Annotated in this window: 53 protein-coding genes and 1 pseudogene (1 of these 54 running past the window's edge); 30 read left to right on the top strand and 24 right to left on the bottom strand. The window is 68.6% G+C overall.

The features are described 5' to 3' along the window. The 17 genes and pseudogenes from tssH to AC3WQZ_RS15335 form a co-directional block, all read left to right on the top strand. Positions 1–1,955, top strand: partial view of a type VI secretion system ATPase TssH gene (gene tssH / locus AC3WQZ_RS15415; RefSeq protein WP_492300831.1) — the 3' portion only. The gene continues 766 nt to the left of window position 1, outside the view; 1,955 of the gene's 2,721 nt are visible here — the last part of the coding sequence; its start codon lies off the left edge, out of view; it ends in the stop codon at positions 1,953–1,955. Positions 1,956–1,958: 3 nt separating this feature from the next. Beyond that, complete coding sequence (gene tssI / locus AC3WQZ_RS15410) at positions 1,959–3,860, top strand: type VI secretion system tip protein TssI/VgrG (RefSeq protein WP_492300830.1); 1,902 nt, start codon at positions 1,959–1,961, stop codon at positions 3,858–3,860. Positions 3,861–3,918: 58 nt separating this feature from the next. Then, positions 3,919–4,581 carry a toxin-antitoxin system YwqK family antitoxin gene (locus tag AC3WQZ_RS15405; protein ID WP_011617862.1) on the top strand — a complete coding sequence of 221 codons (663 nt, stop codon included), beginning with the start codon at positions 3,919–3,921 and terminating at the stop codon, positions 4,579–4,581. Positions 4,582–4,583: 2 nt separating this feature from the next. Further along, positions 4,584–5,005 (top strand): annotated as a pseudogene (locus AC3WQZ_RS15400) (DUF4280 domain-containing protein). 17 nt (positions 5,006–5,022) lie between these two features. Then, positions 5,023–5,283: a hypothetical protein gene (locus tag AC3WQZ_RS15395; protein ID WP_011617860.1), complete on the top strand. Its 261-nt coding sequence runs from the start codon at positions 5,023–5,025 to the stop codon at positions 5,281–5,283. 20 nt (positions 5,284–5,303) lie between these two features. Continuing rightward, positions 5,304–6,275, top strand: a complete 972-nt coding sequence (locus AC3WQZ_RS15390) for a substrate-binding periplasmic protein (protein ID WP_058697380.1) — start codon at positions 5,304–5,306, stop codon at positions 6,273–6,275. A 50-nt stretch (positions 6,276–6,325) separates the two neighbouring features. Beyond that, positions 6,326–7,606, top strand: a complete 1,281-nt coding sequence (locus AC3WQZ_RS15385) for a dicarboxylate/amino acid:cation symporter (protein ID WP_492300843.1) — start codon at positions 6,326–6,328, stop codon at positions 7,604–7,606. Between the two features lie 32 nt (positions 7,607–7,638). After that, positions 7,639–8,340 (top strand): cysteate racemase, encoded by a 702-nt coding sequence (gene cuyB, locus AC3WQZ_RS15380; protein ID WP_058697379.1) that lies wholly within the window; start codon positions 7,639–7,641, stop codon positions 8,338–8,340. Beyond that, positions 8,337–9,791 carry a dicarboxylate/amino acid:cation symporter gene (locus AC3WQZ_RS15375; RefSeq protein ID WP_492300829.1) on the top strand — a complete coding sequence of 485 codons (1,455 nt, stop codon included), beginning with the start codon at positions 8,337–8,339 and terminating at the stop codon, positions 9,789–9,791. The genes cuyB and AC3WQZ_RS15375 overlap by 4 nt, the downstream gene beginning before the upstream one ends. Positions 9,792–9,820: 29 nt before the next feature. After that, on the top strand, positions 9,821–10,324 hold the full coding sequence (locus tag AC3WQZ_RS15370; protein ID WP_492300828.1) for a hypothetical protein: 504 nt from the start codon (positions 9,821–9,823) through the stop codon (positions 10,322–10,324). A 45-nt stretch (positions 10,325–10,369) separates the two neighbouring features. Then, positions 10,370–11,698 carry a type VI secretion system baseplate subunit TssK gene (gene tssK / locus AC3WQZ_RS15365; RefSeq protein WP_492300827.1) on the top strand — a complete coding sequence of 443 codons (1,329 nt, stop codon included), beginning with the start codon at positions 10,370–10,372 and terminating at the stop codon, positions 11,696–11,698. Positions 11,699–11,724: 26 nt separating this feature from the next. Further along, positions 11,725–12,477, top strand: a complete 753-nt coding sequence (locus AC3WQZ_RS15360; RefSeq protein WP_010810719.1) for a DotU family type IV/VI secretion system protein — start codon at positions 11,725–11,727, stop codon at positions 12,475–12,477. Positions 12,478–12,514: 37 nt separating this feature from the next. Further along, positions 12,515–16,633 (top strand): type VI secretion protein IcmF/TssM N-terminal domain-containing protein, encoded by a 4,119-nt coding sequence (locus tag AC3WQZ_RS15355; protein WP_492300826.1) that lies wholly within the window; start codon positions 12,515–12,517, stop codon positions 16,631–16,633. Further along, the gene (gene tssA / locus AC3WQZ_RS15350; protein ID WP_011617855.1) at positions 16,630–17,715 is read left to right on the top strand and encodes a type VI secretion system protein TssA; all 1,086 of its coding nucleotides are present in this window, start codon (positions 16,630–16,632) and stop codon (positions 17,713–17,715) included. The genes AC3WQZ_RS15355 and tssA overlap by 4 nt, the downstream gene beginning before the upstream one ends. Before the next feature lie 60 nt (positions 17,716–17,775). Then, a complete protein-coding gene (locus tag AC3WQZ_RS15345; RefSeq protein WP_011617854.1) occupies positions 17,776–18,939 on the top strand; it encodes an IQM protein middle domain-containing protein in 1,164 nt (387 codons plus the stop codon). An 86-nt stretch (positions 18,940–19,025) separates the two neighbouring features. After that, positions 19,026–19,619 carry a sigma-70 family RNA polymerase sigma factor gene (locus AC3WQZ_RS15340; protein ID WP_454750128.1) on the top strand — a complete coding sequence of 198 codons (594 nt, stop codon included), beginning with the start codon at positions 19,026–19,028 and terminating at the stop codon, positions 19,617–19,619. A 42-nt stretch (positions 19,620–19,661) separates the two neighbouring features. Continuing rightward, entirely contained in the window at positions 19,662–19,868 is a 207-nt protein-coding gene (locus AC3WQZ_RS15335) for a zf-HC2 domain-containing protein (protein ID WP_058697377.1), read from the top strand. Positions 19,869–19,920: 52 nt separating this feature from the next. Here the strand turns inward: AC3WQZ_RS15335 and AC3WQZ_RS15330 are convergent, their stop codons facing one another. After that, entirely contained in the window at positions 19,921–20,226 is a 306-nt protein-coding gene (locus tag AC3WQZ_RS15330; protein WP_492300825.1) for a hypothetical protein, read from the bottom strand. A gap of 285 nt (positions 20,227–20,511) precedes the next feature. Here AC3WQZ_RS15330 and czcI point away from each other — a divergent pair, with 285 nt between their 5' ends. The 7 genes from czcI to AC3WQZ_RS15295 all read left to right on the top strand — a co-directional run bounded on the left by czcI (position 20,512) and on the right by AC3WQZ_RS15295 (position 29,150). Beyond that, entirely contained in the window at positions 20,512–20,886 is a 375-nt protein-coding gene (gene czcI / locus AC3WQZ_RS15325) for a cation efflux protein, CzcI family (protein ID WP_010810712.1), read from the top strand. A gap of 94 nt (positions 20,887–20,980) precedes the next feature. Then, positions 20,981–22,252 (top strand): TolC family protein, encoded by a 1,272-nt coding sequence (locus AC3WQZ_RS15320; protein ID WP_492300824.1) that lies wholly within the window; start codon positions 20,981–20,983, stop codon positions 22,250–22,252. 16 nt (positions 22,253–22,268) lie between these two features. Further along, positions 22,269–23,528 carry an efflux RND transporter periplasmic adaptor subunit gene (locus tag AC3WQZ_RS15315; protein ID WP_058697375.1) on the top strand — a complete coding sequence of 420 codons (1,260 nt, stop codon included), beginning with the start codon at positions 22,269–22,271 and terminating at the stop codon, positions 23,526–23,528. Between the two features lie 13 nt (positions 23,529–23,541). Next, positions 23,542–26,718 carry a CusA/CzcA family heavy metal efflux RND transporter gene (locus AC3WQZ_RS15310; RefSeq protein ID WP_439669425.1) on the top strand — a complete coding sequence of 1,059 codons (3,177 nt, stop codon included), beginning with the start codon at positions 23,542–23,544 and terminating at the stop codon, positions 26,716–26,718. A gap of 155 nt (positions 26,719–26,873) precedes the next feature. Continuing rightward, positions 26,874–27,998: a cytochrome P450 gene (locus tag AC3WQZ_RS15305; protein WP_492300823.1), complete on the top strand. Its 1,125-nt coding sequence runs from the start codon at positions 26,874–26,876 to the stop codon at positions 27,996–27,998. A 27-nt stretch (positions 27,999–28,025) separates the two neighbouring features. Next, entirely contained in the window at positions 28,026–28,382 is a 357-nt protein-coding gene (locus tag AC3WQZ_RS15300; protein WP_010810707.1) for an antibiotic biosynthesis monooxygenase family protein, read from the top strand. Between the two features lie 12 nt (positions 28,383–28,394). Continuing rightward, complete coding sequence (locus AC3WQZ_RS15295; RefSeq protein ID WP_439669423.1) at positions 28,395–29,150, top strand: sulfite exporter TauE/SafE family protein; 756 nt, start codon at positions 28,395–28,397, stop codon at positions 29,148–29,150. A gap of 96 nt (positions 29,151–29,246) precedes the next feature. On the opposite strand, the gene AC3WQZ_RS15290 is transcribed toward AC3WQZ_RS15295, so the two are convergent. Further along, positions 29,247–29,996, bottom strand: a complete 750-nt coding sequence (locus AC3WQZ_RS15290; RefSeq protein WP_010810705.1) for a carbonic anhydrase — start codon at positions 29,994–29,996, stop codon at positions 29,247–29,249. A 313-nt stretch (positions 29,997–30,309) separates the two neighbouring features. Beyond that, on the bottom strand, positions 30,310–30,510 hold the full coding sequence (locus tag AC3WQZ_RS15285; RefSeq protein ID WP_010810704.1) for a DUF3606 domain-containing protein: 201 nt from the start codon (positions 30,508–30,510) through the stop codon (positions 30,310–30,312). Positions 30,511–30,642: 132 nt separating this feature from the next. Between AC3WQZ_RS15285 and AC3WQZ_RS15280 the strand changes: the two genes are divergently transcribed. Beyond that, entirely contained in the window at positions 30,643–31,740 is a 1,098-nt protein-coding gene (locus AC3WQZ_RS15280) for an extracellular catalytic domain type 1 short-chain-length polyhydroxyalkanoate depolymerase (protein ID WP_454750121.1), read from the top strand. Positions 31,741–31,903: 163 nt separating this feature from the next. Here the strand turns inward: AC3WQZ_RS15280 and AC3WQZ_RS15275 are convergent, their stop codons facing one another. Both AC3WQZ_RS15275 and AC3WQZ_RS15270 read right to left on the bottom strand, forming a co-directional pair. Beyond that, positions 31,904–32,218 (bottom strand): 2Fe-2S iron-sulfur cluster-binding protein, encoded by a 315-nt coding sequence (locus tag AC3WQZ_RS15275; RefSeq protein ID WP_058697407.1) that lies wholly within the window; start codon positions 32,216–32,218, stop codon positions 31,904–31,906. Next, positions 32,211–32,828 (bottom strand): IMPACT family protein, encoded by a 618-nt coding sequence (locus AC3WQZ_RS15270; protein WP_058697406.1) that lies wholly within the window; start codon positions 32,826–32,828, stop codon positions 32,211–32,213. The genes AC3WQZ_RS15275 and AC3WQZ_RS15270 overlap by 8 nt, the downstream gene beginning before the upstream one ends. Before the next feature lie 294 nt (positions 32,829–33,122). On the opposite strand from AC3WQZ_RS15270, the gene AC3WQZ_RS15265 reads away from it, so the two are divergent. The 4 genes from AC3WQZ_RS15265 to cysK all read left to right on the top strand — a co-directional run bounded on the left by AC3WQZ_RS15265 (position 33,123) and on the right by cysK (position 37,495). Then, complete coding sequence (locus AC3WQZ_RS15265) at positions 33,123–35,108, top strand: PhoX family protein (protein ID WP_011617844.1); 1,986 nt, start codon at positions 33,123–33,125, stop codon at positions 35,106–35,108. Between the two features lie 109 nt (positions 35,109–35,217). Further along, a complete protein-coding gene (locus AC3WQZ_RS15260; protein ID WP_011617843.1) occupies positions 35,218–35,730 on the top strand; it encodes a GNAT family N-acetyltransferase in 513 nt (170 codons plus the stop codon). A 74-nt stretch (positions 35,731–35,804) separates the two neighbouring features. Beyond that, entirely contained in the window at positions 35,805–36,422 is a 618-nt protein-coding gene (locus AC3WQZ_RS15255) for a DUF938 domain-containing protein (protein WP_439669422.1), read from the top strand. A 155-nt stretch (positions 36,423–36,577) separates the two neighbouring features. Continuing rightward, positions 36,578–37,495, top strand: coding sequence for a cysteine synthase A (cysK, locus tag AC3WQZ_RS15250; protein WP_010810697.1), 918 nt, complete (start codon positions 36,578–36,580; stop codon positions 37,493–37,495). A gap of 49 nt (positions 37,496–37,544) precedes the next feature. Here cysK and AC3WQZ_RS15245 read toward each other — a convergent pair whose 3' ends face one another. The 10 genes from AC3WQZ_RS15245 to fliF form a co-directional block, all read right to left on the bottom strand. Then, positions 37,545–38,033: a GFA family protein gene (locus tag AC3WQZ_RS15245; RefSeq protein ID WP_041688226.1), complete on the bottom strand. Its 489-nt coding sequence runs from the start codon at positions 38,031–38,033 to the stop codon at positions 37,545–37,547. A gap of 84 nt (positions 38,034–38,117) precedes the next feature. Continuing rightward, on the bottom strand, positions 38,118–38,780 hold the full coding sequence (gene alkB, locus AC3WQZ_RS15240; protein WP_011617823.1) for a DNA oxidative demethylase AlkB: 663 nt from the start codon (positions 38,778–38,780) through the stop codon (positions 38,118–38,120). Between the two features lie 30 nt (positions 38,781–38,810). Further along, positions 38,811–39,227, bottom strand: a complete 417-nt coding sequence (locus tag AC3WQZ_RS15235) for a type II toxin-antitoxin system HicB family antitoxin (protein WP_492300822.1) — start codon at positions 39,225–39,227, stop codon at positions 38,811–38,813. Between the two features lie 50 nt (positions 39,228–39,277). Then, positions 39,278–39,454: a type II toxin-antitoxin system HicA family toxin gene (locus tag AC3WQZ_RS15230; RefSeq protein WP_439672183.1), complete on the bottom strand. Its 177-nt coding sequence runs from the start codon at positions 39,452–39,454 to the stop codon at positions 39,278–39,280. A 196-nt stretch (positions 39,455–39,650) separates the two neighbouring features. After that, entirely contained in the window at positions 39,651–41,069 is a 1,419-nt protein-coding gene (locus AC3WQZ_RS15225) for a flagellar hook-length control protein FliK (protein ID WP_492300821.1), read from the bottom strand. Between the two features lie 26 nt (positions 41,070–41,095). After that, on the bottom strand, positions 41,096–41,554 hold the full coding sequence (gene fliJ, locus AC3WQZ_RS15220) for a flagellar export protein FliJ (protein WP_010810691.1): 459 nt from the start codon (positions 41,552–41,554) through the stop codon (positions 41,096–41,098). After that, positions 41,532–43,007 (bottom strand): flagellar protein export ATPase FliI, encoded by a 1,476-nt coding sequence (gene fliI, locus AC3WQZ_RS15215; protein WP_058697368.1) that lies wholly within the window; start codon positions 43,005–43,007, stop codon positions 41,532–41,534. The genes fliJ and fliI overlap by 23 nt, the downstream gene beginning before the upstream one ends. After that, entirely contained in the window at positions 43,000–43,818 is an 819-nt protein-coding gene (fliH, locus tag AC3WQZ_RS15210; protein WP_492300820.1) for a flagellar assembly protein FliH, read from the bottom strand. Before fliH ends, fliI begins: the two co-directional genes overlap by 8 nt. Continuing rightward, on the bottom strand, positions 43,805–44,815 hold the full coding sequence (gene fliG / locus AC3WQZ_RS15205) for a flagellar motor switch protein FliG (protein WP_010810688.1): 1,011 nt from the start codon (positions 44,813–44,815) through the stop codon (positions 43,805–43,807). The genes fliH and fliG overlap by 14 nt, the downstream gene beginning before the upstream one ends. Then, a complete protein-coding gene (fliF, locus tag AC3WQZ_RS15200; protein ID WP_492300819.1) occupies positions 44,802–46,532 on the bottom strand; it encodes a flagellar basal-body MS-ring/collar protein FliF in 1,731 nt (576 codons plus the stop codon). The genes fliG and fliF overlap by 14 nt, the downstream gene beginning before the upstream one ends. Before the next feature lie 406 nt (positions 46,533–46,938). Between fliF and fliE the strand changes: the two genes are divergently transcribed. Then, the gene (gene fliE, locus AC3WQZ_RS15195) at positions 46,939–47,262 is read left to right on the top strand and encodes a flagellar hook-basal body complex protein FliE (protein WP_492300818.1); all 324 of its coding nucleotides are present in this window, start codon (positions 46,939–46,941) and stop codon (positions 47,260–47,262) included. An 84-nt stretch (positions 47,263–47,346) separates the two neighbouring features. On the opposite strand, the gene AC3WQZ_RS15190 is transcribed toward fliE, so the two are convergent. The 9 genes from AC3WQZ_RS15190 to AC3WQZ_RS15150 all read right to left on the bottom strand — a co-directional run bounded on the left by AC3WQZ_RS15190 (position 47,347) and on the right by AC3WQZ_RS15150 (position 55,341). Then, on the bottom strand, positions 47,347–47,640 hold the full coding sequence (locus AC3WQZ_RS15190; protein WP_058697365.1) for an EscU/YscU/HrcU family type III secretion system export apparatus switch protein: 294 nt from the start codon (positions 47,638–47,640) through the stop codon (positions 47,347–47,349). Further along, the gene (gene fliK / locus AC3WQZ_RS15185; RefSeq protein WP_010810684.1) at positions 47,637–48,962 is read right to left on the bottom strand and encodes a flagellar hook-length control protein FliK; all 1,326 of its coding nucleotides are present in this window, start codon (positions 48,960–48,962) and stop codon (positions 47,637–47,639) included. Before fliK ends, AC3WQZ_RS15190 begins: the two co-directional genes overlap by 4 nt. A 70-nt stretch (positions 48,963–49,032) precedes the next feature. Continuing rightward, positions 49,033–49,374 carry a flagellar protein FliT gene (locus AC3WQZ_RS15180; protein ID WP_011617815.1) on the bottom strand — a complete coding sequence of 114 codons (342 nt, stop codon included), beginning with the start codon at positions 49,372–49,374 and terminating at the stop codon, positions 49,033–49,035. A 1-nt stretch (position 49,375) separates the two neighbouring features. Continuing rightward, on the bottom strand, positions 49,376–49,795 hold the full coding sequence (gene fliS / locus AC3WQZ_RS15175; protein WP_010810682.1) for a flagellar export chaperone FliS: 420 nt from the start codon (positions 49,793–49,795) through the stop codon (positions 49,376–49,378). 38 nt (positions 49,796–49,833) lie between these two features. After that, on the bottom strand, positions 49,834–51,240 hold the full coding sequence (gene fliD / locus AC3WQZ_RS15170) for a flagellar filament capping protein FliD (RefSeq protein ID WP_010810681.1): 1,407 nt from the start codon (positions 51,238–51,240) through the stop codon (positions 49,834–49,836). Positions 51,241–51,273: 33 nt separating this feature from the next. Continuing rightward, positions 51,274–51,585, bottom strand: a complete 312-nt coding sequence (locus tag AC3WQZ_RS15165; RefSeq protein ID WP_231881467.1) for a flagellar protein FlaG — start codon at positions 51,583–51,585, stop codon at positions 51,274–51,276. Positions 51,586–51,788: 203 nt separating this feature from the next. Next, the gene (locus AC3WQZ_RS15160; RefSeq protein ID WP_010810679.1) at positions 51,789–53,096 is read right to left on the bottom strand and encodes a flagellin FliC; all 1,308 of its coding nucleotides are present in this window, start codon (positions 53,094–53,096) and stop codon (positions 51,789–51,791) included. 215 nt (positions 53,097–53,311) lie between these two features. After that, positions 53,312–53,638 carry an RNA chaperone Hfq gene (locus AC3WQZ_RS15155; protein WP_492300816.1) on the bottom strand — a complete coding sequence of 109 codons (327 nt, stop codon included), beginning with the start codon at positions 53,636–53,638 and terminating at the stop codon, positions 53,312–53,314. Between the two features lie 746 nt (positions 53,639–54,384). Further along, positions 54,385–55,341 carry an oxygenase MpaB family protein gene (locus AC3WQZ_RS15150; RefSeq protein WP_231881466.1) on the bottom strand — a complete coding sequence of 319 codons (957 nt, stop codon included), beginning with the start codon at positions 55,339–55,341 and terminating at the stop codon, positions 54,385–54,387. Positions 55,342–55,595: the final 254 nt, after the last annotated feature.

The raw sequence follows: 55,595 nt of genomic DNA, 5'->3' as shown, positions 1-55,595 counted from the left end.
GCGACGTGCCGCCGGCGCTGCGCCAGGTGTCGGTGCGCTCGCTGGACCTGGCGTTGCTGCAGGCCGGCGCCGGCGTCAAGGGCGAGTTCGAGAACCGGCTCAAGTCCGTGATCGCCGAGGTGGCGGCCTCGCCGGTGCCGGTGATCCTGTTTATCGACGAAGCGCACCAGCTGATTGGCGCCGGCGGCAGCGAAGGGCAGGGCGATGCCGCCAACCTGCTCAAGCCCGCGCTGGCGCGCGGCGAGTTGCGCACCATTGCCGCGACCACCTGGGCCGAGTACAAGAAGTACATCGAGCGCGACCCAGCGCTCGCGCGCCGCTTCCAGATCGTCAAGGTGGACGAGCCGGCCGAGGCCGCAGCCGTGGACATGCTGCGCGGCATGGTGCGCAAGCTTGAAGCGCACCACGGCGTGGAGATCCTCGACGACGCCGTGCGCGACGCGGTCAAGCTTTCGCACCGCTATGTCTCGGGCCGGCAGTTGCCCGACAAGGCCATCAGCGTGCTCGACACCGCCTGCGCCCGCGTGGCGGCGGCGCAGAGCGGCGTGCCCGAGGCGATCGAAGCGCTTGGGCGATCGATCGAAAGCGCCGAGAACCAGCTGCGCATCCTGCGCCATGAGGCGGCCACCGGCACCGGGCGCGCCGACGAAATCGCTGCCGTCACGCGCCAGCGCGACGAAGCCCGGGCGCAGCACGCGCGGCTCAGCGACAAGCTCGCCACCGAGAAGCTGGCCGTCGAGGAAATCCTGGCCTGGCGCCGCCGGATCGCGGCGTTCCTCGAGAAGGAGAGCCAGGCCGAGGCCGGAGCCGACGGTGTGGCGAGGCATGAGGACGACGACAATGCCGACAGCGCGGAGTCGCTTGGCGCCAGTCTCGCGCGCCTGGAAAAAGGCCTGGAGGCGGTGCAGAACGATGAGCCGATGGTGCCGGTATGCGTGGACTCGGCCGCGGTGGCCGAGGTCATTTCGGGCTGGACCGGTGTCCCGGTCGGCCGCATGCTGGCCGACGAACTGCACACGGTGCTGTACCTCCAGGACAAGCTCGGCGAGCGCGTGGTGGGCCAGGACGAGGCCCTCGACGCGATCGCGCGCCGCATCCGCACGTTCCGCGCCGATCTCGATGACCCGGGCAAGCCGGTCGGCGTGTTCCTGCTGGTCGGCCCGAGCGGCGTCGGCAAGACCGAGACCGCGCATGCGCTGGCCGACCTGCTCTACGGCGGCGAACGCAACATGATCACGGTCAACATGTCGGAGTTCCAGGAGGCCCACAGCGTGTCGGGCCTGAAGGGCGCGCCGCCGGGCTATGTCGGTTACGGCCGGGGTGGCGTGCTGACCGAGGCGGTGCGCCGCCGCCCGTACAGCGTGGTGCTGCTCGACGAGATGGAGAAGGCGCATCCCGACGTGCTGGAGCTGTTCTTCCAGGTCTTCGACAAGGGCGTGATGGAAGACGGCGAAGGCGTGCCGATCGATTTCCGCAACACGGTGATCCTGCTGACCTCGAACGCGGCGCAGGACGTGATCACCGAGGCCTCGCGCGGCGGCCGGCGCCCGCCGCCGCAGGAACTGGCCGAGAAGCTGCGCCCGGCGCTGCTCAGGCAGTTCAGCCCGGCGTTCCTGGCGCGCCTGGTGCTGGTGCCGTACTACCACCTGGGCGATGCGCAGATCCGCAATATCGTCGACCTCAAGCTGGCGCGGCTGGCGCAGCGCTTTGCGCGCAACCACAACGCGCGCCTGAGCTGGGACGAGGCGCTGGCGCAGGCGATCACGCAGCGCTGCACCGAGGTCGACAGCGGCGCGCGCAATGTCGACCATATCCTGACCCAGTCGGTGCTGCCGGAACTGGCGCGGCGCGTGCTGGAGCAGCTGTCGATCTCGGAGCCGTTCGGCGGCGTGCATCTCTCGCTCGACACCGGCGGCGGGGTGGCGTTCCGCTTCCTGCCGCAAGCGGGGTGCTGACGCATGATCCCGACACAGGCCACCCAGGCCGGCAGCTTCGCGACCCTGGCCACGCCGTTTGGCGGCGACGTGCTGCTGCTCGACGGCTTTGCCGGGCGCGAGGCGCTGTCCGAGCTGTTCCGCTTCAGCCTGCGCATGCGCTCGGCGGATAAGGCGCTCGACGCGGGCCGCATCGTGGGCCAGCGCCTCACCGTCACGCTGCAGCACCCGGGCGGCGCGCCCCGCTACCTGAACGGCATCGTCACGCGCTTTGCCCACGCCGGCGCCGACCACAACCATGGCTTCTACACCGCGGAACTGGCGCCGCGGCTGTGGCTGCTGACCCTCGGGCGCGACCGCGCCATCTACCAGAACCTGTCCGCGCCGCAGATCATCCGCCGCGTGCTGCAGTCCTTCGACGTGGCGTTCGAGGCCCGCATCACGGAAACGCGCTACCCGGTGCGCGAGTACTGCGTGCAGTACGACGAAAGCCCGTTCGACTTCATCTCGCGGCTGATGGAGGAGGAAGGCATCTTCTACTTCTTCACGTTCGCGGACGGCGCGCACACCATGGTGCTGGCCGACAGCCCGTCGGCCCACCCGCCCGGCGCGCACTGCGCCGACCTGGCGATGCACGACATGGAGCGCCCGCAGGCCGGCGCGGCACGGATGCTCGCCTTCGGCATGGCGCGCGAGCTTGGCGCCGCGACGCAGGTTCTGGCCGACTACGACTACCTGCAGGCCCGGACCTCGCAGGGCACCGCCCAGGCCGGCGCGGCGCCGGTGGCGCAGCAGTACGTGTTTCCCGGCCGGCACAAGGATGCCGCCGACGCCAGCCGCAAGGCCGCGATCCGGGCCGGCGCGCAGCAGGCCCAGGCGCAGACGGGCATGGGCGAGAGCGCGTGCCACCACCTGGCCGCGGGCATCCGCTTCACGCTGCACGGCCACGTCGATCCCGCGCTCGATATCGCCTACGTGGTGCGCGCGGTGGAGCATGCCTGGAGCGGTGATGCCTATGGCAATACCGTGTCGGTGTTGCCGCTGTCGGTGCCATTCCGCGCGCCGCTCAGCACGCCGCGGCCGCTGGTCGCCGGCACGCACACCGCGACCGTGGCCGGGTCCCAGGGCGAAGAGATCTGGACCGATGCGCATGGCCGTATCAAGCTGAAGTTCCACTGGGACCGTGCGCCCGGCGCCAACCAGGACAGCTCATGCTGGGTCCGCGTGGCGCAGGCCTGGGCCGGCGCCGGCTGGGGCCACCTGTTCCTGCCGCGCATGGGGCAGGAGGTGGTGGTCAGCTATGTCGATGGCGACCCGGACCGGCCGCTGGTGACCGGCAGCGTCTACAACGGCCAGTCCGGCGTACCGGTGCCGCTGCCCGCCATGCAGACGCAAAGCGTGATCCGTTCGCGCGCATCGAAGGGCGGGTCGGCCGGCAATGAGCTGCGCATGGAAGACAAGGCTGGTGCCGAGGAGCTGTTCCTGCGCGCCCAGCGCGCCATGACGGTTTCGGTGGCAGACACCTTGTCCACCACGGTGGAGGCGGGCGGCGAATCGCACCTGGTCAAGGCCGGCGACCTTGCGCTCGAAGTGCGGTCCGGCAATGAAACACACAAGGTGAGCGGCACGCGCCAGGTCAAGGCGGACGGCGACGAGACCCACACCAGCGGCGCGGCGTTTGCGCACGACGTTGGCGGCAACTACACGCTCACGGTGGCCGGCAACCTGGTGATCGAGGTCGGTGGATCGATCGCGTTCAAGGCGGGAACCTCGCTGCAGTGCGAGGCCGGCACCACGCTGAGCAGCAAGGCCGGTACCACCCTGAGCAACGAAGCCATGATGGTCCGGCAGAAGGCGTCGGCCGCGCAGACGGTGGAAAGCGGCGGCATGCTCGAGCTCAAGGGCGCCCTGGTGAAACTGAACTGAGCCGCGGAACAGAGCCATGACTTTAGCTGCCCCGACGCCGCCCGATCCAGGACCCGCCATGGCCGAAGCTTATGACGGCGATGGCCGCCTGGTGTCGCGCGTGCCGCTGGCCGGCGGGCGCCCCCACGGCAGGTTCGAGTGCTTCCATCCGGATGGCTCGCTGCGCCTGGATGCCGAATACGAACATGGCGAACTGGCGGGGCTGCTGCGTGCCTATGCCGCCGATGGCAGCCTCGAATACGAAGCGCATTATGCCGGCGGCCGCCTGCACGGCACCAGCGCCACCTACCGCAACGGCCGGCTGGAGACGCGCCAGCTGTACGCCGACGGGCAGCTCGCGGGAGAGAGCGTGTGCTACGCGCCGTCCGGCGAGGTGACCGCGCGCTGCGTCTACCGGCAGGGCCGGCTCGAGGACGAGGCCGTCTATGCGCATGAGGGCGCGGTGGTGCGCCGCAGCCGCTACCGCGCCGGCAGGCTCGAGGGCGAGACCCGTGAGTACGGCGCCGGCGGCACGCTGGCGCAGTCGCTGCCGTACCGCAACGACCTGCTGCACGGCATGGCGCGCAGGTTCGACCCGGAAGGCGAGGTCATCGCCGTGCGCAGCTACGCCGACGGCAATCCCCGCGGCGACTGGCAGGCGATCGCACCCGCCGATGGCGAGGAGGGCGCGGCAGTGCCCGCCGGCTTTGCACAGCGTCTCGAACGCTGGCTGAGGGGTTAGCCATGGCCTTGCAGGTCACCATGGGCGCGACCATGCAGTGCAGCTTCGGGCTGGCGCCGTCCAGCCTGGTCGTGCTGACGCTGGGCCGCGTGCTGGCCGGCACCGGTGCGGCCAGCGTGATGGACCACCTGCCGATGGTGAACATCCCGCCCTTCGGCATGTGCAACTGCCTGGGCAACCCGCAGGTGGCCGCGGCCACCGCCGCGGCGCAGGGCGTGCTGACACCGATGCCCTGCGTGCCGGCGACGTCGGCGCCGTGGCTGCCGGGCGCGCCGACCGTGCAGATCGGCGGCGCGCCGATCTGGATCACGCCGCCCCGAGCGGCGGCGCGCCGGCGCTGCAGGACAGCTCGAAACTGATGTGCGCATGGGGCGGCGTGATCCAGATCGTCGCGCCGGCGCAGGCCACCGTGATGACCCCCTGATGACCGCCGAGGCAAGCATGACCTACGTATTCTCGATGAGCTCGCGCATGGTGACAATCGCCGTGACCTGCGCGGTGCTGCTGTGTGCGCTGTTGTTCCTGATGGGCGTGGAGATCGGCGCCCGCCTGGGACGGCCTGGCGTACTCCAGCGTGCGGACACCGCACCCATGGCCGTGGCGCCCGCGGCCCCGGCCACTGCCACGCTGCCCGCCGCCACCCAGGCGCCCGCCATTGCCGTTGGCCTTGCCGCGGCTCCAGGCGCGCCCTCGACTCCCTGAAACATGAACCGTTTGACGCCATGTCGCTGACTCCCGTCCCTGATTCCCGCCGCGCGGCAACACGCGCGTGGCGCTGGCTGGCGCGCGCCCTCGCGGGCGCCGCGCTTGCCCTGCCGGCCGCTGGCCATGCGCAGGCCACCTACACGCCGGCACCGGCCCACCCGGCGGCATCGTTTGCCGCGCAGGGCGGGTTGCCGGAAGGCGCCCCTGCGCCAGTCTCCACACCGAACGGACTGGTGTTGATGCCTGACGGACGCCTGATGGCGCCGGAGTTCGCCCGCATCGCCAGCCGCGGGGAACTGGTGGTCGCGGTGCTGAAGGTGGACCAGCCCCCGTTCTTCCAGGAGCGCAACGGCGAGCTGAGCGGGCTCGATATCGACCTCGCGCGCGAGCTTGCGCGCAAGCTCAACGTGCGGGTGCGCTTCAACCGCGACGCCACCACCTTCGACGGGGTGGTCAAGCTGCTGGCGCAGGGAAAGGCCGACGTGGCCATCAGCAAGCTGTCGCGCACGCTGCCGCGCATGCAGATCATCAGCTTCAGCACACCTTACCTGCGGCTGAACCGCGCGCTGCTGCTCAATCGCGTCAAGTTCGCTCAGATGGCACGCGGCCGGCCGGTGCCGGAGGTGATCCGCGCCTATGACAGCTCGATTGGCGTGGTCGGAAATTCGTCGTACTCGGAGTATGTGGTGAACAATTTCCCCAAGGCCTACGTCACGGCTTATCCAACCTGGGATGAAGCCCTGAAGGCGCTGAACGACGGCCGCGTCGCCGCGGTGTACCGCGACGAGTTCGAGGTCAAGCGCGTGCTCAAGGCGGATCCGACCGCTGCGCTGCGCCTGCGCGTGGTGACGCTGCAGGATCTTGAGGACACGCTGGGCATCGCCGTCAATGTGTCGGCGCCGGCGCTGCTGGGCTTTGTCAACCAGTTCCTCGCCGAGCGGCCCAAGCGGCTCGAGGTGGCGGACGTGCTGCAGGCGGCCACGCGATGAGCGCGCCCGCCATGAAGCCGGGCGCGGCCCAGGCACAGCGCGCCGCGTCCATGAAGCTGGATGCCGGCAAGCTCTACGCCATTGCCCTCAATCCGTGGGTGGTGATCGGCAGCCTGGCGCTGGGCGGCGCCACCGGGCTGCTCTGGCCCGCGCTGGCCCGGCACCTGGGCGTGGTGGGCGATGTCTACGTGGACCTGCTCAAGATGACCACGCTGCCGTTCATGGTGTCGGCGGTGATCTTCAGCCTGCAGCGGCTGTTCCGCGATGGTGGGGCCTCGCGGCTGATGATCCGCGTGGTGACGGTGTTTGTCGGCGCGTCGCTGTTGGTGGCGCTGGTGTCGGCACTGGTGCTGATCGTGATGCGCCCGGGCAGCAACCTGTCGAGCGCCACCATGGAGACCTTCGGCGCGATGGTGGGCAGCGATGCCAGGTCCAGCGATACGGTGATGAACCTCTACGGCGAGGATATCCAGGAGAAGTCGCTGAGCCTGTCCGAAGTCCTGACCAGCCTGATCCCGACCAATATCTTTGCCGCGCTCGCCAACGGCGACGCCCTCAAGGCCCTGGTGTTCGCGCTGATGTTCGGCCTGGCCGTGGGGCGCGTGCCCGAGCGCATTTCCATCGGGCTGAGCCTGTCGCTGGAAACGGTCTACCACGCCTGCCAGAAGCTGATGCACTGGCTCAGCTATCCGCTGCCCGTGATCCTGTTCTGCATGAGCGCGGCGCAGCTGGGCAAGTCCGGCCTGGAACCGCTGCAGGCAATGATGCAGTTCGTGCTGGCGTTCCTGATTGCGTCGCTGCTGCTGCTGGCGCTGGCGGTCGGGATCATCTGGAAGCGCTCCAACCAGAGCCTGGGCGCCACGCTGGACGCGCTGCGCTCGCCGTTTGCGCTGGCCCTGGCCACGCGCAACAGTGCAGCCTGCATGCCCAGCATGATCGAGTGCCTGGTCGACCGGCTCGGCTTTGCCCGGGTGCGCGTGGAACTGCTGGTGCCGCTGGCGATCTCGCTGCTGCGCGTGGGGCCGATGGTCTATTACGTCTGCGCCACGCTGTTCATCGCGCAGCTCTACGGCCACCCGCTGGGCCTGGTCGATATCGCCACGGTGCTGCTGGCCTCGGTGCTGGCGGGCTTTGCTTCGGCCGGCATGACGGGCCTGGTGATCGTTTCACTGGTCGGCATGACCTGTGCCTATCTTGGCCTGCCATTCGAGGCCGCATTCATTCTCTTCCTTGCCGTCGACCCGGTCTGCGACATGCTGCGCACGCTGATCCTGGTGGTCGGCAATACCGCGGCGGTGTCGGTGATCTGTCCGCGGCCGCTGAAGCTTTAGGGTCGGTTCATATGGACAACGGAAGTACTGGCATGACCATGATCGGGGTGCTGGGCGGCATGGGGCCGCTGGCGACAGTGGATTTTCTCGATCGCGTGGTTCGGCTTACCGATGCCGTGCGTGACCAGGACCACCTGCCGATGGTGGTGGCGCACCTGCCGCAGACTCCTGACCGCTCGCGCTCGATCCTGGCTGGCGATGCCTTGCCGCTGCCCTACCTGCTGCGCGGCATCGAGCTGCTCAACCGCAACCAGGTGGGGCTGGTGGTGATCCCGTGCAATACCTCGCACCACTGGTATGCGCAACTGAGCGCGCACAGCGCGGCGCCGATCCTGCATATCGCGCGGACCTGCGTGGCGGCCCTGCCTGCCGATACCGGCAGCGTGGCCATCCTGGCCACGCGCGGTGCGCTGGCCTCCGGCATCTACCAGGCAGCGCTCGACGCGCGCGGGATCGCGGCGGTGGTGCCGCCGGAGCCGGTGCAGCTGCAGGTCGATGCCTGCATCCGGGCGGTCAAGGCCGGCGCCCTGGACCAGGCCGGCGAGGCGCTTGGCAGCGCGCTGGCGCGGATCGCGGCGCTCGGCGTCGGCGCCGCGATCATGGGCTGCACGGAAATCCCGGTGGCGGCGCGCGGCCTGGCCGCGCCGCCGCTCATGCTGGTCGACAGCACCAACGAGCTGGCACGGGCGACGGTGGCGTTCGCGCTGGCGCGCGGCTGGAACAAGGCCGCATGAAAGCCCTGAACTGGCTCTCGCACAGCGTGCCCGGGCTGCTCTTGTGCCTGGTGGCGGGCGCGCTCGCCGGCACCGTGGCCGGGCCGCTGGGCCGCTTCGCCTGGCTGGTCGGACAGCTCTACCTGTCGGTGGTGAACATGGCCGCGGTGCCGCTGCTGGTGGTGGCCACCTTCTTCGGCCTGCGCCAGGTGCTGGCGCTGCCGCGCGCCGGGGCGCGTTTCGGCGCCATCTTCGGCACGGCTGCCGGGGTGGTGGGGGTGTGCGCGCTGGCCGGCGCGCTGGCGGGGCTGCTGACCGCGCCGGGCGCGGAACTCCCTGCACAGGCCAGCGAAAAGCTTGGCGCGCTGATCCTCAGCGGCGTGGCCGATGGCGGCGAGGTGCGCGTGGACCTGCATGGCAAGGCAGAGGCCAATACGGACAAGCTGCCGCACGCGCTCGGGAACATCATTCCCGACAACTTCTACCGCGCACTGGCGCATGGCCAGACGCTGGGCGTGCTCACCGGCGCGCTGCTGTTCGGGCTTGCCTTCGCGGCGCTGTCGCGCGAGCAGACCGGCATGCTGAGCAATGTGTTCGAAGGGATCTACCGCACCTTCGAGCAGATCATCGCCCACGCCAACTTGCTGATCCCGGTGCTGGCATTCGGGCTTGCGGCCCATCTGTCGATGCATGCCGACCGCGCCACCATGGGCGCGATGGCCGGGGTGCTGGTCACGTTCCTGATGCTCTGCCTGCTGCTCAGCGGCGTGGCCGCGGCCGCGATTGCCGCCTGCGCGCGGCTGCCGTTCTCGCAGGTGGTGACCGAGCTGAATGGCTCCATGCTGGTCGGCCTGGCCTCAGGCAGCGCCACCGCGCCGATCCCGCACACAATCGAGGCCATGAGCGCGCGGCTGGGTTTTCCGCGCGGGCTGGTGGAGCTGGTGGTGCCCCTGGGCGCGGTGTTCGTGCGCGGGGGCTCGGCGCTGTACTTCGCGCTGGCCACGGTGTTCGTCGCCAACCTGTACGGGCGCCCCGTGGGCGCCGGCGACGTGGCATGGATCGCGATGGCCGCCACCATCGCGGCCTGGCTCTCGGCGGGGCAGGGCGGCCTGGGAACGATCGCCTATGCGGGCGTTGCGCTGTCGGTGCTGCAGTTGCCGGCTGAGGCAGCCGCGGTGCTGCTGCTGGCGATCGACCCGATCTGCGATGGGCCGCGCAATGCCTTGAGCCTGGTCTGCACCTGCGCGGTGATTGCGCTGGTGTCGGTGGGCCTGCCGATGGAGCGCGTCGCGGCGCAGCGGATGGAGGGCGCGGATGGGCGCACGCACGTGCCGGGCCCACGGCTGCCCGCCGCACAGGCCGCGGCGGTGCGGCTGGTGCTGACGCGCGCGCAACTGGCGCTGGCCAGCGCCTGCGCGCTGCTGGCCGGTCTGCTGATCGTGCTGATGGGCATCGGGGTGGGTGCGAAATGATGCCGCATCCGCAACCACGAAGGAGTCTGATGATGACGACGCCCGTGCATCTCTTATCCCTGCGCCGCGCCGGCACGCTGCTGGCGGCGGCTGCGCTCGCTGGCCTGCTCGGGGGCTGCGCGGCCTCTTCATGGCTGGGCTTCAGGGGGGACAAGGTCAAATGGAAGCAAGTCACGCTGACGGCGGCGGCGGATGCCAACGGCAACAGCCCGGTGGCCGTCGACGTGGTGCTGGTCAGCGACGAGGCCCTGCAGGCCCGGCTGGCGGACCTGCCCGCGGCCAAGTGGTTTGCCGGGCGCAGCGACCTGGGCAGCACCTATCCGAGCGGGCTGCGTTATCGCAGCTGGGAACTGGTGCCCGGCCAGCGGCTGGACGTGCCGGCCGAAGACCTGGAGGGGCCGCGCGTCGCCGCGGCCTATGTGTTTGCCAACTACCAGGCGCCGGGCGCGCATCGCGCCCGCGTCGAGCAATTCAACGGCACGCTTGCCGTGCAGCTCGACAGCGCCGCCTTTACCGTGCTTGTGACCAAATGAACCTGGTTTTTCCTGCCACGGCCGCGTACGGCCCGGGAGCCCCCCATGTCTGAGCGCGCGCTGCCGGTCGATCGGGTTGAATGGCATGAGGGCATGCTGCTGGCGCCCCAGCATCTCCAGCTGCTGGCCGGGCGGCTCGATTCGCTGGTGGCGTGGCAGACACTGGCGGCCGCACCGTTTGGCTGGGGCGTGCGCCGGCTGGAGTTCGACGCCGGGCTGCTGCCGGCGGGCGTGGTGCGCGTGCTGCAGCTCGAAGCCATCATGCCGGACGGCACTGCCGTGTCCTACGCGCGCGACGATGCCCGCCAGCCGCCGCTGGAGCTGGCGCTCGAGCCGTTTGCCGACGCGCTTGCCGGCGGCATGCTGGCGCTTTACCTGACCCTGCCGGTGGCGGCCGCAAACCGCAAGGACGGGCAGGTGCGGCGGTTCCGCTCGGTGGCGGGCGCCCCGGTGGAGGATGAGGTGTCCGAAGCGCCGCCCGCCGACATTCCGCGCCTGCTGCCAAGCCTGGCACTCGATGCCGGCGCCAGGCCGTCGCCGCTCCATGTGTCGCTGTGCCTGGGCGCGGTCTACAAGGACAACGAGATCGTGCGGCTCGGCGACCGCCTGCCGCCGTTGCTGGAGGTGGCACGCGGCAGCGCGCTGTGGACGGCGGTGGCGTCGCTGGTGGCCCAGCTGCGCGGCAAGGCCGCGTTCGTGGCCAGGCAGACCGCGATCCCGTCATCCCGGGCGGACGACCGCCTGGCCCAGCTGGAACTGAAGGACCGCTTGCGCAGCCTGGTGACCGCGCTGCCGCTGCTGGAGGCGGTGTTGCGCACGCCGCATCTGCACCCGCTTGCACTCTACCTGGCGCTGGCCTCGGTGCTGGGGTCGCTCAGCCTGCTCAAGCCGGGCGGCCTGCCGCCGGTGCCTGACGACTATGAACACGCCGACCCCATGGCCGTGTTCACGCCGCTGCTGCGCGCGCTGCGCGAGACCCTGGCCGAGGTCAGCGAAGAGTACCGCGAGCACAAGTTCGAGTTCCGCCACGGCGCGTTCGACATCGTGCTGCAGCCGGACTGGATCGGCGAGCGCCTGGTGGTGGGCCTGCGCGGGCAGTCAGAGCGCGACCTGCTGGCCTGGATGTCGGGCGCTGTGGTGGGCTCGCAGTCGGTCTACCCGTCGCTGCGCACGCGGCGCGTGCTGGGCGCGGTGCGCCGTGTGGTCGAGCATGCCGAGGACCTTGGGGTGCGTTCCGGCTCGGGTTACCTGTTGTTCGAGATCGAAGCCGATCCCGCGCTGATCCATGCCAACGAGGCGATGGTGATCGGCAATCCCAATGAAGGCGCCAGCGTGCAGCGGCCGCAGGAAATGCTGCTGTTCGTCAAGGGCTGACGGCAGACTATCAAGGCAAACAGACTATGGCGCGCTACCGACCGGAAACCGAGGAAGACGATCTTGCCACCGGGCAGTTCCGGGCGTTCCTGGATGAACTCGTCAAGCTGCAGGAGCGGTTCTCCGAACAACCGGACCTCAGCGGCGAAGCTGCCGCGCAAGGCATGAACCGCCAGCTGCTGAACCTGCTGGAAGTGCAGACCCTGCAATCGCGGCGCGATAGCTCGCGCTTCGAGATGGAGGACGTGGCCGATGCCCGCTACCTGAAGGCGGTGCTCGCCGATGAAATCCTGCTGAACGCCGATTGGGCCGGCCGCGCCGCGTGGCATGGGCATCTGCTCGAATCGACGCTGTTTCGCACCAACGTGGCAGGCGACCAGGTGTTTCGCCGTATCGAGCAGCTGCTGCTGGACCGCGAGCCGTCGCGCCGCAACCTGGCACGGCTGTACCTGTTCACGCTCGGGCTTGGTTTCCAGGGGCGCTTTCGCGGCGCCGATGCCGAAGCGCGGCTGCGCAGTCTGCGCGAGGAACTGTATGAGTTCATCTACCAACGCCGGCCAGACCTGGGCGGACGCGAGCGCGTGCTCAGCGAATCCGCGTACGCCCACACGCTCTCGCATATCGCGCCGCGCAAGCTGCCCACGCTGACGCGCTGGACCGTGGTGTTCCTGCTGGGCCTGGCCACCCTGCTGGCGCTGTCCGAGGTGACGTGGCTGTGGCAATCCTGGCCGGTGCGCGAAGCGCTGCGGGCCGACACCGTGGCCGGAGGCACGCCATGACGCGCCGGCAGCCCATCCGCGCCCGGGGGGCAGGCGCATGCTGACCAGCAACCTGTTTCTGATTTCGATCGGCGTGCTGACGCTGGTGGCGCTGGCCGTGCTCGGCGCGGTGCTGTATTTCGCTGCGCAGCGGGCCCGCGCCAAGCCGGCGGCCGAGCGCAAGATCGTGCGCCTGCGCACCGATTCGCTGCGCACCGCATTCCGCCAGGCGATCGAGCTGGTCGAGGGCAATATCGCCTCGCGCGCCGAGCGCTACAACATTCCGTGGATCCTGGTCCTGAATGAGGGCGAGGATGCGCGGCCGCTGCCGATCGCTCAGTCCGGCGTGGCCAGCGTGTTGAGCTCCGACGCTGCCAATGCGGCCGCCACGCAGGGTATTTCATGGCACTTCTTTGACCGCGGCGTGGTCATCGACATCAATGCGGCCTATCTGGGCTCGCCTGACGACGATACCGATGAAAAGCCCTGGGACGAGTTCCTCGGCCTGTGCCGCGGCTATCGCCCGCAACGGCCCTTCGACAGCGTGGTGGTGACGGTGCCGGCGGCGATGCTGCTGGCCGACGACACCGACGCACAGCTTGAGCTGGTGCGCCGGGCCAAGCTGGCCCACCGGCGGCTATGGCTGGCGCAGAACCGCTTTGCGGTGCGTTTCGCGGTCTATGTGGTGGTGACGGGCTGTGAGTCGCTGCCGGGCTTCGCGCACTTTGCGCGCGCGCTGCCAGAGCCGATGCGCGCCGGCATGCTGGGCTGGTCCTCGCCGTACGACCTGTCGGCCACCTACCAGTCGGGCTGGATCGATGCGGCCATGTCGGGCGTGGTGCGCGCGGTGTCGGACGGTGTGGCCGAGCTGCTGGCGATAGGGGCGCAGGAGGTGGATGCCTGCCAGTCGCTGCTGCTGCCGGCGCGCATCGAAGCCATGCGCGGGCAGCTCACGCGCTATGTCGACGAACTGCTGCGGCCCAGCGCCTATCACGAGCCCTTCTATCTGCGCGGCGTCTACCTGACCGGCGACAGCGGCGAGCTGGCGGCGCATGCACCGGCCTTCGCCGCGCCGCGCCTGCGTGCGGCGCAGCCTGACGCACTGGCGCCAGAGGATGCGCACGCGCCGGAGCTGGCGCCGGCAGCCAGCGCCAGCTCGTCCGCCGACCTGCTCAACGAGCTGATGCGGCAACCGGCGTTCCTGCGCGACCTGTTCGAGAAGAAGATCTTCCTGGAGTACGGGCTGACGCGGCCATCGCGCTCGCAGCAGCTGGCGCGGCCGCTGGTGCACCGAGCGCTGCGCTGGGGCGGCATGGCCGTGCTGTGCGCGTGGGCCGGGGGACTGCTGGTCGCGGCATGGCAGATGGGACATCGCCATGCCGAACTGCTGGCCGCGCTTGGCGAACTGCGTGCCGGCGCGCAGCAGCGCGCGCTGGCCGCGCAGCGCGGCCAGGACCTGCCGCCGGACTGGTACCGGCGCCAGGCGCTGGGGCTGATCGCGATGAACCAGCGCCTGAGCGCGCAGTCGGTCTCGTCCTGGTTCATGCCGGGCTCGTGGGCCTTTATCGACGACCTGGACGGGCGCGTGCACGATCGCTTCCAGCGCGCCTTCGGCGAGATCGCGCTCGACACCATCGATCGCGAACTGCTGGCACGCGTCGACGCGCTGACAGGCGTGGGGCGCGACCCGAGCACCGGCCAGTTGATCATCGGCGACAGCTGCCTGGCGCCGCCGGGCGCACGGGGCGAGGCCCTGCCGCCACGCAGCCTGGCGCTGGAAGACATGCCGGAGATGCGCGCGCTGCAGCAGTACGTTGCCGCGGTCGACCAGTTCGACGCTGCGCTGCAAGCGCTGCACCGGCTGGAAACGCCGCAGCCTGCCAACGCCGATGCGCTGCGGCTGGTGGTGCGCTATGCGCTGGGGGCGGAGTTGCAGGGCGAGGTCTCGGGCAGCCTGCCGTATTTCCAGCGCGACCCTGGCAAGGGGCGTGGTGCCGCAAGCCTGGCAACCGGCGGCAGGGCACTGACCGCGCTGGTGCCGCCCTTGCGCTGCACCTTCGACAAGGGTGCGCGCCAGCTCGACGAGCGGCTTTTCAACAACAACCCGCTGCTGGTGGCCGAGCGCGCCGTCAGGTCCAGCCTCGATGAACTGGCCGGCGGGGCCAATGCCGGCAGTGGCGTCAACCGGGTCCTGGCCGACTACCGCGGCATTGTCGCGGCGATCGGCACGCAGCAGGAACTGCTGGCGTCCGGCAAGGGCGGCTGGATCAGGCAGCCCCAGTTCGCCGCGGGCACCGTCTACGCGCGCACGCTGGCGCAGGCCGCGCAGAACCGGCTGCTCGGCGAAGACCTGGTGGCAGCCGCGCGCGCACGCGCTGAAAGCGGCTTCCAGGCCTTCACCGGCGAGCTGGCGCAGCGCTTCAGCGGACCCGACAGCGGGATCGCGTGGCAGGACAAGGACGGCCGCTTCGTGGTCACGCCCGAGCGGCTGGCCTTGCGCGACCGGCTCGCCGCCCTGCTGAACCAGCCGTTCATGGCGCCGCCGCGCGACCTGGCGCTGCCGTCGGTGCCGGCCGGGTCGGCGGTGCTGTGGGATCGCCAGCAGCTTGACCAGGCCATCGCCCTGGGCGACATGCGCAAGCGCTTTCTTGACGAGGGGCTGACGGGCCTGCCAGGCCCCTGGCGCGATGCGATTGCGCAAAGCGTGGACCAGCAGTTTGCGCGGCTGGTGACCGACCAGGTCGCGACCGCGGCAATCATGGCGCCGCTGCAGGCCGATGGCGGCAGCGCCGGCTTCGAGGCTGCACTGGGCCGAATCGCGCGCATCAAGACCATGCTGGGCGAGATGCATGCCATGTCGCGCGTGGATGACCTCGATGCGCTGGTTTCGCGCGATGCGCTGGCACGGCTGCGCGCGGTGGACGAGCTGCTGCAACAGTCCGAGCTGTACGCGATCCGGCAGGGCAGCGCCGGCGACGGGGCCCGTGCGCCGCGCTCGCCGCTGCTGACGGCGTTCGGGCTGAACGACGCGGCGGCGCTGGGGCCGTACCTGGACCAGCAGTCGGCGCGTGCGCAGGCCCTGGGCCGCGAGGCCGCGGTGTATCTTGCCGCGCTCTCGCCCGCCGACGCCGGCTCCGGCCTGGCATTGCGCTGGCAGGCGCTGAACCGCGATCTGGAACGCTATCGGCTCAAGAACCCGAACAGCCGGCTGCTGATGCTGGAGCAGTTCGTGCAGGCCGCGGCGGCCGAGTCCGGCCAGGGCGTGTGCCTGGCGCGCTTTGCGGCGCGGCCTGCCGGCGGGGATGACTACTTTGCCGCGCTGCACGTGCGCCTGTACGACGGCCTGCTCGCGCGCTGTGCGCAAGGCTATTTTGCCGACCTGCAGCGGCAGTGGGACGGGTTCTCGGCCACGTTCAATGAACGGCTGGCCGGGCGCGCGCCGTTTGGCGGCGCCGCCAACGCCGGCGAGGTGCGCACGGCGGACTATGCCGAGCTTGGCCGGGTGCTCAAGCGCTATGAACCACTCTCGGCGACGTACCGGGCCGCGCGTGGCGACGGGCCGCTCAGGAATATCGCGTCCGGCGTGCCGGTGCACCAGTTCATCGACAGCTTCGACCAGGTCAGGACCCTGCTCGCGCCACTGTATCCGGTCGAGGAGGGCGCGCCCGCGGGCTATGACGTGAGCGCGGAGTTCCGCGTCAACCGCGGCGCGGAACTGGCCGGCAACCAGATCATCGACTGGACCCTGACGATCGGCGCGCAGAGCCTGTCGATGCGCGATGCGCCGCGCTCGCTGCACTGGGACTACGGCAGTCCGGTGACGCTGACGCTGCGCTTTGCCAAGGACTCACCGATGGTCGCGTTGCCTGACGCCGAACAGCGCGCGCTGGCCGCCGACGGCAAGACCATGACCTGGCGCTTTGCCGACCCGTGGTCGCTGCTGTCGTTCATTGCGCGCCATCGCATCGCGGATCCGGGCGGGCGCGCCGACAGCACGGCGCAACTGCTGCGCTTCGACTTTCCGCTGGGCAGCGCCGCGCCGGATTTCACGGCGGCGCCCAGGCCGGTGCGCGGCCGTGTGTTCCTGCGTCTGGTGCTGACGGCCGCGGGCAGGAAGATGCCGCTGCCGTGGCCGCAAAGCTTTCCCACCCGGGCTCCTGAATGGACCAACCTATGACGACGCCAACGCAAGACCGCATCCCGGACGCGCAGGCACTGCTTGCGCCGGTACCGGGCGACGATCCCGCGGGCGCTTCGCTGCGCTACGACGCGGTCTATCGCGCCATCGCCGAAGCGCGCCAGCACGACGACGAGTCCTTGCCGATGCGGGAATGGGAGCGCCCGCTGGTCAAGGCTGACTGGAAACGCGTGGCCGCGCTCGCCAGCGAGGCGCTGGCCACGCGCAGCAAGGACTTCCAGCTGGCGGCATGGCTGTGCGAGGCGTGGATCCATCTGCACGGCGCGGCCGGCTTTTGCGCCGGGGTGCGCTTGCTGGGGGCGTTGGCGGACGCGTATTGGGAAAGCGCCTGGCCGCGCATGGAAGCCGGCGATGCGGAGGCACGCTGCGCCCCGATCGCATGGCTCAACGAGACCTTGCCAGCGGTGCTGGCGCTGCATGTCCCGCTGTTGTCGCTGGCCGACGAGAAACCCCTGCACATCACGCTGGACCTGTGGGAACGCAGCCTGGCGCCGGTCGATGACTACGACAGCCTGGGCCGCGAGGCGCTGCTGCAGCGCGCGCATCACGCGCCCGACCGGGCCCGATTGGATGCGTTGTGGCGCGACCTGCACGGCGCCAGCGCCGAATGGGCTGGGTTTGACCGGCGCATCGACGCGCTGCTGGGGGCGCAAGCGCCGAGCCTGGCGCGCGTAACCGACACGCTGGCGCGGCTGGTGCGGGCGGTGGCGGCGCTGCGCGGGGACGAAGCAGGCAGCGCTCACCGTGGCGAACCCGCCGCCACGGGGCCGGCCGGTAACAACGATCCCGTGGACGATCCCGAGCCGATGCCGGTCTTGCCCGCCGCGGGGCCGGGGCAGACCGCCATGCTGGCGCACGGCCGCATCGAGGACCGTGCGCATGCCTACCAGCTGATCCGGGATGTGGCCGACTACCTGGCGCGCCATGAGCCGCACAGCCCCACGCCATACCTGCTGCGGCGCGCGGTGCGCTGGGGGCAGATGCCACTGGCGGATCTGATGCAGGACATCCTGCGTGAGGACGGGGATATCGGGCGGTATCTGGCGCTGCTGGACAACTAGCTGGCACGGCATCCGAGCCCGGGCATTTTCTGACATCAAGTGGACAAGGGGAGCTGGAACATGCTGAGGACCCAATACCAGACGTTCATCGCCGCCACCGCCAGGGACTGGAAGTTCCTGGCACGTGGCAGCAATATCCGCGCGGTCGATTGCGCGCTGGAAGACTATTGGCGAGAGATGAACGGCGCACGGGACGCACGGCGGGAGATCGCCAGCCTGAACGCGATCGTGACGGCGTGCATCGGCTGGCTGAAGCTCAAGCGCGGCAAGCCGGAAAGCCGTCAGGGCTTGGTTGGCGGCGCTGAAAAGATCAATGCTCTGTTCGTCACGCGCCGTCGTGCAATCACGAATCTCGGCAGCGAAGCGTTGCAGGAACTCTATGCGCGCCTGACCCAGCTGGGTATTCTCACCCCGGACTTGCGCGGGCGGATGAAATTCGACCGGCGCAAGCTGCTGGTGCTCGGTTCCGGTGTCAACCACGGTGACCGCTCGCCCTACGTGCGCGAACTCAGGCCGATGGGCGCGGACTATCAGAACGAGCGTCTGTCCTATCTCCAGTCGGGCAAGGTCCAGGCGATCTCGGGCAGCGGTGTCCATCTGACGCACAAGAATCTCTCGCAGATGATGCCGGCCAACCCGCAACGGCGCGCAGAGGCCGAGGCGATTGCCAGCAAAGATGTGCACGCACTGACGCTGGAGGATTTTCAGCTGCTCGATGCCATCGGTCGGGAGAACCTTGTCACAGGCGATGTCAACTATCTGACAAAGAGCGAACGCATGCGGTATATGGCGATCGTCGGAGACGACGGACTTCTGTACGACGTAAATAACCAGCGCATCACGACACATGCGGTCAAGGTGACAGCCTATGCGATGGACAAGTACGGCTCCTTGTTCATTAAAGATGCAGATCCGCTGGATGACGCCATGTTCTTCAACCACTCGTCGTTCAACGCGGGCAATGATGTTATTTGCGCAGGTACGCTGACCATCAGGAATGGCTCGCTGCGCGTGATCGACAACAACAGCGGCCACTACAAGCCCACGCGGGAAAACCTGCACAACTGCCTCAGCGTGCTTGCCAGCGAAGGGCTCGCCTGCAGTTGGGCGAGCGTCAACCTGTATGTATTCGTCATGGGCGAAAAGCAGGAGCATCGCTATACCGCGAACGAATTCCTGAGAGACCCCAATGGCCGACCGATGCGTATCGCCGGCGGGCGCTGACGCGCGGTCGGCGGGCAATCCCACGGGATCGGGTAAGGCGCGGGTATCATGGGCCATCCGTCCAGGCAACCGCGCCCCGATCCCCGATGAGTCTCGACCCCGCCGAACTCCAGGCCATACGCCCCTACCTGCTGCGCTTTGCCCGCCTGCAGCTGCGCGACCAGGCACTGGCCGAGGATGCCGTCTCGGAAACACTGCTGGCGGCGCTGGAGCACTCTGAGCGCTTCGCCGGCCAGTCAACGCTGCGCACCTACCTGGTTGGTATCCTCAAGCACAAGATCATCGACACCCTGCGCAGCGGCAAGCGTGAGGTCAGGCTGGCGCTGGCCACCGATGCCGAGGGCCAGCGGCAATCCGACGACGATGCCTTCGACGCGCTGTTCACGCGCAACGGCCACTACCAGGACCCGCCATCCGACTGGGGCAACCCGGAACGCGCCTTTGAGCGCCGCGAGTTCTTCGAGATCCTGCAGCTGTGCGTTGACCGCCTGCCGGAGCGCACCGGCCGGATCTTCATGATGCGCGAGTGGCTCGAGCTGGACACCGAAGAAATCTGTCAGCATTTGCAGATCAGCGCGACCAATGCCTGGGCGATGCTGTACCGCGCCCGCATGCGCCTGCGCGAATGCCTGGAACTGCACTGGTTCGGCCAGCGCGGCCGGCCCGGCAAGGCCGGTTGATCCCGGCCCCCCGCCCATGCAACGGATAAGCCACTGAGCAACATGCCAGATTCCCGCCCTTCCCGCCGCCTGCTGCCGAACTGCGAAGAGATCCACCACCTCACCATGAAGGGCCTGGACCGGCCGCTGTCATGGGGCGAGCGGCTGCGCATGCGCGCCCACCTGGCGATCTGCGACGCCTGCACCAGCTTCAGCGCCCAGATGCGGACCCTGCGCGAGGCCATGCACAGGCTGGGGCGCGACGAATGACAAAAGGCCAGCGGATTCGCTGGCCTTCTTGCTGGCCGGGTGCCGGTATCGCTCAGGCGCGCGCGCCTTCCCCATAGGGATCGAACTTGCCGGCACGGCTACCTTCGGAATAGGTGTCGAAGCTGCGCGCTGGGGCGGCCGACACGCCGCTGCGGTCCAGCCCGGCCAGCGTGCGTGCGCCGTCGACAAACGGATCGGCCTTGCCGACGCGGGCGCCTTCCGTGAACACATCATGGCTGCGGAACTCATAACCATACTTGTCGCCGGGCACTTGTTCGGCGGCGGTGGCGGCTTGCGCGGCGCCCAGGGCGGCCAGCGACAGGAGCAGGGCGGTAGCGAGGCGGGTGGTCTTGGTCATGATGGTTCTCCTTAAGCTCGTTGAATTTGTCAGAAGGCTTTGCGTTGTGTGCGTGCCGTTCATGTACAGAACTATAGGAGCGCCATCGATACGGAAGCAGGTCAGTTGCCGGACAAGTTATTCAAAAAAATTGAATTAATGGGCGAGGGCGGAAATGACCCGTGGCATGACGCAAATGTAATGACCCCGTCGCCGGAATGCCCGGTGCGGCTCGGTTAAACTTGCGGCTCGCTGCACTTCCCCGGCGCCTGATGCTCGGCGGCCAGGGCAGCTGCCACTTCCCCTATGCAACGGCTCATCCTCATCCTTCTTGCGCTCGTCCTGCCGCTCCAGTTCGCCTGGGCGGGAGCCGCCGCGTATTGCCGGCATGAGGTGGCGGCTTCGGCCAAGGCCCATTTCGGGCACCACGAGCACCAGCACAAGGCCGACAGCGGCAAGCAGGACCAGCCCGCGCAGAAGGCGCAGGACAAGGCCAAGCTCGGCCTGCCCGATCCCGACTGCGGCGTCTGCCATATCGCTTCGCTGCCGTTTGCACGGGCCGACGCGCCCGACGTGCACGCCATGCGCCGGGTGGAACTGGCACCACCGGCGTCGCAGCCCAGCTTCTCTTCGCACAGTGCGCGGGCGCCCGACCGTCCGCAGTGGCCGCGTCTCGCTTAGCCGGCGAGACGACGCTTCCATTTCCTGGTTTTCCTGAGTCCCTGACGTCAGGCGTCTCGCCGAATTCTCCCGGTTCCTTTCCTGGTGCAATTCGATGCGAAGACTTTTGCTGCCGCTTGGGCTGGCGGCCGTCCTATCCAGCCCGATCCATGGCGTCGCGCAGACGCCGCCCCCTGCCATGGCGCAGCCATCGGCATCCTCGCCGGCCCCGGGGCAAGAGCCTGCCGGCACGCTCACGCTCGACGCCGCGCTGGCGCTGGCCGAAGCCGGCAGCTTCACGCTGTCCGCGGCGGGCAAGGAGCTTGACGCCACCGAGGGCGATGTCACGCAGGCGCGCGTGCTGCCCAATCCCGAACTGGCCGTGTCGATGGAAGACACGCGCAAGGCCACGCGCTCCACCACCGGCCAGATCAACCTGCCGATCGAACTCGGCGGCAAGCGCGCCGCGCGCATCGGCGTGGCCGAGCGCGGGCGCGAGCTGGCGCAGGCCGAACTGGGCAGCGTACGCGCCGAACTGCGCGCCGCGGTGATCACGCGCTTCTTTGGCGTGCTGGTGGCGCAGGAGCGCGTCAAGCTGGCCGAAGGCTCGGTCGGCATCGCCAGCAAGGCGGCCGCGGCGGCCGGGCGGCGCGTGGCCGCCGGCAAGGTCGCGCCGCTGGAAGAAACGCGTGCCAGGGTCGAACAGGCCAATGCCGAGCTGGAACTGGCCGAGGCCACCGGCGCGCTGCAATCCGCACGGCAATCGCTGGCCGCGCTGTGGGGCAATGCCGTGCCGCACTTTACGCAGGCGCAGGGCGACCTTGACGCGCTGCCCTCGCGCGCCGCGCCGGCAGCACTGCAAGCGGCGCTGGAAGACTCGCCGCAGCTGGCGGCAAGCCGCCTTTCTGCCGAGCGCAGCCGCGCCGAAGTCGCCGTGGCGCGCGGCCGCCAGTACCCCGACGTGACCGTGAGCCTGGGCGCCAAGCGCGACAACGAGGCCAACCGCAATATGGCCGTGCTGGGCGTGGCGATCCCGCTGCCGCTGTTTGACCGCAACCAGGGCAACCTGTACGCCGCATTGCGCCGCGCCGACAAGGCGCAGGACACGCACGCGGCCACGCGCATCCGCCTGGTCGGTGAGCTGCAGCAGGCGTCGACGCAGCTGTCGGTATCGCGCGCCGCGGCGCAGACGCTGCAGGCCTCGGTGCTGCCCGCGGCGGAGCAGGCCTATGCCGCCGCCTCGCGCGGGTTCGAGGCCGGCAAATTCAATTTCCTCGATGTGCTGGATGCCCAGCGCACGCTGTTCCAGGCGCGCATCCGCTACCTGGACGTGCTGGCCCGCACCTATGACGCGGCGGCCAGCATCGACCGCATCCTCGGACACTGATAGGGAAGCTGCAGACATGGCAATGAGCAAGCAACAACGGGCCGCCGTGGTGGCCATCCTGGTCGCGGGGCTGCTGGGCGGCGCGGCGATCCTGTCCACCAGCAAGGGCGGCGGCGGCGCCGGCGAGGCCGGGCACGGGCATGCCGAGGAGCACGAACATGGCAAGGAAGGAGGCAAGGCGGCCGCGCACGCTGACGCCAGCGCCCCCGCGGCGAAACCGGAAGCCGAAGGCAAGCCGCACCTGATCGCGCTGACGCCTGCGCAGATCCAGCAGGCCGGCATCGGCATCGCCACCGCCGCCGCGGCGCCGCTGCGCAGCAGCGTCGAATTCCCGGGCGAGATCCGCTTCAATGAAGACCGCACCGCGCACGTGGTGCCGCGCGTGGCGGGCGTGGCGCAGGCGGTGCCGGCCAACCTTGGCCAGCAGGTGCGCAAGGGCGAAGTGCTGGCGCTGCTCGCCAGCACGACGCTGGCCGAGCAGCGCAGCGAGCTGCTGGCGGCGCAGAAGCGCGAGGGGCTGGCGCGTGCCACCTATGCGCGCGAGAAGACGCTGTGGCAGGAGAAGATCTCCGCCGAGCAGGATTACCAGCAGGCCCGCACAGCGCTGGAGGAAGCGCAGATCGCGGTGCAGAACGCGCGCCAGAAGCTGACCGCGATTGGCGCCACGGAGAACAGCGCGGGCAAGGGCGGCAGCCTGAACCAGTTTGCGCTGCTTGCCCCGTTCGATGGCATCGTGGTCGAGAAGCACCTGGCGCTGGGCGAAGCAGTCCAGGAAGCCACCAGCGTGTTCACGGTCTCCGACCTGAGTTCGGTATGGGCGGAGTTCGTGGTGTCCGCGCGCGACCTGGACCAGGTGCGCGTTGGCGAAGCGGTCACGGTGCGCTCGAGCGCCTCGGACACGCAGGCCGAGGGCAAGGTGTCCTACGTCGGCGCGCTGCTGGGCGAGCAGACGCGCACGGCCAAGGCGCGCGTGACGCTGGCCAATCCCGGCATGGCGTGGCGCCCGGGTTTGTTCGTCACGGTCAGCGTGCTGGGCGCGCCGGCGCAGGTGCCGGTGACGGTGGCGGCCGACGCGGTGCAGCAGGTCGACGGCCAGAGCGTGGTGTTCATCGCCGTGCCGGGTGGGTTTGCGGTGCAGCCGGTCAAGACCGGGCGCGCCGGCGGCAAGCTGGTGGAGGTGACCGAGGGCCTGCAGGCCGGCGCGCGCTACGCCGCGGCCAACAGCTTCATCCTCAAGTCCGAGCTGGGCAAAGCCAGCGCCGGGCATGAGCACTGAGCGGGAGGCGTGCATGTTTGAACGTCTGATCCGCTTTGCCATCGAGCAACGCTGGCTGGTCCTGCTGGCGGTGCTGGGCATGGCCGCGCTGGGCCTGTACAGCTACACCCGGCTGCCGATCGACGCGGTGCCGGATATCACCAACGTGCAGGTGCAGATCAACACTGCCGCGCCGGGCTATTCGCCGCTGGAGACCGAGCAGCGCATCACCTATCCGGTCGAGACCGTGATGGCGGGCCTGCCCGGGCTGGAGCAGACGCGCTCGCTGTCGCGCTACGGGCTGTCGCAGGTGACGGTGATCTTCCGCGACGGCACCGATATCCACTTTGCGCGCCAGCTGGTCAACCAGCGCATCCAGGAAGCGCGCGACAAGCTGCCTGCCGGCATCACGCCCGCGATGGGCCCGATCTCGACCGGGCTGGGCGAGATCTACCTGTGGACGGTCGAGGCCGACCCCGGAGCGCGCAAGCCGGATGGCACGCCCTATACGCTGTCGGACCTGCGCGAGATCCAGGACTGGGTGATCCGCCCGCAGCTGCGCAACGTACCCGGCGTGACCGAGGTCAATGCCATCGGCGGCCATGCGCGCGCCTATGTGGTCGCGCCCAGTCTGGAGCGCATGGCGTCGTACGGGTTGTCGCTGGCCGATGTGGTGAGCGCGCTGGAGAAGAACAACGACAACGTCGGCGCCGGCTATATCGAGCGCCGCGGCGAGCAGTACCTGGTGCGCGTGCCGGGGCAGGTGCGCTCGCTTGAGGATATCCGCGACGTGATCGTCGGCACCGCGCAGGGCCTGCCGATCCGCGTGCGCGACGTGGCCACCGTGCAGACCGGCGGCGAGCTGCGCACCGGCGCGGCCACCGAGAACGGCCGCGAGGTGGTGCTGGGCACCGTGTTCATGCTGATCGGCGAGAACAGCCGCACGGTCTCGCAGGCGGTGGACCGCAAGATGGCCGAGATCAACCGCACGCTGTCCAAGGGCGTGCAGGCGGTCACGGTGTACGACCGCACCACGCTGGTCGACAAGGCCATTGCCACGGTCAAGAAGAACCTGCTGGAAGGCGCGGTGCTGGTGATCGCCATCCTGTTCCTGTTCCTGGGCAACCTGCGCGCGGCGCTGATCACCGCGCTGGTGATCCCGCTGTCGATGCTGTTCACCTTCACGGGCATGGTGCACTACCGCATCAGCGCCAACCTGATGAGCCTGGGCGCGCTGGACTTCGGCATCATCGTCGACGGCGCGGTGGTGATCGTCGAGAACTGCGTGCGCCGGCTGGCGCATGCGCAGGAGCGCCACGGCCGGCCCCTCACGCGCAGGGAACGCCTGCATGAAGTCTTTGCCGCGGCGCGCGAGGCACGCCGGCCGCTGCTGTACGGGCAGCTGATCATCATGGTGGTGTACCTGCCGATCTTTGCGCTGACCGGGGTCGAGGGCAAGATGTTCCACCCGATGGCCTTCACCGTGGTGCTGGCGTTGCTGGGCGCGATGGTGCTGTCGGTGACCTTCGTGCCGGCCGCGGTGGCGCAGTTTATCGGCAACCGCGTGGCCGAGCGCGAGAACCGGCTGATGGCCTGGGCACGCCGCCGCTACGCGGTGCTGCTGGAGCGCTCGCTGGCCGCGACGCCAGTGGTGCTGACGTTTGCCGGCGTGGCGGTGGCATTGTGCCTGGCCATTGCCACGCGGCTGGGCAGCGAGTTCGTGCCCAGCCTGAATGAAGGCGACCTGGCGATCCAGGCCTTGCGCATCCCCGGCACCAGCCTGACGCAATCCGTGGCGATGCAGCAGCAGGTGGAAACCGCGCTGAAGGCCAGGTTCCCGGAGATCGAGCGCATCTTTGCGCGCACCGGCACCGCGGAGATCGCCTCCGACCCGATGCCGCCGAATATCTCCGACGGCTACATCATGCTCAAGCCCATGTCGCAATGGCCCGAGCCGCGCCGCACGCGCGACGAGCTGATCGCCGCGATCCGCGATGAGGTGGGCAAGCTGCCGGGCAACAACTATGAATTCTCGCAACCGATCCAGCTGCGCTTTAACGAGCTGATCTCGGGCGTGCGCTCCGACGTGGCGGTCAAGGTGTTCGGCGACGACAACGCCGTGCTGGAGCAGACCGCCAATCGCATCGCGGCGGTGCTGCAGGGCATCCCCGGCGCGGCCGAGGTGAGGGTCGAACAGACCACCGGCCTGCCGATGCTGACAGTCCAGATCGACCGCAACAAGGCGGCGCGCTATGGCCTGAACCTCAGCGATATCCAGGATGCGGTGGCGATCGGCATCGGTGGCAAGGTGTCTGGCACCTTCTTCAGCGGCGACCGGCGCTTCGACATCGTGGTGCGCCTGCCCGATGCCGTGCGCGAGGACGTGGAAGCGCTGCGGCGCCTGCCGGTGCCGCTGCCGAAGGAAGCCGCAGCGCGCACCAGCTATATCCCTCTGAGCGAAGTCGCCAGCGTGGAGATCGCGCCGGGCCCCAACCAGGTCTCGCGCGAGAACGGCAAGCGCCGCATCGTGGTCAGCGCCAATGTGCGCGGGCGCGATATCGGCAGCTTCGTGCCCGAGGCCGAGGCCGCCATCCGCGCGCGCGTGCAGATCCCGGCGGGCTACTGGACCAGCTGGGGCGGCACCTTCGAGCAGCTGCAGTCCGCTACCGCGCGGCTGCGCATAGTAGTGCCGCTGGCGCTGGGGATGGTGTTCGTGCTGCTGTTCGCCATGTTCGGCAACGTCAAGGACGGGCTGCTGGTCTTCACCGGCATCCCGTTCGCGCTGACCGGCGGCATCCTGGCGCTATGGCTGCGCGGCATTCCGCTGTCGATCTCGGCGGCGGTGGGCTTTATCGCGCTGTGCGGCGTGGCGGTGCTCAACGGGCTGGTGATGCTGTCGTTTATCCGCTCGCTGCGCGAGGAAGGCCATGGGCTGGATGCGGCGATCCGCGATGGGGCGTTGACGCGGCTGAGGCCGGTGCTGATGACCGCGCTGGTTGCGTCGCTTGGTTTCGTGCCGATGGCCCTGGCCACGGGCACGGGTGCCGAGGTGCAGCGTCCGCTGGCGACGGTCGTCATCGGCGGCATCCTGTCGTCGACGGTGCTGACCTTGCTGGTGTTGCCGGTGCTGTACCGGCTGGCGCACCGGAACGACGAGCCGGCGACGGAAGCGGCGCAAGGGGAAGGGGAGCTGGCGCGAATGGATGCGTGAAGTCCCAGGGTGTGGCGGCGTTGCGTCACTTCATTCGATAGTTCATGTCACCATGAACCTTCGGCCTGCGCCGCGGCGGCATGATGTGACTGTCCGCCCGCCCCCGGGCGCTGGGTTCGCTGCAAGGACTCAGCACTTCCATCCACTGTGCCGCCATGCCCGATACCGATATCGATCCGCTCAGCGCCGTCACCCATCCTGACCCGTACCCGTACTACCGGGAGCTGGCCGCCAGCCAGCCATTCTTCCGCGATGACCGCCTTGGCCTGTGGGTTGCCGCCGGCCCGCAGGAAGTGGCCGACGTGCTTGCCCACTCCGACTGCCGCGTGCGGCCGCCCGCACAGCCGGTGCCGCCCGCGCTGGCCGGCACCGCCGCCGGCGAGCTGTTCGGCCGGTTGGTCCGGATGAACGACGGCGCCGCGCACGCGCCGCTCAAGGCCCTGCTGATGCCGATGCTGGCGGGTATCGACCCGGCCGCCGCGGCGCAGCGCGCAACGGTGCTGGCGGCGGTGCTCGATGCCGGCGAAGCGTCCTGGGCCGCCATGTCCGGCGAGTGCATCAATCGCTGGCTGTTCACGCTGCCGGTCATCACGGTCGCCGATCTGCTTGGCCTGCCGGTTGCCAACGAAGGCAGCAGCGCGGCCGAAGCCGCACAACGGGTTGCGGCCTTCGCCGGCGCGCAGTCGCCATTGGCCGATGCACCGGCCGTGCGCGCAGGCGCCGAGGCCGCTCAATGGCTGGGGCACTGGCTTGCCGATGCGGCGAACGGCGCAGGGCCGCTGCCGGCGCTGCGGCAGGCAGCCCGTGCCGCCGGCATCGACGCGCAGGCGGTCGCCGCCAACATCATCGGCCTGCTGGTGCAAGCCTGCGAAGCCACCGCGGCGCTGGCCGGGAATACGCTGCTGCGGCTGGGTCGCGAGACGACGCAGTCAGGGCTGCCGCTCGATGCCGTGGTGGCGCGGGTCGCCCGGGAGGATCCGCCGGTGCAGAATACGCGGCGCTTCCTGGCCGCCGATGCGCAACTGTGCGGCCACGCCGTCAAGGCCGGCGACGCGGTGCTGGTGCTGCTGGCCGCGGCGTCGTGCAGTGGTGCCGCAGCCGGCGAACGGCCATGGACCTTCGGCCACGGCCGCCATGCCTGTCCCGGCGACCGCCTGGCGCAGGCGCTGGCTGCCGCCACGGTGGCGGCGCTGCGTGCGCGTGGGGCCGACCCGGCCGCGCTGGCGCAGGCATTCCGCTATCGTCCGTCGCTGAACGCACGCATTCCGCATTTCCTTTGATTCCCGCCATTGCCCCCAGGAGACAACATGATCGCAGTCATCTTCGAAGTCGAGCCCGCGCCGGGCCGGCAGGACAACTACCTCGACATCGCCGCGCACCTGCGCCCGCAGCTGGAGGCCATCGACGGCTTTATCTCGGTGGAGCGTTTCCAGAGCCTGACCAACCCCAACAAGCTGCTGTCGCTGTCGTTCTTCCGCGACGAGGCCGCGGTGATCGCCTGGCGCAATACGCTGGCTCATCGCCAGGCGCAGGCGGCCGGTCGCGGCGGCGTGTTTGCCGGCTACCGGCTGCGCGTGGCGCAGGTGCTGCGCGACTACGGGCTGAACGAGCGCGACCAGGCGCCGGCGGACAGCCGCGCGGTGCATGACCACAAGGCGGGCTGAGGGGGTGCAGCGATGACGATGGAAGCAATCGCCACCCAAGCCGCCTTTATCGGCCTGACATTCTTGCTGGCAGGCTTTGCCAAGGGGGTGGTGGGCCTGGGCTTGCCCACGGTTGCGGTGGGCATGCTGGGGTTGGTGATGCCGCCCGCGCAGGCCGCGGCGCTGCTGGTGGCGCCGTCGATGGTGACCAACGTGGTGCAGCTGTTCAGCGGCCCGCGCTTCGGGCAACTGATGCAACGGCTGTGGCCGATGCTGGTGGCGATCTGCGCCGGCACCTGGCTGTGCGCGGCATGGGTGCCGGCCGGCATGATGACGCACGCGACCTCGGCCTTGGGTGTGGCGCTGGTGCTGTACGCGGTGGTCGGGCTGGCAGCGGTGAAGCTGGTGGTGCCGGCAGGGGCGGAGCGGTGGCTCGGGCCGTTGATCGGGCTGGTCACGGGTGGCATTACGGCGGTGACCGGTGTGTTCGTGATTCCCGCCGTGCCTTACCTGCAGGGACTCGGGCTGGACAAGGAAAGCCTGGTGCAGGCGCTCGGGCTGTCGTTCACGGTATCGACCATTGCGCTGGCGGTGAGCCTGGCCATGGGCGGGTCGCTGCTGCATATGCCGGTGCTGGGCGCCTCGGCGCTGGCGCTGGTGCCGGCGCTCGGCGGCATGTTCCTGGGCCAGTGGCTGCGCCACCGGATCAGCGCCGAGCGCTTCCGCAAGCTGTTCTTCTGCGGGCTGCTGGTGTTGGGCGGCGAGCTGGCGCTGCGCGGGCTGTCCTGACCCTGCCGCTGGCTTGCTCCCCTCTCCCGCAAGCGGGAGAGGGAGCGCACAGTCGGTCATTGCCGCCCGATTGGTACTTCTATCGGGCGCCGTCCTCTAGTGGCTGACCTGCACCGTGCGGCCGTTGAGCGGCTGCACCGGGCGGGCGTTCATCGGATAAAGCTGACGGAATGCGGCCAACTGCGCCGGCGACACTTCCACCGGGGTCTTGAGCACCTGCCAGCGCACGTCCTCGCTGCACGGCGGCGTGGTCAGCGAGCCGGTGAAGGCCCAGTACGACTGCCGGGCCGGCAGCAACGCCGCCACATCCAGCGGCGCCGTCAGTTCGCGCGACTCTCCGGCCTTGGCCGGCAGGCTCGCGAAGACCGGTTTCAGCGCCGCATTCTCCCGCCCGGACTTGAACAGCACCGCCACCACCGCCAGCTTGCCTTCTGCATTCTGGTGCACCAGGTGCGCGACCAGCGGATAGGCCTTGCCGTTGATCTTCTCTTCGCTCGGCGTATGGAAGTGGAACTGCAGCAGCTTGTAGGGCACGCCGTCGAGTTCGATCTGCCCCGCTGCGGGCAGGTTGACCTGTACGGTGTGGCCGTTGTTGACCACGGTGGCGGGCGCCGCGGCGTAGCCAAAGCCGATCGGCTTCAGGTCCGCAGGCCGGGCCTTGCTGGTGCGGATATCGATGGGCGACTGGTGCTTGCCCAGCGCACAGGTCTTGTAGTCCTGGTCGAGCTCGGCCCAGTGGCTGGTACCGGTCGGTCCGGTGTAGCTCCAGTGCGGGTCATTGCCGGCCCACGCGGCAGGTGCAAGCAAGGCGGTGCAAACCGTGATAATCGGCAGCCTGGTGTTCATTGTCGATGCGTCCTAGTGTTGGTAACCCCTTGGTTTCCGACATGGTGTTGTCAAGCTGTCCCAGTCTTGAGTGCCGGGTCTTTTGCCCGGGCCGGAAATCATGCAGCAAAACTGCCGTCCAGCGAATAAGGCATTGCTGAATTCCGGTCTGCACTGCATTTAACAGGGGTATGGACTGCATGCACGCATGCGATTGATGCGTGCCGCGCATGCCGTCATGGAACGGACACGGCGCCGACATCTCACGTGGCACGCTCCACAGGCATCCCCGCTCAGCCGGGGATGCCTGCCTGCCACCGTTTGTCTCGGGATTTCAGCCAGGCCGCGCGCCGGCCTGGTTCGACTCCAGTTGCGCGCGTACCGCGGAGATATGGTCGCCCGCGGCATCGACGGCGTTCTCCAGGTCGCTGGTGCTGCAGCCCAGCTCCCGGCACCAGTACTGCACTTCAAGCGGATCCATCAGGTTGATGCGGCCAGGATCCAAAGGCCTGAACTCGTTTGTCACATCGCTCATGCTTGCCTCCTGTCCATGTCTCGGGGCGACACGGCCCTTGCATTGTAGGCAGTGATCCGGCACGCGTTGCATGCAAGGCGGCCTGAGCTTGCGCATATGATGTATGGGTTACCCCAGCCGACAGGACGCCGCATGCCCCGCTCATCCGGTGCAAAACTCTGGTCCACGCTGAACAAGGCCGCGGCCCGCAATGCGCGCCGCATGCAGCGCGCCGTCAACCAGAACCTGACCAGGCCGATGACCGAGGCCATCGTGCGCAACGCGGTGAAGCAATCGGCTGCAGTCACGGCCGCCACGCAGCGCGCACTGTCGGGCGTGGTATCGCCGGTGCAGGCGCCGCAGAACCGCGGCAGCGGGCGCTGGGAAGAAGGCGCATGGGGCGCACCAGTGGCGCCGCGCCGCTACCGCATCTTTGTGCCGGCCGGCGTCACGGCGTCGCGGCGCGCCCCGATGCTGGTGCTGCTGCATGGCTGCGGCCAGGATGCCGCCAGCTTTGCCGCGGTCACGCGCGCCGCCGCGGTGGCGCGCGAAGCCGGCTGGGTGGTGTTGCTGCCTGAACAGACCTCGCAGGCCAACGCACAGCGCTGCTGGAACTGGTTCCGGCCCGGCGCGCAGGGTGGCGTCGAGGCCGGTCTGCTGATGGCGCTGATCGACCAGGCTTGCCGCGGCCATCCGGTTGCCGCGGACCGCATCAGCGTGCTGGGGCTGTCCGCGGGCGGCGCGATGGCGCTGATGCTGGGGCTGCGCTATCCGGGACGCTTTGCCGCAGTGGGGTCGCACTCCGGCGCGGTGCCATGGAGCGCCAGCAATGCCGCCCAGGCAGCGCGCTCCATGCGCGGGGGACACGGGCCCGATGCCAAGGCCATGCAGGCGCTGCGGTTCGGACTGGCAGGGCGCCGCCCGCCGCCGTTGCTATTGCTGCATGGCGATGCCGACCACGTGGTCGACTTCAGCAACGCCACCGCCGCGGCGGGCATGTGGATGCACCTGCAGCCGGAGGATGCGCACGCGTTGTCCGCGGCGCCGGCACGGCGCATCCAGCGCGGCATGCGCCGTGCCATGGATGTGTTCGACTGGACGGAGGGAAAGTCGCCTTACGTGCGCCTGGTGCGGATCGAGGGCCTGGGTCACGCCTGGAGCGGCGGGGCAGGCGGGCAGGCGTTCTCCGATCCGGCGGGGCCGGATGGGTTGAAGCTGGCGTTGCGATTTTTTCTGGCGGTTGGGGGGTGAGGCAGGCTTGACGCCTCATGGATATCGCGCTGTCATCCGGTTACGAAGGTGATCGCGTTTTCTCCGAGCGAGCGAACGGCGAAGTCTCGTCCCGGCTTCCTGCAAGATCTGACACGGCTGCCCGACCTCGACAAAAGTGTCGAATAGTACCTTCGACTGACCCCTACCCCAAACTTACCGGCTCAATCACCACATCACTGGCCGGACAAGCCACACACGGCAAGATCAGCCCCTCTTCCCTCTCATCCAGACTCAACCCCGGCCATTTGATCCGATAGCGGATCGTCCCTGCATGCAGCCGGCTGGCGCAGGCGCGGCAGGTGCCATTGCGACAGGAGTTGGGCAGCGCCACGCCTTCGAGCAAGGCAGCTTCCAGCAGGCTCAGCTCCGCCGGCGCGGCGAAGCGGGTATTGCCTGGCAGCACGCTTGCGGTGAATTCGGCGCGGTCGTCGGGCGCCACCAGCTCGCGTTCAGCCATGGGCCTCATCCTCCGCTTCCGGGAATTGGGCGCGTCCGTGGGTCGCGTCGCGCAGGGCGTCGCGTGCGGCGTCGAGCTGGGTTGCAGGCATGCGCAGGACCAGCGTGGCCAGCGCGCCATAGGCGGTGTCGGCCAGCGTGCAGCCCGGCTGCGCGTCGTAGTCGAGCCAGCGGCGCACGCGCGGCTCGTCGGCATAGTCGACGGACACCGTCAGGGTGCCGTAGGCGATGCGTTCCACGCGCTCGGCCGTTTTCAGCGCGGCCGCGATGGCATCGGTGTAAGCGCGCACCAACCCGCCCGCCCCCAGTTTGACGCCACCGTAATAGCGCACCACCGCCGCCAGCACGCCGTCCAGGTCATGGTGGCGCAGCACTTCAAGGATGGGCCGGCCGGCAGTGCCGGAGGGCTCGCCATCGTCGGACATGCCCGAGGCGCCGCCAGCCAGCAAGGCCCAGCACACGTGGGTGGCGGTGGGGTGCTCGGCGCGCAGCGCCTGCAGCGCCGCCATGGCGGCGTCACGGTCGGCAACGGGCAGCGCCAGCGCCAGGAAGCGGCTCTTGCGGATTTCGATCTCGGCCCGGACGGGGTTGGCTAGCGTGTAAGTGGGCAAGCGGAAGGGCGGAAGTAGGCAGAAACGGCGGCTGCCGGCATTCAACGGATCCGCGCCTGTGGAGCCGCGGATGCAAAGGGCGAGTGTACCGCAGCGGCATCCTGGCTCAGCCGAAAGCGCCGCTTTTGTGTTGTATCGTCAACTTGGTGTCACAAACAGCGCCTACGATCCGCTCCGGCCATGCGCAATGCCGCCCGCCGCCCGCCTGTGCCAACAGGTGCCCGGCCCCGCCCGCCGGACCGGCGCAAATACGCAGTGAACAACATATCCCTTCCTCTTCCCCGGATCGAGAACATGCTTGAACAACCCAATGCAGGCCGCCGCAAGGCCCTGAAGCTCCTGGCCGGCGCGCCGATGCTGCCGCTTGGTCTTGCCTCCACCAGCCTGCTGGCAGGTTGCGGCGGTGGCGACGACGCTGTCGCCGCGCCGCTTCCGCCGGCCCAGGCGGCCACGTTCACCACGGCCGAATTCGTTGGCATGAGCGCGCCGACGCTGGCAACGCCCGACGCCATGGCGACCACCACGGTGGGCTCCAGCCTCAAGGTGTCGTTCAGCGACGGCAGCAGCCAGACCTACAAGCTGGCCTACCAGCCGTTCTTCATCACCGGCGACACCCTGCCCGACGGCAAGGGCGGCACCATCCTGGCCGGCGGCTACTACGACATCAACAACAAGCCGATCATGGACACCTCCGTGGCCGGCAAGGAGCGCCAGTTTTTCTCCGACGCGCCGGACGGCAGCTCACTGCTGACCCTGGCCAACCCGACCGTGCCCGGCGTCAAGGGCAAGACGGTGTTTGCGGTGGTGCAGTTCGAGTACACCACGCGCAACCAGGGCAATGTCAGCATGTACGGCCTGCTGCCGTCGCCGATCGCCGTGGTGACGCTGGACCAGGACCCGGCCACCGGCAAGCTGACCCCGGTCAAGTACCACAATGTCGATACCTCGGGCGTCAACGGCCTGTGGATCACCTGCGGCGCCAGCCTGTCGCCGTGGAACACCCACCTGTCGAGCGAGGAGTACGAGACCGACCTGCTGAACGCCAGCGCGGTCACGCAGTTGCAGGGCTACAGCCAGAACCTGTACGGCGACCCGGCCCGCGCCAACGCCTACAACTATGGCCACCTGCCGGAAGTCACGGTCAACCCGGACGGCACCGGCACCATCAAGAAGCACTACTGCCTGGGCCGCATCTCGCATGAGCTGGTACAGGTCATGCCCGACGAACGCACCGTGCTGATGGGCGACGATGCCACCAACGGCGGCCTGTTCCTGTTTATCGCCGACCGCGCCCGCGACCTGTCGTCCGGCACGCTGTACGTGGCCAAGTGGCACCAGACCTCGGGCGTGGGCCCGGGCAGCGCCACGCTGTCGTGGATCAGGCTGGGCAGCGCCACCAGTGCCGAAATCCGCGCGCTGGTCGACGGCGGCATCAGGCTGGCCGACATCATGGATGTCAAGACCACCGATCCCGCTGACGTCAGCTACACCCGCATCATCTACAACGGCAAGCCGAACTGGGTGAAGCTGATGCCGGGCATGGAAAAGGCCGCGGCGTTCCTGGAAACGCACCGCTACGCCGCCCTGGTCGGCGGCAGCCTGGGCTTCACCAAGATGGAAGGCACCACGGTCAACATCAAGGACAAGAAGGCCTACTCGGCCATGTCCCGCATCGAGTCGAGCATGCTCACGGGCAATGCCGCCAACGCCGGTGATATCCAGGTGGAAGGCCCGTACTCCGGCGCGGTCTATGAGCTGAACCTGAAGGGCGGCCAGGCCGACAAGACCGGCACGGCCATCAACAGCGAATGGGTGCCGGTCGACATGGCGGCGGTGCCCGCGCTGGTCAGCGAAGACCTGGGGGGCGGCAAGATGAAGCAGCAGGATGCGCTGGGCAACTTTGCCAACCCGGACAAGGTGGCCACGCCCGACAACCTGAAGTTCTCGGAAAAGCTGCGCACGCTGTTTGTCGGCGAGGACAGCAACACCCACGTCAACAACTTCCTGTGGGCGTACAACGTCGATACCAAGGTGCTCAGCCGCGTGCTGTCGTGCCCGGTCGGCGCCGAATCCACCGGCCTGCACGCGGTGGACGAGATCAACGGCTGGACTTATGTGATGAGCAACTTCCAGCACGTTGGCGACTGGGAATCGCCGCTGCACGACAAGGTGCGGCCGACGCTTGAAGCGAAGGTGATGGCCAACTACAAGGACCGCTTCGGTGCCGCCGTGGGTTACCTGACGGGCGATCCGACTGGCGTCAGGCTGGCCAAGGCCTGACGCGTCGCGCAGTGCCGATGAGGGCGGCGGGCTTCGGCCCGCCGTTTTTTGTTGGCGCGCGATCGTTTAACATGGCAACTCCGGCACCACGCCCAGCCTCCCGCCCGTCATGCCTGACCAGCTTCCGCACATCCACTCCGCGCGCCTCAGCCTGCTGCCCTTTCGTGGCGACGACGCAGCCGAGGCGTTTGCCTGCATCACCCCGACGCTTGCCCGATTCATGGACTGGGATCCGTCGCCCTCGCCGGCGGCTTTCGAGACCGTGTGGCAAGGCTGGCTGGCAGGCATGGCGCGAGGCTCGGAATTCGTGCTCACTATCCGGCGTGCCGACGACGGGCTGTTCCTGGGGCTGGCGGGATTGCACCATGCCGACACGCCCGCGCCGGAACTCGGCATCTGGATCCGCGAGGACTGCCACGGCCATGCCTTCGGCCTGGAAGCGGTCACTGCGCTGGCGCAATGGGCGCAGGACAACCTGTCGCCGGCGCACCTGGTCTATCCCGTGGCCGAACCGAACTGGCCCAGCCGCCGGATCGCAGAGTCGCTTGGCGGCACGGTCGTGGGCCAGGCCACGACGCGCAAGTTTGAGCGCTTGATCTACCGGATTCCGGGGGGCCGTTGACGCACTGCGGCAGCGCGCCCCCCGGCGCGCCGATTCTGCTACGCTAAGCGCTTTCCCCCGCTGAGCATGCCATCATGACCGGCTCCACCCAAGACCCCGATGCACGCCGCATGGCGCCCGCCACCGAGCGCAACCGCGAGCCGATCCTTGCGGTATTGCGCAAAGTGCTGCCCGCCAGCGGCACGGTACTGGAAATTGCCAGCGGCACCGGCCAGCATGCCGTGCACTTCGCGGCAGCGTTGCCGGGACTGACCTGGCAGCCAAGCGATGCGGAAGCCGCCGCGCGCGCGTCGATCGCCGCGTGGACCGCGCATGCGGGCCTGGCCAATGTGCGCGCGCCGCTGGCGCTGGATGTCTGCCGCCAGCCGTGGGGCATCGACGCCGCGGATGCGGTGGTCTGCATCAACATGATCCATATCGCCCCGTGGGCTGCGGCCGAGGCGCTCTTCGCAGGCGCCGGCAAGCTGCTGGGCCCGGGCGGCGTGCTGTTCCTGTACGGCCCCTATCGCCGCGGCGGCGCGCATACGGCGCCCAGCAACGCCGCCTTCGACGCGCAGCTGCGCGCCACCGATGCCGACTGGGGCGTGCGCGACATGGAAGCCGTGATCGCGTTGGGCGAGGCGCAGGGCATGCGCTGCGACGAGCCGGTGCCGATGCCGGCCAACAACTTCAGCCTGGTGTTCCGCAAGTAACCCGCTGCGCGCGCTTCAGCCGCGCACCAGCATCACGATCGCGGCGGCAGTCGGGCAGCCCGAGCGGCGCCTTGCTCTAAAATCATCCCGTCATTCGATCCTGCGGTGCCAGCGGCTTCCAAGCCTGCGACACCGCGCCCGCCACGGAGAACACGATGAAGGTCCAGAACATCCTGCAGACGATCGGCAATACCCCGCATATCCGCATCAACCGGCTGTTCGGCAACGGCCACGAGGTCTGGATCAAGTCAGAGCGTAGCAACCCCGGCGCCTCGATCAAGGACCGAATCGCGCTGTCGATGGTGGAAGACGCCGAACGCCGTGGCGTGCTCAAGCCGGGCGGCACCATCATCGAGCCGACCTCGGGCAATACCGGCATCGGCCTGGCCATGGTGGCCGCGGTCAAGGGCTACAAGCTGGTGCTGGTGATGCCGGACAGCATGTCGGTGGAGCGCCGCCGCCTGATGCTGGCTTATGGCGCCACCTTTGACCTGACCCCGCGCGAGAAGGGCATGAAGGGCTCGATCGCTCGTGCCGAGGAACTGGTTGCGGCCACGCCGGGCGCATGGATGCCGCAGCAGTTCGAGAATCCCGCCAATGTCGACGTGCACGCGCGCACCACCGCGCAGGAAATCCTGAATGACTTCCCCGAGGGGCTGGATGTGCTGATCACCGGCGTCGGCACCGGCGGCCACCTGACGGGCTGCGCCCGCGTGCTCAAGGACAAGTGGCCGCAGCTCAAGGTTTTTGGCGTGGAGCCGGTGGCCTCGCCGGTGATCTCCGGCGGCGCGCCGGCGCCGCACCCGATCCAGGGCATCGGCGCGGGCTTTATCCCGAAGAACCTCGATACCTCATTGCTCGACGGCGTGATCCAGGTCGATGCCGAGCCCGCGCGCGAGATGGCACGCCGCTGCGCGCGCGAGGAAGGCATCCTGGTCGGCATCTCGTCCGGCGCCACGCTGGCCGCGATCGCGCAGAAGCTGCCCGGGCTGCCGGCCAACGCGCGCGTGCTGGGCTTCAACTACGACACCGGCGAGCGCTACCTGACCGTCGAAGGGTTCCTGCCCGCCTGAGCTGCCAAGGCCGGCCGATGAAAACGTTCATATCGCGAACGGGAGTCTTTCAGCGCGACGACAGGCCGTGCCGCTTGTGCCAGTCCGCCAGCGATTCCTCCGGCCAGGTGTCGCAGTGCACATGGCCTTTGCCCTTGGGCACGTCGACCCAGGGCGCGACCGATTCCAGCGAGGCCTCCACCACCTCCGGCGGGCGCGGCAGCGGCGTGTCGATAGCCGATGCATGCGGATACACCAGCTCCGGCCAGCGCGGGTCCCAAAGCCACAGCGCGCTGCCGCATTTCACGCAGAAATGGCGCTGCGCCGGCGAGCGCCGCGCGCGCTTGCCGGGTTCGCGCAGCACGGCGTGGTAAATGCCCAGGTGCTTGCGCCCGCGCACGCGCAGCGTGGCCGCGTCGCCGCCGATGTTGATCGCGTAGCCCCCACCGCCGGCCGTCTTGCGGCAGATCGAGCAATGGCAATGCATATACGGACTAGGTGAGTCGGATTCAAGCGAGAAGTGGATCGCGCCGCAATGGCAGGAGCCGTCGAGATGCATGGTGTGGGCCTTTGCACGGTGGCGTTCAGGACAGTCCATTGACTGTAGAAAACCCCCGGCAAAGTGCCAAGGCGGCGGTGATGGCTAAAGCGCCTTGCGGAATGTCAGGTTGATGCGCAGCCGCCCCAGCAGCGGATGGTCGCCGTCGGCCAGCGGCGCCACGCCGTGGAAGGCCAGCCGCGACGGCCCGCCCCACACCACCACGTCGCCATGCGCCAGCCGCACCCGCTGCGGGCGGTCGGCGCGGCGCATGCCGCCGAACAGGAACACCGCGGGCAGTCCCAGCGAGACCGAAACGATGGGCGCGCTGAAATCGCGCTCGTCGCGGTCCTGGTGCAGCGAGAGCCGGGTGCCCGGCTCGTAGCGATTGATGAGGCAGGCATCCGGTTCGAAACCGGCAAAACCCGCTTGCGCCGCGGCAGTGGTGGCCAGCTTCCGGAAGCTCGCCGGCATCTCCGGCCACGGCTTTCCGTTCAGCGGATCGACGGGGTCATAGCGATAGCCACGCGCATCGGAGACCCAGCCGACCGTGCCGCAGTTGACCATCGCCACCGACATTGTCAGCCCGCCGGGGGTGATCATGTGCCGCCAGGGCGCAAGCGCGATGATGGCCTGGACGTCGGCCAGCAGCACTTCGGCATCCGCACGGGCCAGGCCGCGCAGGACTACGGCGCCGTCGGCGAGGGGTTCGATGGCGGGGCTGGCGGGGCCGTTCGGTGGCAGGTCGTCGAACAGGTCGAAAGTCATGGGTGGAGGTTTACGGAAGCCTTGGCGCGGTCAGGCAACCGTCAGTTCCAGCCGCTTCCCCAGCGCCCGGAATGCAGCCTCGATCGTATCGATCTTGGTCGCATGGTCCAGGTTGACGATACGTTGCACCTCTTGCTTGCGCGTATTCAGCCGGCGCGCCAGTTCCGCCTGCGTCACGCCCTGCGCGATCATCTCGTTAAGCAGGAGCACCTTCGCCGACACGCTGGCCGGCAGTTCAACCAGATGCTGGCCGCGTTTTGCCTTCGACGGCAGTGGCACCGGGCGGCCATCTTCGAAATAGAACTCCATGGCCGTGGCGAGCGCATCGGCGGCCATCTCGCGGGCCTGCTCGATGGTGTCGCCGCTGGTCAGGGCTTCGGGGATATCGGGAAACGACGCAGCAAAGCCACCGTCGTCCGGGACGATGTTGGCAGGGAAACGCAGCATATTGGGACTCCTTTGACGACAAGGGCAAGTTGGGGCGTGAGATGGAAGACTCATGACAGGCCGAGTTGCTTGAGAATCGACTTGCGCAACCCCTCCCGGATCTCGTGGCTGGGATGCCGTGGCAGCGTGGTCTTCCTGCCATTGAGATACACCCTCACATGCTTCGCGCCTTCACTGAAGGTGGCGCCCTGTCCGGCGAGCCATCGCCGGAATTCACTCTGCTTCACCCGAATTCTTCTGCACCTCAGGGAAAGTCAAGGGTAAGCAAAAATGTTTACTGATTCTAGCAGCAATCCGTTAAATCTGGTTGCAGGATTGTGAGCGAAATACATGAATCGCCCTGCCGCTGACATAACAAAGGCCGCCCGTCGGGCGGCCTTGCATTCTCCGTGGCGCAATCAACACTCGCTATGCAGCGCGAACTCAGGCAAACGTATCGATCTCGCCACGCCCAAGCACACGCGCGGGACGCACCGTCGTACTGGCCCCTGCCGCCGGCTCAACAGCCGCCAGCGTGCCGCTACCAAAGCCGGTTTGCCCGCGCCCATTCCCCGGTGCCTGCTGTTGCTGCCCGTTCCCATTGCCCGCCTGGCTGGCAAAGCCGTCTGCGCCCACCGAGGTCTGGCCAAGCTGGATGCCGTTTTCCGACAGCGCGGTGCGCAGGTGCGGCAGCGCCGCTTCCACCGCGGCGCGCACGGCCTGGTGGGGTGAGACGAACTGGGCCTGGGCCTGGTCGTTGACCACGTTGAGCACGACCTTGAGCGGCCCGAGGTCGGGCGGGTTCAGCTGCAGTTCGGCGCTTTGCTGGCCTTGCGTGCTCATGCGGATCATCTGCTGGCCGAGGGCCTGCGGCCACTGGCTGTCGTACAGCGGCGGGGTGACCACGGGACGGGCGGCCGCAGCGGCTGCAGTAGCCGACGGGGTAGCCTGGCCGGCCAGCGCGGCGGCCACGGCTGGTGTGTTGTCGGGGCTGGCCGCGGTAGCCTCGCCGGTGCGGGCGGCAGCCTGTGCGGCGGCGAACGGCGTTGCCACGGGCCTGGCATCCGCCGTGCCGGGGTTGGCGGCGAGCGGATCGGCGCGGTGCCGGGCGATGCCGCTTTCCGGGCGATTGCCCGATCCGCCGGCAGACTGGCCGCTGGCGTCCTGCTGCTGGACGGCCAGCACGTCGCCCGGGATGGCCTGCGCCGTGCCGGCCTTGCCGTCGGTACCTGCGCTGGCGCTGGCCTGCATCGCGGCGCGCTGGGATGCGATGGTGGCCAGCGTGTCGGCAACCGAAGGCTGTGCGGGCCGGGCTTCGGTGGTGACGACCTGCAGCGTGTCCGGCAGCGGCGTGGCGGCCGCCGGCATGGCCTCGGCCTGGGCATCTGCCGTGGCCGGCTGCGCGGCATTTGCCAGTGCCGCCTGCAGTGCGGCGGCGCCGGTGTCGGCAACGCCGGCGAGGGCGGAACCCGCCGCGCCGGCCGGCGCGGCAGCGGGGCTGGCCGGGGCTGCGGCGGGAAGCATCAGTGCCAGGGCCGCTGCGGCAGCGGCTGCGGCATCCGTCGGCGTGGCCGCCGCGGTGTCATCCTGGTCCTGGTTTTCATCCTTGTGGCCGGCCGCGGGCTTCTTGCCGGCCGCGGCGGCTGGCTGCGGCTTGCCGGCGTCGGCCTGCGCCGCGGGCTGGCGCGATGCGGGCTGGTCGCGCGCGTCGGTTTCCCCGGCCGGCGGCGCGGGCGCCTTGCTGCTTTCGCGGGCGCGCGACAGCGCGTCGCCGAATCCGCTCGCGGTTGCGTCGGCGCTGGCGCGCCTGGCGCCCTCGACCGCATTGGCGGCGCTGCTGACAATCTGGCTGATATCGATCATGGAGTTGGCTACGGGGGTGGCCTGGGTCAGGCTTCGCTGAGACGGCTGGCCGTGCTGCGGGCCAGGCGGGCTGCGTATTCGTCGTTGGCGCGCTGTTCGCGGCGCGCGGCAACCTGGTCTTCCTTCGCTTCGGCGCGCGCGATCAGCGTGTCGAAGGAGTTCAGGCGGCGCTTCTGGTGCTGCCAGTGGTTGCGCCCTGCCAGCAGGTCGGCTTCGGCCTTGGCCAGCGCCGCGCCCTGCTGGCGGATGGCATGGTCGAGCGAATCGAGAAAGCGCGAGAAGTCCTGCCAGCGGCTGGAGGTCATGCCTTCGGCGGCCACCACCTGCATGCGCGCGCGGTACTCATGGCGGTACTCGGTGAGCTGGTTGAGCTGCTGCTCAGCCTGCGTGCGCAGTCCCTGCAGCCTGCCCAGCTCGCGCGCGGCGGCATCGGTATCGTTCTGGGCGAGGTCAGCCAGCGTATTAAGCGGTGAATGCTTGAGCATGTTCACTCCTGTCGAAGAGGCTGTGAAGCTGGGCGATGGCGTCGTCGTAGCCGGCGCGCTCGTGGATGTCTTGCTGCAGGAAGGCTTCCATGCGCGGGTGCAGGCGCATCGCCAGGTCCAGCTCCGGGTCGTTGCCCGGCACATAGGCGCCTACGCTGATCAGGTCGCGGTTGCGCTGGTAGCGCGACATCAGCTGCTTGAAGCGACGCACCGAGCCGAACTGCTCATTCGGGATCAGCGCGGTCATGGCGCGGCTGATTGATGCTTCCACGTCGATGGCCGGGTAGTGGCCGGATTCGGCCAGGCTGCGCGACAGTACGATATGGCCGTCCAGGATGGCGCGCGCGGAATCGGCGATCGGGTCCTGCTGGTCGTCGCCTTCGGTCAGCACCGTGTAGAACGCCGTGATCGAGCCGCCGCCTTCGGGGCCGTTGCCGGTGCGCTCGACCAGCGTCGGCAGCTTGGCAAAGACCGAGGGCGGATAGCCCTTGGTGGCCGGCGGCTCGCCGATGGCCAGCGCGATCTCGCGCTGCGCCATGGCGTAGCGCGTCAGCGAGTCCATGATCAGCAGCACATGCTGGCCCTGGTCGCGGAAATACTCGGCCAGCCGCGTCGCATAGGCCGCGCCCTGCATGCGCAGCAGCGGCGAGGTATCGGCCGGCGCGGCCACCACGACCGAACGTGCGCGGCCCTCGGGGCCAAGGATGTTCTCGATGAACTCCTTCACTTCGCGGCCGCGTTCGCCGATCAGGCCGACCACGATCACGTCGGCGCTGGTATAGCGCGCCATCATGCCGAGCAGCACGCTCTTGCCCACGCCCGAGCCCGCGAACAGTCCCATGCGCTGGCCGCGTCCTACCGTCAGCATGCCGTTGATGGCGCGCACGCCGGTATCGAGCACAGTCTCGATCGGCGCGCGCATCAGCGGGTTGATCTGCTCGCCGGCCAGCGGCACCTCCATGGCGGCGGTGATCGGGCCCAGCCCGTCGAGCGGGCGGCCCGCGGCATCCAGCACGCGGCCCAGCAGGCCGGCGCCAACCGGCAGGCGCTTGGAGCCCGGCTCGCGCGGCGTGGTGATGCCGGCCGGCTGCGGCGATGGTTCCAGCGGGTAGACGCGCGCGCCCGGCAGCAAGCCCACCACATCGGATTGCGGCATCAGGTAGAGCCGGTCGGCGCCAAAGCCCACCACTTCCGCTTCCGCGGTGCGCGGGGCATTGCTGTCGGTGGTGAACTGCCCGGCGGGCAGCTCGATCAGGCAGTCGCTGCCCACCGGCAGGCGCAGGCCCACGGCTTCCAGCACCAGGCCCGCGGCGCGCGTCAGGCGGCCGCAGCTGCGTTTGCTGTCGAGCCCGGCGATGCCGGCCGCGGCGCTGTCCAGCGCGCCGATCCAGCGTTGCGCGTGGGCCAGCGCGGAATCCGGCGCGGGCGTGGCTTGCTCGGCGGCATCAGGCATGTGGCGGCTCCCATGGATCGTCGCGGCCCAGCGCCTTGACCACGCGGGTCCAGCGCGTAGGCAGCGTGGCATCGCGCTCGCCGCTGGCGGCGCTGGCGATGCAGCCGCCGCGCGCCACCGACGGGTCGGCGCGCACGGTCCAGCCGGCGGCCGCCAGTTCGCCATGCAGGTGGGTTTCCACCAGCGCCACGTCGTCGGGATGCAGCAGCAGGCTGGGCGATCCGCACAGCGCGGGTTCGCTGGTCAGCAGCTCGCGCACGGCCGGCAGCAGCACCGCGGGGTCGTTTGCCAGGGCGGTGCGCACCAGCTGGCGCGCCACGTCGAGCGCCAGCGACACCAGCGCGCGCGCGACCTGGTCGTCTACGCCGCCGAGCGCGCTGCGGAAGTTGGTGGCCAGCGCCTGCAGCTGCGTGGCCTCGTTGCGTGCGGCTTCCAGGCCGCGGGCGTAGCCTTCGCGGTGGCCGTCGCCGTAGCCCTGGGTTTGCCCCTGGGTGTAGCCCTGGGCATAGCCTTCCTTGCGCGCGCCTTCGCGCATCGCGTCGAGCGCCTCGAAATCGATCGGCGGCGGTGCGGGCTCGGATGGCATGGCGGCCAGGGCTTCGGGCGGCTCGCTTTCGCGGGGATCGAGCGAGCCCATCTGCCAGCGCTGCCAGCCGGCCGCGCCGCCACGCGCGCGGCGCGGGGGCTCGAACGGCGCAAAGCCGCCAGGATCGGCGGCCGCGCCGTTGCCGGCAAGGGAAGTGAGCGGGTCGCCGCGCGGCGCGCGGCGTGCGGCCTGGCCGCGCTCAGGGTTTGCCTCAGACATAGGCATCGTCGCCTCCGCCGATCTGCACTTCGCCCGCATCCGCCAGGCGCCTTACCACCTGCAGGATGGCCTTCTGCTCGGCCTCGACCTGCGACACGCGCACCGGGCCCAGCGCGTCCAGGTCCTCGCGCAGCATCTCGCCGGCGCGGGTGGACATATTGCGAATGAACTTGTCGCGCAGTTCCTGCGGCGCGCCCTTGAGCGCGACGATGAGCGACTCGGTGGCGATTTCCTTGAGCACGCGCTGGATGCCGCGGTCGTCGACCTCGAGCAGGTTCTCGAACAGGAACATCTCGTCGATGATCTTCTGCGCCAGGTCGCCGTCGTGCAGGCGCACGCCGTCGATCACAGCCTCTTCGTGCGCGGTGCTCATCAGGTTGATGATCTCGGCCGCGGTGCGCACGCCGCCCATGCGGCTGCGCTTCAGGCTCTGGCCCGCCAGCAGCTTGGTCAGCACGTCGGTCAGTTCCTGCAGCGCGCCCGGCTGCACGCCGCCGAAGGTGGCGATACGCAGGATCACGTCGTTGCGCAGGCGGTCGGTGAACAGCGCCAGCACCTCGGACGACTTCTGGCGGTCCAGGTGGATCAGGATGGTGGCGATGATCTGCGGATGCTCGTCGCGGATCAGCTCGGCAATGGCCGTGGCGTCCATCCAGTTCAGCGAATCGATGCCGCCGCCCGGATCGCGCGACTCCAGGATGTCTTCGATCACCGACTGGGCGCGTTCCTCGCCCAGCGCCTTGTTCAGCACGCTGCGGATAAAGGCATTGGAATCGACGTTCAGGGCCAGGTACTGCTCGGTCTCGGTGCGGAACTCGCCCAGCACCTCGGCCATTTCCTCGCGGGTGACCGAGCTGAGCGTGGCCATGGCCGAGCCCAGCTCCTGCACTTCGCGCTGCGACAGGTGCCTGAACACCTCGGCCGCGGCATCCTCGCCGATCGCCATCATCAGGACGGCGCTCTTTTGCAGGCCGGATTCGGAGATGCCCTTAGCGGTTGTCATTGGCAATCCAGTTCTTGATCACGCTGGCGACCAGGCGCGGGTCGCGCTGTGCGGCGTCGCGCACCAGCGCGAGGTCGCTTTCATACTTGGCGGCAAGCCGCAGGATTTCCGGGTTGGCGGGCTCGTCCGGCGGCAGCAGCACTGCCTCGGTCTCGTCCCTGGGTTCCGGCGCCGGCAGCGGCGGCGAGGTGTAGCGGCGCAGGACCGGGCGCGCCACCTTGAACCACACGAACAGCGCCAGCAGTGCCAGCAGCAGGTAGCCCGCAAGGGTCTTGCCCAGCTCGATCATGTCGGGCTGCTTCCACAGCGGCACCTCGGGCGCGGCCTTCTCGCGCTCGGCGGTGAACGGGCTGTTGACCACGTTGATGGAGTCGCCGCGGTCGGCCGAGAACCCCATCGCCTCCTTGGTCAGGTTCTGGATCTGCGCCAGCAGTGCCGGCGGCAGCGGTTCGGCCACGAGCTTGCCCTTGGCATCGGCCTGCTGACGGTAGTTGACCACCACCGCCACCGACAGGCGGCGCACGCCGCCCGGTGCCTGCTGCACGTGGCGCACGGAGCGGTCCAGTTCGTAGTTGACGGTGGAGTCGCGGCGATTGCTGCCGGGGCCGCTGGAAGCGGTGGCATTGGCGACCTGGGCGCCCTGACCTGGCTGGGCAGCTTGCCCCGGCTGTCCCGGTTGCCCGGCAGCCGGAGCACCGGCCTGTCCCGGCGCCTGGCCCGCACGCGGCGTCTGCGGCGTGGTCACGGGCGCGGCGGCGGCAGCCGGCGGCTGGTTCGACAGCGCCCCGGGCACGCCGCCCGGCGGCGTGACACCCTGCTGGGTCGACTCGCTGGTCTGCTGGCTGCGGATCGCCGAGCGGGTCGGGTCCTGGTTGGGCTTGTAGCTCTCGTCGGTGTGCTCGACGATGGAGAAGTCGACGTCGGCGGTCACCTGTGCGCGCACGTTGTCCTTGCCGACGATCGGCGTCAGGATCGCTTCGATGCGCTTCAGGTAGTTCTGCTCCAGCGCCTGGACGTACTTGAGCTGGGTCGCGTCGAGCATGCGCTCGTTGCCGGTGTTCGACAGCAGGTTGCCGTGCTGGTCGACGATCGAGATCGACTTGGGCGTCAGCTCCGGCACGCTCGACGACACCAGGTGGCTGATCGCAGCGACCTGGCCTTCATCGATGGCGCGGCCCGGGTAAAGCTGCAGCACGATCGACGCGGTCGGCTTCTGGCGCTCGCGCACGAACAGCGTCGGCTTGGGGATGGCCAGGTGCACGCGGGCGGACTGCACCGCGGCGATGGACTCGATCGAGCGCGCCAGCTCGCCTTCCAGCCCGCGCTGGTAGTTGACCTGCTCGGCAAACTGGCTGATGCCGAATTTCTGGTTGTCCATCAGCTCCATGCCGGCCGTGCCGCTCTTGGGCAGGCCCTGCGATGCCAGGCGCAGGCGCGTCTCATGCACCTTCTCGGCCGGCACCATGACCGCGCCGCCGCCTTCGGCGAACTTGTACGGCACGTTCATCTGCTGCAGCGACTGCAGCACCGCGCCGCCATCGCGCTCGGACAGGTTGCTGTACAGCACCTTGTAGTCCGGGCTGCGCGACCACAGCACGCCCACCGCGATGGCCGCGGCCAGGGCGGCGCCGGCCAGCATCAGCGGCAGCTTCGGGTTGGCCTTCAGGCGCTCGATCACTTCTGCCGGGCGCCCGGGCAGTGCCACGGTCGCGGTCATGCGCGTGCTCCGGATCCGGCGCCGCGATGCTGGCGACGGCACGGGCGATGCTGACCGCCTTGGTCGTCGGCGCGGCTCACGGCACGGCTCACATTACGCTGCAGAGAAAACACGCGTACTCCCGAATCGATGATTGTCTGGTGATTTCCGGAGCCAGCGCAGGACGACCGCCCGCGCTCTTCCGGCACGGTGGCAATGATCGGCCAGACTTGAGCCTGACAATCCGGCGAATAGACGCGGTTTTTTGTCCGATTTCGGCCCATGGGAGGGCGGAGACGGCGGGTACTCTGCGGGGGCTGAAACTGGGTGCGAACCGCCTGAGGCCCGCCTGCCGGCAGGCTGCTCTGTGATGCAAGGGCGCGCCACAAGACGAACTCTGCCGGTGGACCGGCATACGACGAGCCAAATGACCACTATCTCTTCCATCGAGGGCATGCTGCAGCAACTGCGCGGGATGTCCCAGGTTGCCTCGGGCAACAGTGCCAGCCAGTCCGCCGCGCCGGTCGGCGGCGGCTTTGCCGGCGAGCTGCAGCGCTCGCTGGGCCGCATCAACGCCGCGCAGGAACGCGCCTACGGCCAGGCCGAGGCGTTCGAGCTGGGCAAGCCCGGCGTGGCGCTCAATGATGTGATGGTCGACCTGCAGAAGGCCAATGTGTCGTTCCAGACCGGGGTGCAGGTGCGGAACCGGCTGGTGGCGGCTTACCAGGAAATGATGAATATGGCGGTGTAAAGCCCACCGGCCTGCCCTGAACGCAAAGAGCCCCTGGCGCGCGCAAGCGGCCAGGGGCTCTTGTCGTCAGGAAGGCCTGCCGGTTCAGGCCTGCGCTTCAGCGCCTGCGGCCCTGCCCGCTTCAAGGTGGTAGATCCACGCCAGCAGTTCCGCCACGGCCACATAGAGCTGCGGCGGCACGTGGCTGTCCAGGTCGACCTGCATCAGCAGATTCACCAGGGTGGGCGAATCGTGGATATAGACGCCCGCTTCGCGCGCGCGGGCGATGATGGCTTCGGCCACCACGCCATAGCCCTTGGCGACCACGCGCGGGGCCCTGTCGCTGTGCTGGTAGGACAGCGCGATCGCCGCGCCGCGGTCTTGCGCCGCTTCGCTCATCGCGCCGCTCCTACCGTCATGTTGTCCTGGGTCTGCACGCTCAGGCGCTGCAGCACGATGCCCTGCGCCTCGAGCTGGTTGCGCAGCAGCGGCCGTGCCGCGATGAAACGCGCCGCGACATCGGTCTCAGGCGTTGCCACGCGGGCGTCGAGCCCCGCCGGTCCCAGTGTCAGCACCGCTTCGACGATGCCGAGGCTCGGCAATTGCAGCCGCAGGCGGCTGGACCATGGCCGGGCGCTGTCGTCATGGGCCTGCGCTGCGCCATCCGCGTCGGGGCGTAGCAACTCCCACTCCATCGGCACGCCGGGCCAGGCTTCGCCGGCAAAGCGGAACTGCTGCGTGGCGAGCAATTCCAGCTGCTGGCGGACCACGCCTTCGGTTGCCGGATGGATGGCCGGGCCGGCTGCCGAGGCCTGCTTGCCGGCGTCTGCCGAGGCGGTGTCCGGCAGGCCAGCGGCGGCGCGCGCCGCGTGGGGGATGAGGCTGTCCGGCGCTGCAGCGCGCGCGCCAGCCTCCGCGGTGCTCTGGTAGGCCTGCGTGGCCAGCGCCGCGGCGGACTGGCGTTGGGCCCCCGGTTCGGCAGCGGCTTCGCGGCTGTAGGCCGCCGTGGTGGCGGCGCCTTGCCGCAGCGCCTGTTCCGCCGCCGCATGGCTGTGGGCCACGCGCGGATTGCCGGCCGAGGCCAGCGCTTCAGCCAGCACCTGCGAGGCCGGAATCAGCGGCGGCGCTGAGGGCCGCCCCGGCTCTGCCGCTGCGGCACCGCCGGTATAGGTCAGCAGCGCAGACGGCAGCGTGGTTGCGGCGGCCTGCGCAGTGCCGCCTGGGGCAGCCGCCCGGGCCGGCACCGGTACTTGCGCCTGCGGCTCCTGGCGGATGCCGGGCAACGCGCGTGCGCCGGCAACCCACTGTGCAAGGTGCGATTCGTAGAACAGGCCGCTCTGCCCAACCGTGTTGGCAAGCGCCGACGCCGCAGCCTGCGCCGACGCTGGCGTGGGCGCGGCGGCCAGCAGCGGGCCGGCGCTGCGCACCGGCTGGGCCTCGGTACCGTCCATCACCGCCAGGATGGCCCGCGCCGCCGCGCTCAGCGATTCCTGCGTCGAAGTGCCCGGCAGCAAGGTAGCCTGGCCTGCCAAGGCGTTGGGGCCGGTGGCGTGCTGGCTGTGGCGGATCGCCTGGCCGGTGGAGCTCTGGACATTCGACTCGGTGGCCTCGGGCACGGGCTGCAGCGCCGCCAGCTTGTCGATGGCAAGCGCCGTGCGCAGCGGTTGTGGGTCCGGGGCCTGACCGGGTGCCAGGCCTGGAGGCAGATGGATGCCGGTCATACGGGTCGCGTGAATGCAGACGGCGGGCTTTCCGGCCCGCCGCGGGGAGTAGCGCAGCGGTCAGGCTGCGTCAGGCGGTGGCGCCGTAGGCGGCGGACAGTTCGATCTGGCGGCGCGAGCTGGTCAGCATGTCGCCGAGCTTCTTCAGCTGCGGCATGGCCAGGTCGCGGATGCGGGCATCGTAAGTGAGGATGCGGTCCAGCAACTGGTAGCGGCGCATGCGTTCCGCATCGGAGAACGGTGCCTCGTGGTCCATCTGCCGCAGGCGGTCCACCAGGGCCAGGTAGCCCTGCTGCAGCGCGGTGACGGTGTCCCAGTCAGCCGCCTGGGCGGCCTCGTGCATCCGTGCGGACAGCGCGAGGATTTCCTCGTAGCAGTCCACGATCGGGAAAAACTCGGGAAGGGAAGCCATGTCAGTTGTCCTGTAAGGCGGGTTGCCGATCCGCGGCCGTGTCGTCGATCTGCGCCCAGGCCGAAGCCAGGCTTTCGAGCAGCGTGTCGACTTCGGCCAGCAGGGCCGCGTCGCTGCGCAGGTTGGCCAGCATCAGCCGGCGCACCATATATTCGTACAGGGATTCGAGGTTGGCGGAGATCTCGCCGCCAACCTCATGGTCAAGCACGGCGCGCAGGCCGTTATCGATGATGTCGATGGCTTTGGAGATGGCGTTGCCGCGTTCGATGACGTTGCCGCCCTCCAGGTGGAACTTCGCCCGCGCAATGGCTGCGCGCGCGCCGTCGTACAGCATGGCGATCAGCTTGTGCGGGCTGGCGCTCATGGCGCCGGTCTGGACGCCGACCTGGGCGTAGGCGTTGGCGGATGCGCGGGCGAACATGGTTGGGTTCCTTCAGGCTGTGGTGTGCGGCGGGACGGTTACTTCTTGGTGCTGTTGTTCAGCGCATTGAACTGTTGCGTCAGGTAGCTGCTGGTACGGTTCATCTGCGCTACCACCAGGTCCAGTTGCGTGAACTGGGCCTTGTATCGAGCCACCGTGGCAGTAACGCGGTCCTGGACGCGGTCATAGTCGTCTTCCAGGTCCTTCAGCGTCTTGGTGATGCCATCCTGAGCCACCTTCAGCGCGCCATCGGTCTTGCTCAGGCCCTCGATATAGGTGCTGGCGCGCTTGCCGATGCCGCCGTCGCCGGTGGTGCTGGAAAACAGGGACGTGACGCCACCCAGGTCTTCGTTTATCGCCTTGGTCAGCTTGGTGTCGTCCAGCTTCATCGTGCCGTCTTTGTCGAACGAGATGCCGACGTCGATCAGCGTGATCGTGCCGCCGTTGCCGTCATCCATGGCACCGCCCAGCATTGAACGCAGGCTGGACTGGATCGAGCGCAGCGTGCCGTCGCCGGTCAATGCCGCGGACGTACCGGCCTTCGTATCGAATGCCGTCAGCGACTTGGCGGAACTCTGAATGTTGTTGTAGGCGGTGACAAAAGCCTGGACGGCGGCCTTGATTGCGACGTTGTCGCGGGTCACCACCAGCGATGTCGTGCCTGGCTTGACAAGGTTCATGGTCACGCCCTGCGCTGCGTCCACCACTGAATTGCTCTGGCTGACCACGTCGATGCCGTTGATCGTCAGCGTCGCATTGGCAGGCGGCACCTTCTGTTCCATCTTGTTGGCGGCGGGCGCCGCGGCCGGGTCGAACGCAACCACGTTGTTCAGTGCCGCATCGGTCGACGACACCCGCATGGTGGCTTGCGTTCCGGTCTTGTCCGACGTCAATACCAGGCGGTAAGGGCTGGCGCTGCCGTCATTGACGATGCTGGCCGTCACGCCGATGCTGGCCTTGTTGATGGCATCGCGCATTCCTTCGAGCGAAGAATCCGCGGGGATGGTGACCTTCTTGGTGCTAGTGGCGGCGCCACCGGTGGCCAGCGCTTCGCCGAAGTCGAACACGAGCTCGCCGCCACCGATCGCGGCCTTCTGGTCGGCAACGTTGCTGCTCACCAGCGACTGCGCGGTGGCCAGCGTGTTGACAGTAATGCTGTAGCTGCCAGGCACGGCGTTGGCAGCGGTGGTGACGTTCATCACGTCCGTGGTGCCGATGCTGGCCTTTACTGCGCCGAAGGTGGCAGCATCGGACAGCTTCTTCGCCGCGCCCTGGTAGGCGTCCAGCACGCTCTGCACCTGACTGTAGGCCGACAACTTGGTCTGGTAGCTCTTGGCCTGCGCATTGATGGCGTCAAGCGGTGCCTGCTCGGCCTTCTGCAGCTGGTCCAGCAGGTCGCTCAGTTGCAGGTTGGAACCGATGCCGATGGAGGAGATCGTTGCCATATTATTGTCTCGTCTTCAACTGATATTCAGGGCTCAGGCCGCGTGGTTGATGAACAACCCCTGCAGCTTGTCGATGGCGCGGGCAATGCGCAGCACCTCTTCGGTGGGCATCTGCCGGATCAGGTCGCCGGTTTCCTTGTCGATCACCTTGGTGATGACGCGGTGCGTGGTATCGTCGATCTCGAAGCGCAGGCCGATGGTGGTGGTCTTGAGCGCGTCGACCAGCTCGCCGATGGCGGCGCTGGTTTCCAATCCCTGTGCGGCTTCTGTGTGGTCGCTGGCCACGGCACGATCCTGTCGCTGCGTAGCATGGCTGGCCATGGTGGTGGCGCCGCCAGATGGCATGGCAACGGCTAAGCCTTCGGCTGGCATCCGCACGGTAAAGGGGTTCACTGTCGGGGGAGGCGCCATCGAATACTCCGTCCGGGTTGGCAGGGTTCAGTTCCAGGAGAAACGCTTTGCAGGCAGTCGGGCTGCCTGCGAAATGCTCCTCGGGCAAAAAGGCCGGGCCTTGCGGCCCAGCCTTCCTGCGCCATTCGCCGATGCGATTAACGCAGCAGCGACAGCACGCCTTGGGTGGTCTGGTTGGCTTGCGCCAGGACCGACGTACCAGCCTGTTGCAGGATGTTCGCGCGGGTCATGTTCGACACTTCCGTTGCGTAGTCGGCGTCCTGGATGCGCGAGCGCGACGAGGACAGGTTGGTCACGGTGGTGCCCAGGTTCGAGATGACGGAGTCAAAACGGTTCTGGACGGCACCCAGCGAGCTGCGCAGGTCGTCGACTTGCTTCAGCGCGGCGTCGATCTTCTTCAGTGCGTTGCCGGTGGGAACGCCCGTGAATTCGGCCGTGGGGGTGGCGCCGCTCAGGGAGATCGTGCCAACGGCCACGTTGAGGGTGCCGGCGGCACCGCCGTCGGCCAGGGTGCCGGCAGCGACGTAGTTCTTGCCCTGGACGGTGACGTAGCCCGTGGCTACGCCTGCAGCATTGTTGGCAACACGCACTACCTGGTCTTGCAGAGTGACGGGGCCGGCGATGCCATTGGCGGTGTCGTCGAATGCGACATCAGCTTCGTTGAGCTTCACGGCGCCGGTGGCACGATCAACCGAAGCAGCAAAGTAGTCGTCACCAGCCTTCACGACGAACTGGCCAGAGTTCGCGCCGGCAGCCGTCTTGACTTCGTGCAGTTCGAGGTCCGCTGCGGCGAAGGTCTTGCCGGTTGCGGCGTTGATCTTGGTGACGTCGCCCGCAGCGAAGCTCACGTTGAACGAACCGGTACCAGCGGCAGCGTTGATCGTGGTGATCTTCGGGCCGACGTCCAGCGAGTTCTTGGCCACCGAGAAGCCGCTCAGGCCCAGCGTGGTCCTGTCGATCTGCTTCAGATCGATGGAGATGGTCTCGCCGTCGTTGGCGCCAACCTGGACGGACAGCTTGTTGCTGCCGGCCAGAACCTTGACGCCGTTGAAGTCGGTCTGTTGCGACGTACGGTCGATTTCAGACAGGCGCTGGTTGATTTCATCCTGAATCGACTTCAGGTCGGACGAGGAGTTCGAACCCGTGGCCGCCTGGACCGACAGTTCACGAATACGTTGCAGGTTGTTGTTGACTTCGGTCAGCGCGCCTTCCGTCGTTTGTGCCAGCGAGATGCCGTCGTTGGCGTTGCGCTGGGCTTGCGTCAGGCCGCGGATGTTCGAGGTAAAGCGGTTGGCGATGGCCTGGCCGGCGGCGTCGTCCTTGGCGCTGTTGATGCGCAGGCCCGACGACAGGCGCTGGATCGCCGTGTTCAGCGACGATTGCGACGTGTTCATGTTGTTCTGAGTCATCAGAGACAACGAATTGGTGTTAATGACTTGCGCCATGGTACGACTCCTATATGCAAAGTTTTGGGCATTCCGGCTAGTGCCGTAACGTTGGCGGCCTGCTTTGCAGGGCGTAGAGTGCCTCCGTTGCTTGGGTTATCGACCGGGCAAGAGAAAGGTTTAGAGTGATCTCCGCGATAGTTTCGCGGGGTGCCGGCAGGGCGGGCTGAGGCGCCGCGCGGCAGGGCCGGAAGGCGTGTGGGGCAGGCGTTGGCCTAGCGGCGCTTGCTGGTGCGGGGGACGTAGATCGGCAGGAAGTCCGGCTCCGGGGCCGGATCCGGTGCCACCGCCGGCGTCTCCGGCGCATTGGCCAGCGTGACCAGGCAGATGGCCCGCTTGTAGACCACCGTGGGCCGGATGTCGTCCGGCTGCCGGCCAAGCAGCACCACGTAGTCGTCTGACGCCAGGATGAGACCCTGCAGCCGGGCGCCGGTGGACAGGTGGACGATCACCGGGGCCTGGCTGGTGCTGTATGCCGCAAATTGCTGGTGCTGCAGTTGTTTCCGGCTGCGTGACTTGGGCCGGGTTTCCTTCTTCTTCACAACGACTCCGGAAGAGCCCGCTAGGGTTCTGGCGGCTGATAACAGTCCGTTGGCCGACGGCTTGGGTGGCAGCGCGGCCAGGGCGGCAGGAGAAACATCCGCTCTCGGTAACGGCGCAGCTGCCGGCGGTTGGCGCTGCCAGAAGAGAAGGGGAGTACTTCAGGGCCGAGAGTAACAAAGTTTTTTCAAGCGTTGACGAACCGCACGCCGTTCCTGAAATAGAGGCTTTGCTCTATAAAAGTTGTTGCTCTCGAAGCCCTGGTATTGTACTCGATTGTGCGCGGCCACTGCGGCCAAGCGTCGGGCCGGCAGGGCCCGGTGTGGACTGGGCCCGCGAGGAAATTGCCAGCCCATGCAAAAATGCCCTGATGTACCGTCAGGGCAAAAATCGTCAAAAGTGCGCAATAAATCTCATATCTCCATAAGGGAATCCCCTGATAGAAACGGGATTTACACCTCATGTAAGCGCGTTTATATTCTTGGCAAGAGCTTTTCAGCTCGAGCAGTCCTGGAAAGCCTACGAGCACCCCGCGCGTAGGCTTCTTTTTTTTGCCTGCGTCGTTTGAATCGCGCTCTGTGGCGCTGTGGCTGGTGCGGTTAGTAAAAACCGACCGGCCGTTCGGAATGCCCAGGCAGATTTAACGCCACTTTCGCGCCGCGCAATCCTCCGAAATGGGAGGATTTTTGCCGCCAATTCTCATTTCCGTTCAAGAAGTTCAGCTGAACGCCGATAACCGGCGCAGCCCTTAGCCTGCCGTCGTGGCGGTGCCGCGGGCCACGCGCCGCCGTGCGCGCGCTGCCAGGCCGGCGCCCAGCACCCAGCGCAGCGTCGGTGCCAGCACATGCATGCCCGCGAGTGCTGCCGGGCGCCGTATCGAAGGGCCGTCCAGGTCGAGCTGTTGCCGTGCCCACGGCGGCAGCAATGCGATGCCCGCGTCGGCCATGATCCGCACCGCCGGCTGCAGCAGCGGGTTGGCCACCGGCATCTTCCGCACCAGCCGCACCACTTCGCTGGTGCGTTCGCTAGCCAGCAGCGCAGGCCGCATGGCCTCCAGGTAGGCGGTGACTTCGGCGCGCGAGCGCGGCACGTCGGCCGCGCCCAGCATCTGGGCGATGCGCGCAACCTCGTCGTAGTAGCGATCCTGCTCGGTGCCGCTCAGTGGTCCGACATAGCGCAGGTAGCCAGCCAGGAAGCTTGAGACCTCGGCCACGTGCACCCACGTCAGCAACGCCGGGTCGGAGGCGGCATAGTGCCGCCCGTCCGGGGCCACGCCAACCACGCCGGCATGGATGCGCCGTACGCGCCCGATCAGCGCCATGGCATCGGCACGGCTGCCGTAGGTGGTGCCGGCGATGAACTGCGCGGTGCGCCCCAGGCGCCCCTGCATGTCGGTGCGAAAGCTGGAGTGGTCCCAGACCCCGGCCAGTGCCAGTGGATGCAGTGTCTGCAGCAGCAGCGCACTGACGCCGCCCGCTAGCATTGCCGGAAAGTCGGCATGCACGCGCCAGCAGACCGCGTCGGGCCCGAACAGGCCGGGATCGCCCGGCGGGTTGTCGTAGTCGAGGGTCACGCCGGAATTGCTGCGGGTCAGCGCGCGCACGTGCGCGCCGGCGCGCTCACGCAGCCTGGTGGAGAGATGGTTCAGCGGGCCGCGTCGTGGCTGCGCAGAGCGGCCGGCGGCGGGGTCGGTAAAGCTGGACAAGGCCGGTGCCTGAATGGGGAAGTCAGGGCCAGCATACACGGGATGCGGGGCGATGTGCGCGGGGTCATGCCGCGGCGGTTGCCGCAAAAAGGGCCGGAGCCCCCTTGCGGGAGTCCCGGCCTGTCAATCTCCGGCGTATGCCCCTGCGGCCGCACCGCATGTTGCGGCCGCACATACCCGGAAAGCTGCCTGTTATCGTGGCTGGCGCGGCTTACTTACGGCTGGCGTTGTCCGCCTTGTTGCCCACCCTGTTG

It is taken from the genome of Cupriavidus sp. FW305-26 (assembly GCF_058787975.1).
Note: the sequence above shows the minus strand (reverse complement) of the source record. Positions and strands in the feature narration are given on the sequence as shown.

Bases quoted from the DNA above. Each gene is read 5' to 3' on its own strand.
- tssI (WP_492300830.1), top strand. From the start codon at position 1,959: ATGATCCCGACACAGGCCACCCAGGCCGGCAGCTTCGCGACCCTGGCC.
- AC3WQZ_RS15405 (WP_011617862.1), top strand. From the start codon at position 3,919: ATGGCCGAAGCTTATGACGGCGATGGCCGCCTGGTGTCGCGCGTGCCG.
- AC3WQZ_RS15395 (WP_011617860.1), top strand. From the start codon at position 5,023: ATGACCTACGTATTCTCGATGAGCTCGCGCATGGTGACAATCGCCGTG.
- AC3WQZ_RS15390 (WP_058697380.1), top strand. From the start codon at position 5,304: ATGTCGCTGACTCCCGTCCCTGATTCCCGCCGCGCGGCAACACGCGCG.
- AC3WQZ_RS15385 (WP_492300843.1), top strand. From the start codon at position 6,326: ATGAAGCTGGATGCCGGCAAGCTCTACGCCATTGCCCTCAATCCGTGG.
- cuyB (WP_058697379.1), top strand. From the start codon at position 7,639: ATGACCATGATCGGGGTGCTGGGCGGCATGGGGCCGCTGGCGACAGTG.
- AC3WQZ_RS15375 (WP_492300829.1), top strand. From the start codon at position 8,337: ATGAAAGCCCTGAACTGGCTCTCGCACAGCGTGCCCGGGCTGCTCTTG.
- AC3WQZ_RS15370 (WP_492300828.1), top strand. From the start codon at position 9,821: ATGATGACGACGCCCGTGCATCTCTTATCCCTGCGCCGCGCCGGCACG.
- tssK (WP_492300827.1), top strand. From the start codon at position 10,370: ATGTCTGAGCGCGCGCTGCCGGTCGATCGGGTTGAATGGCATGAGGGC.
- AC3WQZ_RS15360 (WP_010810719.1), top strand. From the start codon at position 11,725: ATGGCGCGCTACCGACCGGAAACCGAGGAAGACGATCTTGCCACCGGG.
- AC3WQZ_RS15355 (WP_492300826.1), top strand. From the start codon at position 12,515: ATGCTGACCAGCAACCTGTTTCTGATTTCGATCGGCGTGCTGACGCTG.
- tssA (WP_011617855.1), top strand. From the start codon at position 16,630: ATGACGACGCCAACGCAAGACCGCATCCCGGACGCGCAGGCACTGCTT.
- AC3WQZ_RS15345 (WP_011617854.1), top strand. From the start codon at position 17,776: ATGCTGAGGACCCAATACCAGACGTTCATCGCCGCCACCGCCAGGGAC.
- AC3WQZ_RS15340 (WP_454750128.1), top strand. From the start codon at position 19,026: ATGAGTCTCGACCCCGCCGAACTCCAGGCCATACGCCCCTACCTGCTG.
- AC3WQZ_RS15335 (WP_058697377.1), top strand. From the start codon at position 19,662: ATGCCAGATTCCCGCCCTTCCCGCCGCCTGCTGCCGAACTGCGAAGAG.
- AC3WQZ_RS15330 (WP_492300825.1), bottom strand. From the start codon at position 20,226: ATGACCAAGACCACCCGCCTCGCTACCGCCCTGCTCCTGTCGCTGGCC.
- czcI (WP_010810712.1), top strand. From the start codon at position 20,512: ATGCAACGGCTCATCCTCATCCTTCTTGCGCTCGTCCTGCCGCTCCAG.
- AC3WQZ_RS15320 (WP_492300824.1), top strand. From the start codon at position 20,981: ATGCGAAGACTTTTGCTGCCGCTTGGGCTGGCGGCCGTCCTATCCAGC.
- AC3WQZ_RS15315 (WP_058697375.1), top strand. From the start codon at position 22,269: ATGGCAATGAGCAAGCAACAACGGGCCGCCGTGGTGGCCATCCTGGTC.
- AC3WQZ_RS15310 (WP_439669425.1), top strand. From the start codon at position 23,542: ATGTTTGAACGTCTGATCCGCTTTGCCATCGAGCAACGCTGGCTGGTC.
- AC3WQZ_RS15305 (WP_492300823.1), top strand. From the start codon at position 26,874: ATGCCCGATACCGATATCGATCCGCTCAGCGCCGTCACCCATCCTGAC.
- AC3WQZ_RS15300 (WP_010810707.1), top strand. From the start codon at position 28,026: ATGATCGCAGTCATCTTCGAAGTCGAGCCCGCGCCGGGCCGGCAGGAC.
- AC3WQZ_RS15295 (WP_439669423.1), top strand. From the start codon at position 28,395: ATGACGATGGAAGCAATCGCCACCCAAGCCGCCTTTATCGGCCTGACA.
- AC3WQZ_RS15290 (WP_010810705.1), bottom strand. From the start codon at position 29,996: ATGAACACCAGGCTGCCGATTATCACGGTTTGCACCGCCTTGCTTGCA.
- AC3WQZ_RS15285 (WP_010810704.1), bottom strand. From the start codon at position 30,510: ATGAGCGATGTGACAAACGAGTTCAGGCCTTTGGATCCTGGCCGCATC.
- AC3WQZ_RS15280 (WP_454750121.1), top strand. From the start codon at position 30,643: ATGCCCCGCTCATCCGGTGCAAAACTCTGGTCCACGCTGAACAAGGCC.
- AC3WQZ_RS15275 (WP_058697407.1), bottom strand. From the start codon at position 32,218: ATGGCTGAACGCGAGCTGGTGGCGCCCGACGACCGCGCCGAATTCACC.
- AC3WQZ_RS15265 (WP_011617844.1), top strand. From the start codon at position 33,123: ATGCTTGAACAACCCAATGCAGGCCGCCGCAAGGCCCTGAAGCTCCTG.
- AC3WQZ_RS15260 (WP_011617843.1), top strand. From the start codon at position 35,218: ATGCCTGACCAGCTTCCGCACATCCACTCCGCGCGCCTCAGCCTGCTG.
- AC3WQZ_RS15255 (WP_439669422.1), top strand. From the start codon at position 35,805: ATGACCGGCTCCACCCAAGACCCCGATGCACGCCGCATGGCGCCCGCC.
- cysK (WP_010810697.1), top strand. From the start codon at position 36,578: ATGAAGGTCCAGAACATCCTGCAGACGATCGGCAATACCCCGCATATC.
- AC3WQZ_RS15245 (WP_041688226.1), bottom strand. From the start codon at position 38,033: ATGCATCTCGACGGCTCCTGCCATTGCGGCGCGATCCACTTCTCGCTT.
- alkB (WP_011617823.1), bottom strand. From the start codon at position 38,780: ATGACTTTCGACCTGTTCGACGACCTGCCACCGAACGGCCCCGCCAGC.
- AC3WQZ_RS15235 (WP_492300822.1), bottom strand. From the start codon at position 39,227: ATGCTGCGTTTCCCTGCCAACATCGTCCCGGACGACGGTGGCTTTGCT.
- AC3WQZ_RS15225 (WP_492300821.1), bottom strand. From the start codon at position 41,069: ATGATCGATATCAGCCAGATTGTCAGCAGCGCCGCCAATGCGGTCGAG.
- fliJ (WP_010810691.1), bottom strand. From the start codon at position 41,554: ATGCTCAAGCATTCACCGCTTAATACGCTGGCTGACCTCGCCCAGAAC.
- fliI (WP_058697368.1), bottom strand. From the start codon at position 43,007: ATGCCTGATGCCGCCGAGCAAGCCACGCCCGCGCCGGATTCCGCGCTG.
- fliH (WP_492300820.1), bottom strand. From the start codon at position 43,818: ATGCCTATGTCTGAGGCAAACCCTGAGCGCGGCCAGGCCGCACGCCGC.
- fliG (WP_010810688.1), bottom strand. From the start codon at position 44,815: ATGACAACCGCTAAGGGCATCTCCGAATCCGGCCTGCAAAAGAGCGCC.
- fliF (WP_492300819.1), bottom strand. From the start codon at position 46,532: ATGACCGCGACCGTGGCACTGCCCGGGCGCCCGGCAGAAGTGATCGAG.
- fliE (WP_492300818.1), top strand. From the start codon at position 46,939: ATGACCACTATCTCTTCCATCGAGGGCATGCTGCAGCAACTGCGCGGG.
- AC3WQZ_RS15190 (WP_058697365.1), bottom strand. From the start codon at position 47,640: ATGAGCGAAGCGGCGCAAGACCGCGGCGCGGCGATCGCGCTGTCCTAC.
- fliK (WP_010810684.1), bottom strand. From the start codon at position 48,962: ATGACCGGCATCCATCTGCCTCCAGGCCTGGCACCCGGTCAGGCCCCG.
- AC3WQZ_RS15180 (WP_011617815.1), bottom strand. From the start codon at position 49,374: ATGGCTTCCCTTCCCGAGTTTTTCCCGATCGTGGACTGCTACGAGGAA.
- fliS (WP_010810682.1), bottom strand. From the start codon at position 49,795: ATGTTCGCCCGCGCATCCGCCAACGCCTACGCCCAGGTCGGCGTCCAG.
- fliD (WP_010810681.1), bottom strand. From the start codon at position 51,240: ATGGCAACGATCTCCTCCATCGGCATCGGTTCCAACCTGCAACTGAGC.
- AC3WQZ_RS15165 (WP_231881467.1), bottom strand. From the start codon at position 51,585: ATGCCATCTGGCGGCGCCACCACCATGGCCAGCCATGCTACGCAGCGA.
- AC3WQZ_RS15160 (WP_010810679.1), bottom strand. From the start codon at position 53,096: ATGGCGCAAGTCATTAACACCAATTCGTTGTCTCTGATGACTCAGAAC.